Below are 56,667 nucleotides of genomic sequence, written 5' to 3'. Positions count from 1 at the left end.
CGGGCGCAGGAGATCGGCTACCGGCCGAACCCCTTCGCCCGCAGCCTGATCACCAAGAAGACCCGCATTGTCGGATTGGTGGTGTCGGACATCACCAATCCTTTCTACCCGGAAGTCGTCACGCGGATGACCGAGGACCTGCGCGCCTTCGGCATGAACGTCATGCTGGTGGCCGCGCAGGCGCCGAAGGAGATCGACGACGCGGTCCGTCTCCTGCTCACCTATCAGCCGGACCTCGCCATCATCCTCGCCTCGCGCCTGTCGCCGGAGGTGCGCGACGAATGCGAGGCGCAGGGGACGCCGGTGGTGTTCTTCAACCGCCTGTCCGAGGACGATCACTGCTTCGGCGTCAGCTGCGACAACCGCATCGGCGGCGCCATGGTCGCCGATTTCCTCATTGATCGCGGCCATCAACGTCTTGCCTATATCGCGGCGAGGCCGGACGCCTCGACCAATGTCGAACGCCGGGCCGGGTTCGTTCAGCGCGCCATCGAGCGCGGGCTGGAGGAGCCGGTCTGCGTCGAGGCCGGGCTGTTCTCCTACGAAGCCGGCTATGGCGCGGCGGCGGCCTTCGGGGCGCTGGCCTCTCGCCCTGACGGCGTCTTCTGCGCCAACGACATTCTCGCCATCGGCTTCATGGACGGCGTTCGCCGCGAGCTCGGGCTCGCCATTCCCGAGGATCTTTCCGTCGTCGGCTTCGACGATGTCGCGATGGCCGCCTGGCCGTCGCATGCGCTGACGACCGTACGCCAGCCGGTCGAGGCGATGCTGAAGAGCACGGTCGACATCGCGCGCAAGGTTTCCGCCCAACCGGCGGCCGAACCTTTCGTGCAGCGCATCGCGCCGACGGTGCTGGTCGAACGGCAATCGACGAGGAACCGCCATGCGGACTGACAAGGCCGGGCGGGCGCTGTTCGAGCGCGCCGTGGCGCTGCATCGCGAGGATTGCTCGGCGCTCGCCGAGCCGGCGCGCTTCACGGCCAGCGCCGTGGCGCTGCCGGGCGCCGCAGAAGAGGCGCTGGCCGATCGGGTCGTCGTCTATCGCGTCGAGGCCGGCAAGGCCTATGAGGCGTTCCGCCGGTTGATCGGCCAGCTCGCCGGGCTGCTGATCCTGGTCCAGGCCAGTGGTCGGCGCGAGGTGCTCGACCTGCCGGATCTGCCGATCGCCGACGAGCGCTGGCGTCAGGCGGGCGAAACGCTGGCGGCGCTCGACGCACCGGGCGGGCTTGCCGCGCACAAGGCCAGGCTCGACGCCACCTTCGCGCATATCGGCGCCGGCCTTCGGCATTTCCGCCGCTTCGGCGAGATCGGCGGCGGCGAGGCGGCGCTCGCGATCGCCTCGAACGAGATCAACGCGGCCTATCAAGCCCTGAGGAGCGCCTCCGACATGGAGGCGGGCTTGAGCATGGTCGATTTCAGCCAGGCCTGCTGTTCATGCATGGTCCAACCAACACGATGCTAGGGAGGAAGACTATATGGGCGACTATTCGATCTGGGTGCTCGAATACAGCTATGTCACCAACTACCACAAGAGCGGCGTGCTCTATGGTGCGCACAATCAGGGCTATGTGAAGCTTCCCTATTGCTATGCCCTGATCAAGGGCAACGGCCACACGGCCATGATCGACGTCGGCTATAACGACAAGGACTATGGCAAGGTGCTGGGCGACCGCTTCGGCGTCGAGAACTGGCGCTCGCCGCGCACCGTGCTCGGCGGGGTCGGCGTCAAGCCGGAGGAGGTCGACACCGTCTTCGTCACGCACGCCCATTTCGACCATTTCGGCAATGTCGAGGACTTCCCCAACGCCACCTTCTACATCCAGGAGCGCGAGGTCGCGAAATGGGCCTGGGCGATGGCGCTGCCAGACCGCATGCGCTGGATGATGACGGCGGTCGATCCCGGCGACATCGTGCGCGGCCTCGACCTCGCCCGCCAGCGCCGCCTCGTCACCGTCGACGGCGCCCGCGCCGACGTGCTGCCGGGCGTCGACCTGCACGCCGCCTTCGACAGCCACACCTTCGGCTCGCAGTGGATCACGGTCCGCAATGACGGCGAGAAGGATTCGTCCGATACCTGGGTGCTCGCCGGCGACCTCGTCTATGTGTTCGACAACATCGAAGGCCCGGGCGGCGCCGTCGACGTCAACGATCCGATCTATGTGCCGGTCGGCCTCGCCACCGGCAGCCAGACCAATCTGGTGCTGGCGACCGAGGAGATGATGAAGCAGGTCGGCTACGAATCCCGCCGCGTCATCCCGATCCACGAGGAGCGGCTGCGCGACCGTTTCCCCTCGCGCATCACTGCGGACGGCCTGCGCATCACCGAGATCTGCCTCGCCGACGGCGAAGCCTCGAAGGTGAACTGATGCAGCCGATCCGCAACGTCGCCATCGTCGGCGCCGGGCTGGTCGGTTCGGGTTGGGCGATCGTCTTCGCCCGATCCGGCGCGACCGTCCGGGTCTTCGATGCGGAGGCGTCGATCCGCGCCTCCGTGCTCGATCGCATTCGCGAAAGCCTGGCCGAGATGCGCTCGGTCGGGCTCGTCGACGAGGTCGAGGCCATCCTCACACGCATCTCGGTCGCCGACAGCCTCGCCGAGGCGGTGGCCGAGGCCGACTATGTGCAGGAGTCGGTGTTCGAGCGCGTCGATGTCAAGACGGCGATCTCGCTGGCGATCGACGCGGCGATGCGGCCGGATGCGATCGTCGGCAGCTCGTCCTCCGGCATTCCCGCTTCGGCCTTCACGGAGGGCTGCCGCAATCGCTGTCGCTTCCTGATCAGCCATCCGGTCAATCCGCCGCATCTGGTTCCGGTGGTCGAGCTGGTGCCGGCGCCCTGGACAGACCCGGCGATCGTGCCGTTCCTGCGGGCCGAGATGGAACGCTTCGGCCAGGTGCCGGTGGTGGTCAATCGCGAGATTGCCGGCTTCATCCTGAACCGCCTGCAGGGCGCGTTGCTGAACGAGGCCTGGGCCCTGTTCGAGGATGGCTATGCCAGCGCCGCCGACATCGACGCCACCGTCGCGCATGGCCTCGGCCTGCGCTGGTCGTTCATGGGGCCGTTCGAGACGATCGACCTGAACGCTCCGGGCGGCGTCGCCGACTACGCAGAGCGCCTCGGGCCGCTCTATCATTCGGTCGCGCAGGACAGGACCGATCCGAAGCCCTGGTCGGACGAGCTCGTCGGGCGGGTCGCGGCCGAGCGGCGCGGTGCGTTGCCGAGCGAGGCCCTCGCCGATCGCCGCGCCTGGCGGGACGGCCGGCTGATGCGGCTCGTGGCGCACAAGCAGGCCCAGAAGGACTGAGATGACCGCCTCAGCATCGATCGGCGCCAAGGCGCTTCAGGGCAGGGTCGCGCTCGTCACGGGCGGGGCGGGCGGCATCGGCGCGGCGATCGTGCGGACGTTGGCGGCGGCGGGCGCGACCGTCGTCGTCGGCTACAACGCCTCCGCCGAGGCGGCCGAGGCGCTGGCCGCCTCGCTGCCGGGCGATGGGCATCGGGCGCTCGCCGCCCCGGTCACCGATACGGCCGCGATCGGCCGGCTGGCCGCGGAGGTCGAGGCCGGCTATGGCCGGCTCGACATGCTGGTGAACTGCGCTGGCACCACGCGCTTCGTCGCCCATGGCGATCTCGACGGGCTCGACGACGCGCTGATCGACCAGGTGCTGGCGGTCAATGTGCGCGGCCCGATCGCGATGGTCCGCGCCTTCCGTCCTCTGCTCAAGGCGTCCGGCGACGGGCTCGTCGTCAACATCTCCTCGATCGCCGCGGTGACGGCGATGGGCAGCAACATCGCCTATTGCGCCTCGAAGGCGGCGGTCGACAATCTGACGAAGTCGCTGGCGCGCGCGCTGGCGCCCGAGATCCGCGTCGTCTCGGTCTCGCCGGGGCTGGTCGACACGGAATTCGTCAGGGGCCTCGACCCGGAATGGCGCGACCGGCAGGCGGCGCAGACGCCGCTCGGCCGGCTGTCCGAGCCGGAAGAGGTGGCGAATGCGGTGCTGGCGGTGGCGAGCCTTCTGACGTTCACCACCGGCTCGATCATCCCGATCGATGGCGGCCGGCCGCTCTGCTAGCGGGGGCGGCGGGGGATCGGGCCGGAAGAGGTCTTTCCGCTGACACGCAAACTGCGTAGGAGAGCAGCTGGATCGGCGGGAACCACCTCGCCGACAAAGTTGCGGAGACATGGATGTCGGACAAGACGGAAGCCGAGCTCGACACGGACTTCGACGAATTCGAAGGCGACCACTATCAGGTGACGATCACCGTCGACGTGATCGCCAGCAACCCGACCGAAGCGGCGATGCTGGCCTACTGGTCGCTCAACGACGAGCTGCCGGACACCTTCGAGGTGAAGAATGCCGAAGGCGAATCCGAGGAAGTCACCCTGACGGACGAGCAGAAGCAAGAGGCGCTGGCGGACGAGATCGAACTCGACGTCCTCTGAGATCGCCACGGGAGGCCGGTCGCGTGAAGACCGACCTCCCAATCTCCACCGCTGCCTGTCCTCCTCAAGCGGAGGAGGGCCGCAGGCGCCCTATGACCACCGATCGAGTTCGTCGGCGACCCGCGCCGTCAGGGTCTCGAGGTCGTCGCTCCGGAAGAACTGGTCGCTGCGCCGGCGGACGATATCCTCCGCCGTGGCCGCGAGTTCGGCCCGCGCGAAGAAGGCGACCTCGCCGCGGGTCAGGCGGCCATCGGCCGAGACCGGCTCGCCGCCTTCCTTCCGGATCCATTCCGCCACACGCGAAGCGCGGCTGCCATAGGTGTCGGCCAGGCGCTCGGCAAGCGCGGCGTCGAGCCCGCCCGCGACCAGATCCCGGATGATGTCAGCGCGCCGAAAGTCGCGGCCGCCGCCGATGGCGAGATGCGCGGTCGAGAGGATGCGAGCCCGCCCGAGCTCGGCGAGGACGGCGTCGGCGGCATCCTCGGCCATGCGGCGGAAGGTCGTCCACTTGCCGCCGATGATGGTGATGAGCTTTGCGCCCGCCGGGTCGTGCCGGATGACGGCGTGGCTGCGGCTGCGGCTCGTCAGGTCGGCCGCCTTCGAGCGGATCAGCGGCCGCACGCCGACGATCCGGCCGGTGATGGCCTCTTTCGTCACGCCATGGCCGGGGAGGGCGGCGTCGAGCGCCTTGAGCAGATAGTCTTCGTCCGCCGGGCGGATGGTCGCCTCGTCCGGATCGTCGCAGGCAAATTCGGTGGTGCCGAGCAGCAGGCGATTTCCCGCCAGCCGGTAGAGCACGCAGAGCCGGCGCTTGGCCGGGTCGGCGTGATGGTCCTCGAAGAACAGCAGGTCGTCCCTGAGGCTCGCGGCGATCGACGGCGCGTCGATGACGACATGGATGCCGGCGACGCCGCCGGTCATGCGCCCGGTGACGCCGAACAGCGCCGCCACCTTGTCGGCATGGGCGCCGCCGGCATTGACGACGACACGGGCCTCAACCGTGAAGGTCGCGCCGGAGAGGCGATTCTCCAGCGTCAGCGTGCAGCCCTCGGCGCCGGCCAGCCGGCAATAGTTGAGCGCGGCGGACTGGGTCGCCGTGGCGACGCCGTCCTCGACCAGTTCGACGGCGATCCGTTCCGGCGCATGGATGCGGCCTTCCTGGGTCCAGATCGCGCCGGCGAAGCCCTGGCCGAGATAGGGGAAGAGACGCCGCGCGCCCGCGCCCATCGCCGCGCCGCCGCGGGCAAGCGCCCGCCTGCGGCCGGCGAGCGCGTCATAGAGGCGGACGCCGATCGTCATCGGCACCACACCCGGCATGCCGCGTCCCGGCATCAGCTTCAGGAAGCGGAACGGCGCGGCGAGCAGCCCGCCAAGGCGCGTGCGCAGCGGCAGCACGACGCGCACCGGGCGGATGACATGCGGGGCGTTGGCGACCAGGAGGTCGCGCTCGATCACCGATTCCCTGACGAGGCCGACATCGCCGCGCTCGAGATAGCGGAAGCCGCCATGGGCGATGCGGGTGAGGGCGCCGCTGGCGCCGCTGGCGAAATCGTCGCGCTCGACCAGCAGCACGCGAAGCCCCTGCAGGGCGAGGTCGCGAAACGTGCCGGCGCCGGTGATGCCGCCGCCGACGACCACCGCGTCGAAGCAATTGTCGGCGGCGATCTCCGCCTCCATCCGGCTCCGGTCGAGCGTCGGCTGGCCGGGGCTCACCTTGCCCCCGGGGTCAGTTCCACCTCTTCGAAGGAGCGGATTTCCGCGAAGCGGGCGTCGGGCGGGGTGTCCTCGCGCAGCACATGCACATTGGGCACGCCGGCCGCCGTCGCCGCCACCAGCTCGCGCGGATTGTCGGAGAAGAACAGCAGCCGCTCCGGCGCGACGCCGATCGCTTCCGCGATTTTGCCATAGGACGCCGTCTCGACCTTGGCGCCGGTGTCGGTGTCGAAATGGCCCTTGAACAGGAAGCGCAGGTCGCCAGCCCTATTGAACTGGAAGAACTGCACCTGCGACTGGATCGAGCCGGACGAGAAGATGTAGAGCGGGATGCCGGCGGCGTGCCAGCGGGTCAGCACGGCGAGCGCATCGGCGTAGATGTGGCCCTTGAATGCGCCCTCGGCATAGCCGTTTTCCCAGATCAGGCCCTGGATCTTCTTCAGCGGCGGCGCCTTCTTGTCTTCGGCGAGCCAGCCGAGCAGCGTCTCGACCGGGTCGGCATCCGTCCCGGAGAGCACGACCGTGTCGGCGAGGATCTTCTGAATCACCGGATCGTCGCGGTGCGCCGCGACATAGGCCGGCATGTGCCGGCGCAGATAGCCGTAGAGCACCTCGATCACATAGGGCTGCGAGCTGATCGTGCCCTCGATGTCGAGCAGCACAACGTCCGGGGAAAAGGTCAGCTGGGTCATGCCGGCTCAGCCCTTCGCGTGCGGATCGAGGCCGGTGCCCTCGAAGCGCGGGATCGCGTCGAGGAAGGCGCCGAGGTCGGTGAAGCGAGCCGGGTTCTTCAGCACCTCGCGGGCGAAGGCCAGCGCATCGGCCTGCATCTCGGCGCGCCGCTTCGTGTCCTCGATCACGCCGAAATCGGCGATCTGGGCGTAGGAGATGACGCGACGGATCATCTTGATCGCGGCGAAGGCGACGAAATCGGCGAAGATCGCGTCGACATAGTCGCGCCGGATCGTGGCGAGGCGCGCCGCGCCGGCCGGGCCGGAGAAATGCGCGGCGGGGTAGAGGTCGCCGCCGGTATCGGGGTTCTGCTCCCAGATGGCGACGAATTCGCGCCGGAAGCTGTCCCAGAGCACGGCGACCTGTTCGAGCAGCCACTGGCGATGGCTGTCGCGCTCATCGGCCGGGCGGTCATAGCCGCCCTGCGCATACCAGTTCAGGATCAGGTTCGCCGCATAGGCGCCGAGGTCGAAGCCGATCGGGCCGAAGGTGGAGAACTCGCCGTCGATGACGCGGGTGTCGTCCTCCGTCACCATTACCGAGCCGGAATGCAGGTCGCCATGCAGCAGCGCCTGGCGGTTGCTCAGGAAGGCGCTGCGGTGGCGGGCGACGGCCGTCTTCAGCTCGACATCGTCGCGGAACGCCTTGGCCCAGGCGTCGAGCTCGGTCACGAAGCGGTTGCGCCACGTCTCCTGGTAGGGATCGAGGAAGATCAGGTCGACGCTGATGCGGAGCAGCGAGCGGTTGGCGGCGAAGAGGCCGATATCCTCGAACTTGCGCTCGAACGGCACGCCGAGGTCGGAGGTGTGGAAGGCGGCCTGGGCGACATAGCGGCCGACATCGGCGGAGGCCTTCGGGTAGCGGAGGCCCTCGATCAGGCCGCCGCGCAGCACGATGTGCGGCGTGAGCTTCTCGATCACCAGGAACTGCAGCACGGGATCGAAATGCAGCAGCTTGGGCGCCAGCGCGCCGACGATCGGATCGAGCCGGCGCATGTAGCTCGCCTCGAAGAACGCCCGGTCTTCCGCCAGCGGCCAGCTCTCGCCGTGATAGCGCACCCAGGGGAGCGCCTGCTTGGCGCAGATGCCGCCCTTCGGACCGTCGACGAGATAGACCGCGTTGATATAGCCGTCGGCGACGTCGCGGATCGTCCATTCGGACGGGGCGCCGCCGAGGATGGCGGCGATCTCCGGCAGGGTCGCCAGATGCGGGATGATGTCGGCCTGGGCCAGGACGCGATAGCCGTCGGTGCGGGCGTTCAATACTGCGGACATGGATCCTCCTGATCGCGCCTTGACATCATTTAACGCCGCCATGCGCAAGACCCTCGACCAGATGCTTCTGCATCAGGAGGGCGATGGCATAGATCGGCACGATGCCGGCAAGGGAAGCGGCGGCCATCTGGCCGAAATTGACGAGTCGGTCGCCCTGGAACAGCGAGATGCCGACGGTCAGCGTGCGCATGCTGTCGGACAGCGTCAGGCCGGACGCCAGCAGGAATTCGTTGAAGCTCAGGATGACGACGATGAGCGAGGTGGCGGCGATCCCCGGCGCGATCATCGGCGCGACGATGGAGACCAGCGTGCGCAGGCGGCCGGCGCCGTCGAGCGCCGCCGCCTCCTCGATCTCGACGGGCACGCGACGCAGGAAGGGCGCCAGCAGCCAGAAGGCGACCGGGATGTTGAGGAGGCCGTTGACCAGGATCAGCCCGGCATGGGTGTTCAGGAGCCCGATCGTCTTCAACAGGAAGAAGAAAGGCAGCAGCGCCACGATCGGCGGCGCGATGTAGCTCGCGAGCGTCGCCTGCGGAAGGAACTTCCTGCCGATGCCGAGCCGGATCATCGCATAGGCGGCCGGCAGCGTGATGGCGATCGTCAGCACGCCGGAGAGCACGGAGACGACGACCGAATTCAGGATGAAGGTCGAGAGCGACGTCGCCTCGAACGCCGCCGGCCAGTTGGCGAGCGTCGGGTCGGTCGGCCAGAACCGGCCCGCCAGCACGTCGTCCGGCCGCTTGAACGAGACAGAGAGCAGATAGGCGATGGGGAGCAGGAAGAAGCCGACGGCGAAGACGGCGGCCAGGACCTGCAGGGCGCGCATCGACGGCCGGGTCATGAATAATACTCCGACGCGCGCTGGTGCAGCCTGGCGACGGGGATCGTCACGATGCCGATGACGATGGCGAAGATGAGCGTCTGCGCGGCGGCGCGGCCGACGTCGAACTGCTCGAAGGCGAGCCGCCAGATGCCGAAGGTGGCGTTGGTGGTGGTGAAGCCGGGGCCGCCGAAGGTCAGCACGTAGACGAGGTCGAACAGCTTGAAGCCGATGATCAGCTTCAGGAGGAAGATCGAGGCGAGGGGGGCCGCGACCAGCGGCAGGATGACATGGCGCAGGCGCCGCCAGCGGCCGGCGCCGTCGATCATCGACGCCTCGCGCACGCCATCGGGCAGGCTGACCAGCGCGGCGAAGCAGAGGATCGTCACGAAAGGCACCCACTGCCAGAGGTCGGCGATGCCGATCGAGATCCAGGACAGAGTCGGGCTGGCGAGGAACGACATCGGTTGGTCGATGACGCCCCAGGAGAGCAGGATGCCGTTCACAAGACCGCCGGAGGGGGCGAGGATCAGCTTCCAGGCGATGCCGACCATGACCGGCGGCGTCATAAGCGGCAGCAGCACGAGGGTGAGCAGGAAACGGCCAGCCTTGAGCAGGGCGACGAACAGGCTCGCCAGCGCGAAGCCGATGACGAGCTCGGCCGTCGCCGAGGCGAAGGCGAAGGCGATGCTCTTCAGCACGGCGCTGTGGAAATTCGGGTCGAGCAGCGCGCGGGTGACCTGCTTCAGACCGACAAAGGCGCCGAATGGCTTGCCGAGCGTGCTCTTGGTTAACGCAAGGCTAACAAGAAAGATCGTCGGATAGACCGTCGTGACCAGGAGCGAGACGACGAGCGGCGCGACCCAGAGGAACTTTCGCCAGTCGCGCGGCAGGGTCGGCGCGTTGCCCTGTGCTGCGGCAAGACGGCCCGGATCGGCGCGTTCGGCCTCGGGAATGCTGGTCATGCTTTTCCTCTGGCGGCGAGGCGCCTCGAGCCGCCCGGCCGCGATCTCAGATTGCGACGCCCGGCCCGGATGGCATGGCGACGGTCGCGACGCCATTAGCATGCTCTGTCACAAAAGAAAGATCCCACCCGCGAAAGCGGGTGGGATCGTGTCAAATCAAGCCGTTACTCGGCCAGGATCTGCTGCCACTGGGTGTGCGCGTCCTTGATCGCCTCCTCGGCGGTCTTGGTGCCGGCGAGCGCCAGCGCCAGCTCGTCGGCCAGCGCCTGCTGGAGCTTCGGCGATGCCGGCGTCGTCGGCCAGGGCAGGCTCTGGCCGAGCGCGTTCGAAAGCGCCGCCTGCACCTGCGGCGCGAAGGCCTTGTACTTGTCGGAATCGAGCAGCGACTGGCGGGCCGGATCGATGCCGCTGCCGGTCAGGAGCAGCAGCTCCTCCTGGTATGCCGGGCTGGTCGCGAACTTGATCAGCTGCCAGGCGGCGTCCTTCTTGGCCGAGCCGGAGGAGACGCCAAGTGCGAAGCCGGCGTTCAGCGCCAGGCGCGGCTGGGTGTTGCTGCCGCCGACGGGGATCTGCGTCACGCCCCACTTGTCGACGATCTGCGAGCCCTTCGGATCCTGGGCATAGACGCCGAGGTCGCTCCAGAACTCGATGAAGCCGACCTTGCCGCCGAGGAACGCCGGCAGGCCTTCCTCGAAGCGGGTCTCGAGCGGCGTCGGCAGAGCGTAGGGATTGGCGGCGACGAGCGCCTTGGCGGCGGCGACCGCCGCCTCGCTGTCGAGCGCCGAGCTGCCGTCGTCGTTCAGGAACTTGCCGCCGAAGCCGGCGAGGCGGTTAGCGTAGCTCGAGCCGATGATGATCGGCGCCTTGCCGCCGAGCACGGCCGCGCCATAGATGCCGTTCTTCGATTCTGCGGCGGTGATCTTCTCGATCGCGGCGAGGTATTCTTCCCAGGTCTTCGGCACGGCGACGCCGTTCCGGTCGAGGATCTCCTTGTTGTAGAAGAGGAGATGCGCGTCGCCATCATAGGGCAGGCCGAAGCGCTTGCCGTCGTGCAGCGTGTAGGCGTCGTAGACCAGCGGCAGGAAATCGTCCGGCTTGACCTCGGCCTTGTCGCGCTCGATCCACGCCGTCACGTCCTCGATCACGCCGTCCTCGGCGAGTTGGCCCTTGGTCGGGTACCAGTAGTCGACGACGTCGAACTCGTTGACGCCGGACTGGACGTCGAGCGTCGCCTTGGCCTGGATCTGGTCGTAGGGAACGACGGTGACGTTGACCTTGGCGCCGGTCGCCGCCTCGAAATCGGCGGCCAGCTTGTTGCCGGAGACCGTGTGCGGCTGGATGACGAGCAGGTTGAGGCTCTGCCCGGCCAGCGGCTTGTCGGCGGCGAAGCCGGGACCGGCCAGCATCGGCAGCATGGCCGCGGCGGCCGCACCCTGAAGGAACCCGCGACGGCTTACGCCGCCGAACTCGTTGCGCGACCGCGACATCGGTTTGTCTCTCCTGCTCCGCCCGCGCTTCCAACATGGTGGCCGGGACTCGTTTCGGGCCGAAGTCTCCTCGAACGGCCCTGCGTCGTCGAAGCATTTAATTCCAATGCAAAGTGATATTCAGGATTATTTTCTATCACATTCGTCTAGAGGCCAGCCTGCGGCGTTCTCCCTGGCCTTCGCTAGCATGAGCGACTTATTTCGGCTGTCGAACTCTTCGGCCGCCCGCAGCATCCGAGCCGGCCTCCTGTCGCATCCGCCGCGGTCCGGCGATCTGCGCCGGCTTGACGCTGCGGGCGAACGCCCGTCGACTGGGCGGCCATCATGCTGGCTGCGAGGTTTCCGTCCCGATGCGCAATCTGATCACCGACGTTCCGGGCCTCAGGGTCGGCAACGCCACCGACCTCGGACTTGCCTCCGGCGTCACCGTCGTCGTGTTCGATGAGGCCGCCGTCGCCTCGGTCGATGTGCGTGGCGGCGGCCCGGGAACGCGCGAGACGGATCTGCTCGAGCCGCACGAGACGGTCGGCGCCATCCATGCGGTCGTGCTTTCCGGCGGCTCGGCGTTCGGGCTCGACGCCGCGTCCGGCGTCATGGCCGCGCTCGCCGAACGCGGGGTTGGCTTCGAGGTCGGCACCGCCCGCGTCCCGATCGTGCCGGGCGCGGTCCTGTTCGACCTGCTGAATGGCGGCGACAAGGATTGGGGCCGGTTTCCGCCCTATCGCGACCTCGGCCACGCTGCCGTCGAGGCGGCCGGGCTCGACTTTCCGCTCGGCACGGTCGGCGCCGGCACCGGCGCCACGACCGTCAACCTGAAGGGCGGGCTCGGCTCCGCCTCGATGATCGCGGCCTCCGGCCACCGGGTCGGCGCGCTCGTCGCGGTCAATGCCTGCGGCTCCGTCAATCTGGGCGAAGGACCGCATTTCTGGGCGGCGCCATTCGAGCAGGCGGGCGAGTTCGGCGGCCTCGGCTTGCCGCATCCGCTGCCCGCCTTGCCGGCGCGGCCGCCGCTGAAGGGGCTGCCGCCCGGCGCCAACACGACGATCGCCGTCGTCGCCACAGACGCTGTCCTGACCAAGGCGCAGTGCAAGCGCCTCGCCGTTATGGCGCATGACGGCTACGCGCACGCCATCTGGCCCGTGCACACGCCGCTCGATGGCGACACCATCTTCGCCACCGCAACCGCCCGCAAGCCGCTCGCCGATCCGGTCTTCGACCTGGCGCTGATCGGCGACGCCATCGTGCGCACGCTCGCCCGCGCCTCGGCTCGCGCCGTCCATGAGGCGACCGCCCTGCCGCAGCCCGGCAGGCTCCCGGCCTGGCGCGACGTCTGGGGCGAGTAGCGCCAGGCCGCTCGCCGCATTTTCCAGACGGACCATGACGTCCTCCGGATCGGATTCCGGGGGACGTTCTCGTCTGCGCGCGCCGTCATCCGGGGCGTTCTCGGCGTCGGGACGAGGGGCTCTGGCGGCTTGACAAGCGGGCGTTCGCAGCTACGCTATCAAATATAAAACGTGAGTTTACCAGATGAACTCAATTGCCGACAGTGACCGATATTCGATCCGGGCCGTGGATCGCGCGATCGACGTGATCCAGTGCCTCGCGGCCAGCGACTCGGCCTTGACCGCCGACGAGATCGCGGCCGCCATCGGCCTGCCCAAGAGCACCGTTTTCCGCGTGCTGGCGACTCTGCTCGGGCGTGGGCTGCTCGATCGCGACCCGGAGCGGCAGACCTTCCGCTTCGGCACGCTGGCGCTGCTGGTCGGGGTGCGGGCGCTCGGCGATCTCGACGTCAAGCGCGTCGCCCGGCCGATCATCGAGCAGCTGGCGGAAGCGACCGGCGAGACGGTGCACCTGTCGGTGCTGAACGAGCGGTCGGCGCTCTGCATCGACAAGATCGACAGCAAGCGCGCGGTGCGGATGTCGTCCTATGTCGGCTTCCGCGATCCGCTGCATTGCAGCGGCGTCGGCAAGATCCTGCTCGCCTTCCAGGACGAAGCGGCGCGCGAGGCGCTGATCGAGAGGATCGGCTTCGAGAAGCACACCGAGCGCACCATCACCGACCCCGCGGCGCTGCGCGCGCATCTGCGCCAGATCGTGGCGCTCGGCCACGCGGTCGACCACGAGGAGATCGAGGACGGGTTGAGCTGCGTCGCCGCGCCGGTCCGCGACCACACCGGCAAGGTCGTCGCCGCGATCAGCAATTCCGGGCCGACTTATCGCCTCGACGAAGCCGCTATGCGCGATCTCGTCGGGGTCGTGCGCGAGCACGCCGCCCGCATCTCCGCCGCCCTCGGATATCTTGCCAGGAAGCCTGCCCGATGATTATCGACGTCCATAGTCACACGCCGCAATTCCGCGACCGCGTTCCCGCCGACAAGCTGGTGATCAACACGGCCTGGCGGCCCGACCGCCCGGTGCAGGGCAACTACAGCTGGAACGACTACATGGCGGCGCAGGCGCCGGCCGAAAAATCCATCGTCTTCGGCATCGCCTGGGAGCCCGGCGAACGCGTTGGCGGCACCAATGGCTTCGGCGATGTCGGCGACGTCGCCGATGGCGTCAACGATTCCACCGCCGCCTTCGTCCGCGCCTTCCCCGATCGGCTGATCGGCTTCATGGCGGTGCACCCGCATGACCGCAAGGCGCTGGACGAGATGGAGCGCAGCCGGGTCGATCTCGGGCTGCGCGGCGTCAAGCTCGGCGCCAACTACCAGATCTTCGATCCGCTGGAGAGCCGGGCGCTGGCGATCTACCAGTATGCCCAGGAGCACGGCCTGCCGATCCTGTTCCACATCGGCACCTCGGCGGTGCGCATGGCGCCGATCGCCTCGGCCCATCCGCTGGTCGTCGACGAGATCGCCATGCGCTACCCCAATCTGAAGATCGTCATGGCCCATATGGGCCATCCCTGGACGGTCGATACGGCGGTGGTGGTGCGCAAGCATCCGAACGTCTTCACCGACATTTCGGGCCTGCTCTACCGCCCCTACACATTCTACGAGGCGATGATCAAGGCGACCGAGTGGAACGTGCTCGACAAGATCCTGTTCGGTTCTGACTACCCGATCACCACGCCGGCCGAGACCCTCGAAGGCCTGCGCAACGTCAACGCGATCGTCGAAGGCACCAGGCTGCCGCGCGTCCCGCTCGACCGCATCGAGCAGATCATCCACCGCGACAGCCTGGCGCTGCTCGGCCTGAACTGACGCCACAGGACCCGGATTCCGCCATGACCTTTCAGAACTCTGCCATGACGTTCCAGAATTCCGCCGATCTCTATGCCCGCGCCACAAGGGTGATCCCGGGCGGGGTCAATTCCGCCACGCGCCGCCTCGCCCGCCCGATGGCGTGGGAATGGGCCGAGGGCGCCTATATGCGCGACGTCGACGGCAACACCTTCCTCGACTATCACGCCGCCTTCGGGCCGATCGTGCTCGGCCACAGGCATCCGGGCGTCACCGCCGCCGTGGCCGAGGCGATCGAGGGCCTCGACATGGTCGGCGTCGGCGTCACCGAGCGCGAGATCCAGCTCGCCGAGAAAGTGGTCGAGCACGTGCCGTCGGCCGAGATGGCGCTCGCGTTTTCGACCGGCTCGGAAGCGACCTACATGGCGGTGCGCCTGGCGCGCGGCGTCACCGGCCGCACCAAGCTCATTAAGTTCCAGGGCACGTTCCATGGCTGGCACGACTATCTGCTGATGAACGTCATCACCCCGGCCGAGAAGATCGGCCAGAAGGATCCGGGCTGCGCGGGGCTGCTCGCCGATGCGGTCGAGAACACGCTGATCTGCCGCTTCAACGATCTCGATTCCGTCGAACGGACGATCGCCGCCCATCCCGGCGAGATCGCCGCGATCTTCCTCGAGGCCATCCCGCACAATATCGGCTGCGTGCTGCCGACCCAGGCCTTCGTCGAGGGCCTGCGCCAGATCTGCGATGCGCATGGCATCATCCTGGTGTTCGACGAGGTGATCACCGGCTTTCGCCACGGCCTCGGCGGCTACCAGGCCAAGCTCGGCGTCACGCCGGACCTCACCACCATGGCGAAGGCGATCGCCAATGGCTATCCCTGCGCCGTGATCGCCGGCCGTCGCGACCTGATGATGCAGTTCTCGACGGCGCCCGGCGGCAAGGTGTTCGTCGGCGGCACCTACAATGGCCATCCGGTCGGCGCGGCGGCGGCGCTCGCCACCATCGCCGCCATGGAGGACGGCTCGGTGCACCGGCACCTGTTCGCGCTCGGCGAGCATGCGCGCAGCGGTATCCAGTCGATCGCGGACCGCCTCGGCATCCGGATGACGGTCGGCGGCTATGGCTCGGTGTTCACGCCCTATTTCATGGACGGGCCGATCGACCGCTACGAGGACCTGCTGCGCAACGACAACGCCAGCGACGTGGCGTTCCGCAGTGCCATGGTCGACCAGGGCATCTTCATGCTGCCCATGGCGCTGAAGCGCAATCACATCAGCGCGGCGCATACGCTGGCCGATGTCGAGCGCACCCTCGATATCGCCGAGACGGTGCTGAAGACCCTGCGCTAGCCCTGCGCGGGATCGCCGGCGCGACGGCTTGGCCGATCGTCGCGCCGCTTCGGCCGGAACGGTCTTGGCCGCCGGCCATCTTCAGGGCAATCCCGCTAGACATCGAGATATTGCATCGCAGCAGTCGATGCTGCGATGCATCAAGTCCAGGAATTCGTTCCGCCGATGTCTGCGGGGCATTCCGTGTATTTAGTTTGGATCCCAAAGTGTAAACCCGGACTTGCACTTTCGGACGCTTCGGGCTTTGCTGCGCTCCGTCTTGTCGTTCGTTGGGAATATTTCAAAAATCCCGGCGTTCTGTAGATGCTACGCAAACGTTTGCGTAACCTGGAGGAGAGAGTCCCAAGATGAATTTTCCTGCCATCGACGAAAGCGTCCGGGTTGCCCGCCTCGCGCCGCATGTCCGCAAGGCCCGGGTCGTGATCGACACGGATACGTTCAACGAGATCGATGATCAGTTCGCCATCGTCTACGCGCTTCTTTCCGAGGATCGCATGACGACGGAAGCCATCTATGCGGCTCCCTATTTTAATTCGCGCTCGACCGGCCCCGCCGACGGCATGGAGAAGAGCTACGAGGAAATCCTCCGCCTGCTCGAGCTGATGGGCCGCCCGGCGGACGGCTTCGTGTTCAAGGGCTCGACCGACTATGTCGGCGCCGGCCTGAAGCCACAGCGCAACGCGGCGGTGGAGGACCTGATCGCGCGCGCCATGGCCTCGACCCCGGAGGACCCGCTCTACATCATCGCTCTGGCGGCGATCACCAATGTCGCCTCGGCCATCATGATCGAGCCGCGCATCATCGACAGGATCGTCGTCTGCTGGCTGGGCGGCCATTCGCTCCAGTGGCCGCATACGCGCGAGTTCAACCTGAAGCAGGACGTTCCCGGCGCCCGCGTGCTGTTCGACAGCGGCGTGCCGCTGGTGATGTTGCCTTGCGAGGGCGTCGTCTCGACCCTGAGCACCACGATTCCCGAGCTCGAACGCTATGTCGAGCCGTCGGGTCCGCTCGGCGCCTTCCTCGCCGGCCGCGTCAAGGGCTACGAGGACGAGGACAAGCATATCGGTTGGTCGAAGCCGATCTGGGACATGGCACCGGTCGCCTACCTGATCGACGCCAGCTGGACCCCCTCGACGCTGGTGCCGAGCCCGATCCTCACCCCGGAAGTGACGTGGAGCTTCGACAATTCGCGCCACCTCATCCGCTATGTCCACCGGATCGATCGCGACGCGATCTTCCGCGATTTCTTCGTGAAGCTCGCGGCGTTCGCGAAGTCGAAATAGGCCGGCGGACGGCCGCTACGGCCGGAAACAGGTCCTGGAATACCGGCGGAGCGATCCGCCGGCCCACTGTTCGACGCCCGGGCGCTCGATCCAGGAAAATCGATCGCATCTCCGGGTCTTTTGGGAGGAGACCAACATGAAGCATCGTTCGCTTACCCTAAGACTGACGGCGGCGATCCTGTTCGCCGGGGCAGCGACCCTGTCGCTCGCGCCGGCCCAGGCCGAAGACGTCACCATCAACTTCCTGCATGCGCAGAACGAGCGCACCTACGGTCCGGCGATCGAGGCGTTCGAGAAGGCCAATCCCGGTATCAAGATCCGCCAGCAGATCGTGCCCTTCGACCAGCTGAATGCGCAGATCCAGGCCCGCATCGGCGCCGGCGACGACAGCATCGACATCTATGGCGCCGACGAGCCGCGCGTGCCGGCTCTCGCCAAGCGCGGCCTGCTCAAGGACCTGTCGTCGGAGACCGAGAAGGTCACCGCCGCGACGACGCCGGAGGCCGTTTCGGCGACCAGCGCCGGCGGCAAGCTCTACGCGCTGCCGCAATGGACCTCGACGCAGCTGCTCTTCTACAACAAGGAACTGCTCGAGAAGGCCGGCATCGAGCCGCCCTCGGCCGATCCGGCGAAGCGCATGACCTGGGACGAGCTGCTTGCCAATGCCAAGAAGGCGCAGGCGGCCGGCGCCAAGTACGGCTTCGGCTTCGAGCAGGTCGACCGCTACTACCAGCTGCAGCCGCTGTTCGAATCGAGCGGCGCGGGCTCGGGCCTGAAGGGCGACGACCTGCTGACGCCGGACGTCAACAGCCCCAAATGGGTCGAGACCCTGACCTGGTACGGTGATCTCTACAAGTCGGGCCTGTCGCCGCGCGGCATCCCGGCCGAGCAGATGTCGCCCCTGTTCCTGAATGGCCAGATCGCCTATTTCGTCGCCGGCCCGTGGAACTTCTACGATTTCGGCAAGTCCGAGAGCCTCAAGTGGGGTATCGCGCCGCATCCCTATTTCACGGGTGGCAAGCCGGTCACGGCGACGGATTCGTGGGCGGTCGGCATCAGCCCGCACAGCAAGCATCCGGAAGAGGCGCTGAAGTTCGCCGCCTATACGACTATCGACGACGAGGGCGCGCTGCTGACCACGGCCGCCAACCCGCTGCCGCCGGCCAACAAGGCTGCCTTCGTCAAGAACGTCGAGGAACAGACCAAGCTCGGCGGTGCTTCGACGGCCCCCTATGGCGACCTGCTCGCCTATGAACTGTCGAAGACCTCGGTCAGCCGTCCGCGCACCATCGGCTATGTCGCCTTCGAGGAAGTCATGAACAAGGCGTTCAGCGACGTCCGCAACGGCGCCGACCCGAAGGCGACGCTCGACCGGGCCGAGAAGCAGCTGAAGGCAACCTTCGGCCGCCTGAAGTAAGCCGGCGCCAGAGGGGGAGGGATGCCCTTGGCCACCATCAAGGACATCGCTCTCGCCCTCGGCATCGCGCCTTCGACGGTTTCGCGCGGCCTGAACGGGCAGCCTGGACTGTCGGAGGAGGTCCGGCAGAGGATCGTCGAGACGGCGGCGCGCGTCGGTTACCGCCCCAGCGGGATCGCGCGCGCGCTGCGCAGCAAGACGACCCGGACGATCGGCCTGATCGTTCCGAGCATTCTCAATCCCTTCTTCACCGACCTGGCCTACGCGGTCGAGCTGGCGGCGCGCGCCAGGGGCTTCAGCGTCATCGTCGGCAATTCCGACGAGGAGCCGAGCCACGAGACCGAATATCTGCGGATCATGATCGAGCGCGGCGTGGACGGGTTGCTGGTCGCGCCCAGCCGCGATCGCAACGCGATGCTGACAGAGCTGCATGAGGGTGGAACGCCGATGATCTTCCTGGACCGCAAGGTTCCGGGGCTCGACGTGCCGACCGTCGACGTCGATCCCGAGCCGGCGATCCGCGCGCTGGCCCGGCGGATGGCGGGGCTCGGCTTTCGCCGCGTCGGCATCGTGCGCGGGCCGGACGGCGTTGGCGTGGCGCGGGAGCGCACGGCGCGGATGGTGCGGGCCGGCGAGGCGAGCGGGCTTGTCTTCGAGCCGCGGCACCAGTTCGCCGGCAATTTCACGGTCGACGGCGGCAAGGCTGCCTTCGCCGCCCTGAGCCAGGACATGCCCGATGCGATCTTTCTTACCAATAACCTGATGACGCAGGGTTTTCTGCTGGCCGCTGCCGAGGCGGGCACCGGCGTCGGCCGGGAGATCGCCATCGCGACCTTCGACGATGTGCCGCTGTTTCAGCTCTACAACCCGCCGATCACGGCGATCGTCCAGCCGACCCGCCGGATGGGCGAGATGGCGGTCGACATGCTGCTGAGACGCATTGCCGGCGAGCGGGTCTCGTCGGCCCGCCTCGCAGCGGATGTGGTTTTCCGCGCTTCGTTCAGCGAAGCGCGCCCCTTCTGAGGACGATTGGATGACGCGCGTTCGACAAAGCCGGTTTGCATGGATCGGTCACAACGAGGCCCTGGTAGGCCTGCTCATGCTGTGTCCGGTCTTCATCGCGCTGATCGTGCTGCGGCTCTGGCCGGCCGGGATCGCCCTGGTCCATTCGCTGACCTCCGACGAGCCGGGTGGCGGTTTTGACCTCGCCACCTACTCCTATCTGTTCCAGGACCCGACCTTCCTGAACTCGCTGTTCCGTACGGCCATCTTCTCGATTGTCATCAACCCGCTGCAGATCCTGCTCGCCCTGGCGATGGCGCTGCTGATGAACCAGAAGATGAAACTCGACGGCGTCTGGCGGACGCTGATCCTGCTGCCGGTCGTCATCCCGCAGAGCATCTCGGCGATCATCTGGGGCGTCGCGCTCCGGCCCGACGGGCCGATCAACGCCGTGCTGGTGTCGCTCGGCCTGCCGGAGCAGGGCTTCCTCACCTCGACGACCCAGGCGATGCCGAGCCTGATGGTGGTGGTGAGCTGGGTCGGCTGCGGCTACTGGATGACGTTCCTGCTCGCCGGTCTGAAGGACATTCCGGTCTCGCTCTACGAGGCCGCCCGGCTCGACGGCGCCAATCGCCGGCAGCAGCTCTGGAACATCACGCTGCCGATGCTGCGCCGGCCGCTCCTGTTCGTGCTCGTCGCCGACACCGTCGCGAACTTTCTCGTCTTCGCGCCGGTGCAGATCCTGACCGGCGGCGGGCCGGAGGAAACCACCAATCTGATCATGTCCGAGATCTACACGCGAACCTTCGTCTATGGCGACGACAAGGGTGGCGCCGCCGCGACGGTCATCCTCGTCGCGGTGGTGCTCGTCGTCGTGCTGATCCAGTTCCGAATGATGCGGGGGAGGGGCGCGTGATGACCCAGGCCGATACCGTGAAGTCGTCGCGTTTCGCGCTTTTCGGCGCCGTGCTGGTGGCGGCGCTGTCGATGGCGCCGCTCTACTGGGCGCTGATCTCGTCGCTCCGGCCGAGCGAGGACATCTTCCGCTACATCTCTGAGGTCAGCCTCTGGATGTTCGTGCCGAACCGGATCACCTTCGACAACCTCATCAATGTCTGGAGCGGCCCCTTCGCCCGGGCGATGATGAATTCCGTCATCGTCACGCTGGCGACGATCGTGCTCGGGCTCGTCATGTGCTCGATGGCGGCCTTCGCGCTGGCGCGGCTCGAAATTCCCGGCAAGCGGGCGATCTTCTCGATTGTCATCGTCAGTTTCCTGGTGCCGTTCGACGCAATCGCGGTGCCGCTGCTCAGCCTGTTCCGCAGCTTCGGCATGCAGAACACCTATCTCGGCATCATCCTGCCCGGCATCGGCAACGGCTTCGCCGTGTTCATGCTGCGGCAGTTCTTCCTCGGCATCCCGAAGGAGCTTTCCGACGCGGCGCGGGTCGACGGACTCGGCTGGTGGGGCATCTTCACCCGCATCTACCTGCCGCTTTCCAAGCCGGCGCTTATCTCGGCCGGCCTGATCCTGTTCGTGTTCCAGTGGCAGGCCTTCCTCTGGCCGCTGCTGATCGCTCCGGATCCCGACTACAAGGTCGCCGCCGTCGCCATCGCCGATTTCGCCGGTCAGTTTTCAACCGATTTCGGCTCGATGTTCGCGGCCGCCGTGGTCGTCTCCGTCGTGCCGCTGGTGATCCTGCTGGTCTTCCAGCGCTATTTCACGGCCTCGGTCGCCTCGAGCGGCAGCAAGGAATAGCGCCGATCACATGGAGCGGGGGGGCGGTCGGCATCCCCTTTCTCTGTGTTTTGGGGCCGGTTCAGACGGCGCGGGACATCGTTGCCCGGCCGCTGGTCAAGTCGGCGACCATCTGGCGGATCTCCTCGACCCTGTCCTCGTGGATCGCTGCGACGAGTTCGCAGCCTGTAGCCGTGTAGGCCTGCGTCAGCACCTGCGCCGCCGGATGGGCTGCAAGCCGCGTCTGCAGCAGCGCCAGATCGCCGAAGCCGCAGGCAATCGTCGCCTCGCGGGTGCGGATGATCGGCACCTTCGCCGCGGCGCGCAGGCAGGTTGCCGCCGTGCCGCCATAGGCGCGGATCAGGCCGCCGCCGCCGAGCAGGATGCCGCCGAACCAGCGGGTGACGACGACCGCGACGCCGTCGAGCGACTGTCCCTCGATCGCCTGCAGGATCGGTTTCCCGGCGGTGCTGCTCGGCTCGCCGTCATCGCTGAAGCGATAGCTCTGGCCGATCTTCCACGCCCAGCAATTATGGTTCGCGGCCGGGTCGGAATGAGCGGCGATGAATTCCTTCGCCGCCGCCTCCGACGAGACGGGGCCGGCCGCCGCGATGAAGCGGCTCTTGCGGATTTCCTGCCGGAAGGTTTCCGTCCCTTCAAGGGTGAACATCGTCGTCATGGTCGTCTTTCCAGCCGCGCGCGCTCTTCCATGCGCGGTGTGGCGCCGGCGATCAAGCTGCTGCCGCCCGCTTCGCGTCAGGAACGGGGAAGGATGAAGGCGACCTGCAGGCCGGTTCCGTCCGTCCGGTTGCTGAGTTCGAGCCCGACGCCCAGGCGCTGGGCGGCGATCGCGACGATGGTGAGGCCCAGCCCGGTTCCGGAGGGGCTCCGGTTGCGGCCGCGATAGAAGCGCTGCGTGACGAGATCGAGTTCCTCGTCCGGAATGCCGGGCCCCTGGTCGGCGATCAGGATGCCGGTCGCGCCCGGCATGGGCCGCCACGACACGACGCCCTCCTCCGGCATGTGCTGGATGGCGTTTTCGTGCACGTTGCGGAGCGCCAGCATCCAGGTCTCGCGCGGGCCGGGCAGACGGATCTCGGCGAGCGCCGGGTCGATGTCGACACGGATGTTCGCCGCCGGCGGGCTGGTCGAGACGATTTCCGCCAGCAGGTCGGAGGCCCGGTGCGACAGCGTCCGTGCGACCGGGCTTTCCGCCTCGAGCTTGGTCAGAGCCAGCAGCTGGCGGACCAGCCGCGTCGTGCGGTCGACGGAGACGAGGATCTGCGACAGCGCGTGGTCGCGCACCGCCGGGTCGGAGGCGGCGCGGGCGATCTGGGTCTGGGTCTTCAGCCCGGCGAGCGGCGTGCGCAGTTCATGCGCCGCGAAGGCGGTGATCTCGCGCTCGTGCCGGCGCGCCGCCTCGACCTTGTCGAACAGCGCGTTGAGCGCCCTGGCGAGCGGCTGCAGTTCCGTCGGCAGCTTGCCGGCGTCGAGCGGGCGCATGTCCTCGGCGTCGCGCTGCTCGAGGTCTTCGGCCATGTCGCGAAGCGGCCGCAGCCCGCGTCCGAGGCTCGCCCAGATCAGCAGGCCGAGCACCGGCAGCATCAGCAGCGCCGGCGCCAGCAGGCCGATGATCAGGTCGGTGACGAGCTTCTGGCGCAGGCCGATGCGGTCGCCCACCATGACGCGCACGCGCTTGACCGGGTCCTCGATCGAATAAACGCGCCAGGATTCGCCGGCGACGACCCGGTCCGAATATCCGTCCACATTGTCGGCCAGTTGCACGGCCGGCGCGCCGGTCGAGCGGGCGACGAGCCGGCCGTCCAGCGACCAGATCTGGCAGGAGAGCTGGCGCTCATAGCTGGAAGTCTCGGGCAGGAGCAGGGCCTGGCCGCCTGCACCGCCGGAGGCCGGCAGGTTGTGGCCGTCGACGAGCGAATGCACCATTCGCGCGGCTTCCTGCAGCCTCGTGTCGAGCACATGCTCGAGTTCCGAACGGCTGCTGACATAGATCCACGCCCCGGCGACCAGCCAGATGATGCCGGTCGCCGCGACCAGAATGGCGAAAAGGCGCCGCTTCAGCGAGTTCATGTCGCCGACCGGATGCGATAGCCGAGGCCGCGCACGGTTTCGACCGCAGTTCGGCCAATCTTGTTGCGCAGATTGTGGATGTGAACCTCGACCGCGTTGCTTTCGACCTCTTCCTGCCAGCCATAGAGCCGGTCCTCGATTTCGCTCTTCGAGCGGACCGTTCCCGGCCGCTCCATCAGCGCGGCCAGCACGGAGAACTCCCGCCGCGACAGCGAGACGGGCTCGCCGGCGACGGTGACCGAGAGCGTCGATGGGTCGAGCGCGATGGCGCCGGCCTGCATCAGCGGAGCGGCGCGGCCGGCGTTGCGGCGCGCCACCGCGCGCACCCTTGCCGCCAGCTCGTCCAGATCGAAGGGCTTGCCGATATGGTCGTCGGCGCCGCTGTCGAGCCCGAGGATCCGGTCGGCGGTTTCATCCAGCGCGGTCAGGAGCACGACCGGCGTCGTGTCGCCCGCGCCGCGCATCTCGCCGAGCACGTCGAGGCCGGAGCCGTCCGGCAGCATCCGGTCGAGCACGATCGCGTCGAAGCGCGAGGTGGCGAGCGCCGCGCGCGCATCGGCGCAGGTCGCGACGCCATCGACGGTCACGCCGCCGAGCGCCAGGCCGACCTTGATGCCGTCGAGAAGGATCGGATCGTCTTCGACGACGAGAACGCGCATTCTCGTTTCCCTTTGCCTGCTTGCCTTTGCGAGGCTGTTGCCAGATCGCGTCCGGTATTCCGTCCGCGCCTTAAGGCTGGCTTAAGGTGGCGATCTCATGTCGCTCCTCGCAATCACACGGGGTCGCGATGCCGCAAAAGCTGATTCACCGTACGATCCTCGCGATCGTCTGTCTCGTTGCGCTGCTTGGCGGCGCGGCCGTCGCCAAGGTTCCGCTGCCGGTCGACGACGCGTTCCGCCTGCAGGTCGAGCGCGATGCCAAGGCCGGCCTCCAGCTCGAATGGCAGATCGCGCCGGGCCACTACCTCTATCGCGAAAAGATCCTCGTCGCCGGCGACAAGGCGCTTGTCGTGACCACGCCGCCGGGCGAGATGAAGGACGATCCGAACTTCGGATCGACCGAAATCTACCACAACCAGATCACGGCGCGGCTCGGCGAGACGCAGTCTTCGGGCTCGCTCCGCATCACCTACCAGGGCTGCGCCGAGGACGGCATCTGCTATCCGCCGGTGACAAAGGCGCTCGATCTCGCGTCGCTCGCGCTGAGCGACGTCGAAACCGGATTCGGCTTTGGCGCTCCGGAGGGCGGGGCCCCGGAGACGGCTCCCGCGACGACCGCCGTGACGCAGGCCTCCTTCGCGGATGCCGGCGCTCCGGCCCAGGTCCCTGGAATCCCGGTGGCGTCCGATTCCGCCTCGCTGATGTCCGGCAATCTGGCCTGGACGCTCGCAGCCTTCCTCGGCTTCGGGCTGCTCTTGTCTCTTACGCCCTGCGTCTTCCCGATGATCCCGATCCTTTCCGGCATGCTGGCGCGCTCCGGAGAAAGCCTGTCGGCGCGGCGCGGTTTCGCGCTTTCTTCCGTCTATGTCGTCGCCATGGCGCTGGCCTATGGCGCGCTCGGCCTCGTCGCCGCTTGGTCGGGAGAGAACCTGCAGGTCGTGCTGCAGGCGCCTTGGGCGCTCGGCCTGATGGCGGCGGTCTTCGTGCTGCTCGCCTTGTCCATGTTCGGTCTGTTTGAACTGCAGGCGCCGGCGCGCTGGAGCGGATGGATCGCCGGCCGCACGCAGGGCCGCGCCGGATCGGTCGCCGGGGCGGCCGCGCTCGGCTTCGGCTCGGCGCTGATCGTCGGGCCCTGCGTCACGCCGCCGCTCGCAGCGGCGCTTCTCTATGTCGCCCAGACCGGCGATGGCGCGCGCGGCGCGGCGGCGCTTTTCGCGCTCGGCCTCGGCATGGGCCTGCCCCTGATCGTGTTCGGCACCTTTGGCGGCCGCTTCCTGCCGAAATCCGGCGCCTGGCTGGTGCGGGTCAAGCAGGCCTTCGGCATCATCTTCCTCGGGCTTGCCGCCGCCATGGTGCTGCGCGTCCTGCCCGGGGCCTTTGCCTTGCCCGTCTGGGGCGTCGGCGCGCTCGGCGCCGCCGTGTTCCTGGGCGCGTTCGATGCGCTCGACGCGACGACCGGATCCTGGCGGAGACTGCGGAAATCGGCCGGCCTGGCAGCCGCCGTCTATGGCGCGGCGCTGATCGTCGGCTTCGCCGGCGGAGCGACCGATCCCATGCGCCCGCTCGCCTTTCTCGCCGGGGCGGGAGCCGCCCCCGTAGCGGCATCGCCGGCGCTGGTCGTGCACTCGGAAGCCGCTTTCGACCAGGCGGTGTCGGCGGCCGAGGCGGATGGCCGCCCCATTCTCGTCGCCTTTACCGCCGACTGGTGCACCGTGTGCAAGTCGAATGACCGCGTCCTGGCCGAGCCCGGCCTTGCGACGCCGCTGTCGAACGTCGCCTTCATCAAGGCCGATGTCACCCGGGACGGCGAGGACAGCCGACGGCTGATGCGGCGCTTCGGCGTCGTCGGGCCGCCGACGATGTTTCTGCTTGGCCCGGCCGGGGCGGAGATCGCCGGCTCGCGCCTGATCGGGGCGGTTTCCCTCGCCGACCTCACCCAACGTCTCGAGCGTATCGAGCAGCCTGGTCGCGTTGCCCCCGAGCCGACCGCTTTTCCAGAATGGAGTCCCTCATGAACCGCCGTTTCTTCCTCGGTCTCGCCGCCGCCGGCCTCGCCGGCTCCTCCGCCCTGATGCTGGGCGGCAACGCCGCTTTGGCGAAGAGCGTCGACGTGAGTTCGGTGCTGCGGGACCCCGAAGCGCCGGTCGGCGGCAATCCGCGCGGCGATGTCACGATCGTCGCCTTCTTCGATTACAACTGCCCCTACTGCAAGCTTTCGGCCGTCGATCTGGCCCGCGTTGTCAAAGAGGATGGCCGCATCCGGCTCGTCTACAAGGACTGGGCCATTCTTTCGGCCGCCTCCGTCCAGGGCGCGCAATACGCGCTCGCGGCCAAGTACCAGGGCAAGTATGTCGCGGCCCACAATGCTCTGATGCGCCTTTCGGGCGGGCATCGGTCCGGCGCGGAGATGCTGCAGGCGATCAAGGCCTCCGGCGTCGACGTGAACCGCCTGCAGGCGGATCTCTCGGCGCATGGCCCGCAGATCTCGGCGCTCATGAAGCGCAACCACGCCCAGGCGCTCGGGCTCGGCATGAACGGCACGCCGACCTACCTGATCGGCGATTTCCGCACCTCGACTCTCGACTATAACGGCTTTAAGCAGGCGGTCGCCGAGGCGCGGCGCCGGCAGGCGGTCAATTGATCCTGCCCGCCGAACCGCCACTCCCATCTCCCCGAACCGGAAATCTCCCCCCGATGTCCTTCGTCCCGATGCGCGCTGCCCGGCAAGCGGCCGTCGCGCTTCTGCTTCCCATCGCGCTCGCCGCCTGCGCCTCGACGGGCCCGCGTCCCGACGCCACCGCCACCCTGGTCGTCGACCCGCAGGTCGCCAGCCACTACGCGGCGATCGACACGGAGAAGTTCCCGGTTCCTGCGGTTGCGCTCGACAAGCTGAAGCCGCGCAATATCCGCACCCAGGTCGAGTATCCGACCGACCAGCCGCCGGGTACGATCGTCGTCGACCCGCATGAGCGCTATCTCTATCTCGTGCAGGAGGGCGGCACGGCGATGCGTTACGGCGTCGGCGTCGGCAAGGCGGGGCTCGAATTCGCCGGCACCGCCAATGTCCAGTACAAGCGCCAGTGGCCGCGCTGGACGCCGACGCAGGACATGATCGCCCGCTCGCCGGAGATCAACCAGCAATGGGCGGGCGGCATGGAGGGTGGGCCTGAAAACCCGCTCGGCGCCCGCGCGCTCTACCTGTTCAAGGATGGCAAGGACACGCTCTACCGCATCCATGGCACCAACCAGCCCTGGTCGATCGGCGAGGCGGTTTCCTCCGGCTGCATCCGCATGATGAACCAGGACGTCATCGACCTCTATGGCCGCGTTCCCGACGGCTCCAAGGTCGTGGTGCTCTGAAGCGATCGCGGGGCTCTCCGGCCGGGGAGCCCCGTCTTTCCGCTTATCGATCGGCTGGCTCCAATATGTCGCCGATGAGGCTCAGCGTGTTGCGCAGCGACGTGTCGAGATGCACGCGCATCGCTTCCATGGCGCGATCCCCGTCCCGCGCGGCGAGAGCGGCGAGGATCGCCTGGTGCTGGGCGATGGTCGTCTCGCCCGAACCGGGGCGGGGCAGCGCCAGATAGCGGCCGCGATCCATCTGCGCCTTGGAGATATCGACCGCCCGCCACAGCATGGAGAGATTGTTGATCTCGGCGATGGTGCGGTGGAACTGGTCGTCGAGGCGGATCGCGTCGGTGTAGCGCTTACGGCCGATCGCGGTCTGGTGCTGGCCGATGATGTCTTCCAGCTCCTCGAGATGCTCCTTGCGGATCTTCGCCGCCGCGCGACGCACGCTCTCGACCTCGAGCGCGTTGCGGATCACATAGGCTTCCTCGAGGGCGTCGCGCGAGATGCCGGCGACGAATGTGCCTGTCTGGGCATAGACGTTGATCAGGCCCTCGTCGCTCAGCCGCTTCACGGCCTCGCGCACCGGCGTGCGCGACACGCCGAGCTGCTCGGCGATCTCGACCTCGTTGACGGATTGGCCGGGACGCAGCTGGCCGATGATGATCAGCGTGCGGACGAGTTGGTAGATCTGGTCGCGCAGCGGCGACTTGCGATCGAGGTTGACGAGCTGCAATTGCAGCAATGCCGCTTCGGCCACCCGTTCAGACCTTTCTCAAATCGCCGGTGCCGGCCAAGCCGGTCCGGGCATCCAGCAGCATCGCTCGGCTTTCGCGGCCGCACGACCTGTTTCGTATTACTGTTATATTAGTCTGGCGCATGGTCGCAAGCATAGCCGCCTCGGATCGGGGAAGCCGGCAATCCGCTCCCTTTTGTTGGAATCTGGAAGAAGTTGATCGTTTTCAACGATATGACAGACAAAACCATACCGCAACATTCATGAATTGAATCCACAGCCTCGCCTCCAACTTGGCGTTGAAGGCTGCTTGACACGTTACACTAATATAACAGACAGTGCCGTCGTGCTTCGGCCGACTGAGGAGGCGGTCGATGCGCGCAGGGGAGGAGACCTCGCAACGTCGCGCCATTCACCCGGAGTCCGCCAGGACTGCCGGCGGAGGATCGCGCCCGAACGGCGACCGTTCGCTTCCCCGGCATGCAGATGGGGCCTGCCGCGAGACCGGCGGGTTCGAGAGGGAGGAAGAGCGAGATGGCGGATCCAAACAACTATCCGAAGCTGCACAACGCCGCGTGGCCGGGCGTCGTCGGCAAGGGCGGGGAGGGCGGCGAGCCCGTCATCCCGCTCGACACCCTGTTGGAGCTGACCGCCAAGGCGGAAGTCGACGGACAGAAATTCGACGGCATCGATCTCTGGCTGGCCGATCCGCATCTCTCGATCGACAGCGACCGCGACCAGGTCAAGCGCATGGTCGACCATATCGCGAGCTACGGTCTCAAGGTCGGCTCGTTCGTGGCGCCGATCTGGGCGGGCGCCGGCGGTGGCTCGGCCATGGGCTCGGCCGATGACCGCAAGCGCTTCGTCTCGCAGGTTCGCAAGGCCGCGCAAATCGGCGAACAGATGCGCGAACTCGGCATCCGGCCGACCGGCGGCATCCGCATCGATTCCTCCACCGGCGTCGGCGACTGGGACAAGGATCCCGTCGGCAACACCAAGCTGATCGCCGAGACGTTCCGCGAGGCCGGCAAGGCGGCGCAGGACCATGGCGAGTTCGTCGTCGCCGAGGGCGAGATCTGCTGGGGCGGCATGCAGTCCTGGCGCGAGAATGTCCGCCTGCTCGAGGAAGTCGGCATGCCCGGGATCGTCGGCTACCAGGCCGACATGGCGCATTCGATGCTCTTCACCCTCGGTTACAACGCCGAGAAGGATCGCCTGCTTCCCGAGGGCTATGACTGGCAGGACCGCTCGGTCCTCGACGCAGCCTACAAGAAGGTCGCCGACGCGCTCCGCCCCTGGACCTATGATTTCCACGTCGCGCAGAACGACGGCACCGTCTTCGGCTCCGGCGACCACGAGAAGACCGGCCGCCATGTCCAGGTCACCGACCCGAACGGCAAGCTCGATGTCACCAAGCATGCCGGCTACTGGCTGCGCGACGACGCGGGCAACCTGACCAAGAAGATGCGCCACATCGCCTGGGACGGCTGCATGTTCCCCAATTCGGTGATGACCGCGCAGCAGACCTGGAACGACGTTCTGGGGGCGATGATCAAGGTGCGCGACGCCCATGGCTGGCGCGAATAAGGCTCCGGGGGATTTCAGGATGACCAAGAAGAAGCTCAATATCGGTCTGGTCGGTGCCGGCTTCATGGGCCGCACCCATTCCAACGCCTTCCGCCAGGTCGGCCAGTTCTTCGGCGGCGAATACGAGCCCGTGCTGAAGGCGATCGCCACGCGCAACGCCAAGGGCGCCGCCGATTTCGCCGCCAACTGGGGCTATGAAAGCTCGGAGAGCGACTGGCGCAAGCTGATCGAGCGCAAGGATATCGACCTGATCGATATCGCCAGCCCGAACGACACCCATGCCGAGATCGCCATTGCCGCGGCCGAGGCCGGCAAGATGGTGATGTGCGAGAAGCCGCTCGGCCGCAACGCCGCCGAGGCCGAGAAGATGGTCGCGGCCGTCGAGGCGGCCGGCGTCGCCAACATGGTCTGGTACAATTACCGCCGCGTGCCGGCGGTGACGCTCGCCAAGCAGATGATCGACGAGGGCCGGCTCGGCCGCATCTTCCACTATCGCGCCAAGTTCCTGCAGGACTGGACGATCTCGGCCGACGTGCCGCAGGGCGGCATGGGCACCTGGCGTCTCGACGCCAGCGTCGCCGGCTCGGGCGTCACCGGCGACCTGCTCGCGCACTGCATCGACACAGCGCTCTGGCTGAACGGCGGCATCGACAGCGTCACGGCGGCGACGGAGACCTTCGTCAAGCAGCGCTCGCATGCCGTCAGCGGCAAGGTCGAGGAGGTCAAGATCGACGACGCCAGCGCGTTCCTGGCCCGCTTCGACAACGGCTCGCTCGCGACCTTCGAGGCGACCCGCTACGCCCGCGGCCACAAGGCGCTCTACACGCTCGAGATCAACGGCGAGAAGGGCTCGATCGCCTGGGATCTGCACGACCTGCACCGGCTGCAGTTTTTCGATCACGGCGACGACGGCCATCTGCGCGGCTGGCGTTCGATCCACATCACCGATGGCGACCATCCCTATATGAGCCACTGGTGGGTGCCTGGCCTGCAGATCGGCTACGAGCACAGCTTCATCCACCAGGCGGCCGATTTCCTCGGCGGTCTCGCCTCCGGCACGCCGGCGGCGCCGACCTTCCGCGATGCGCTCCGCACCGACTATGTCACCGACGCCGTGCTGGCATCGGCCAAGTCCGGTCGCTGGGAAGCGGTCAAGGGCTGAGCGGCATCACGGCGATGAACTCCGCAACCCCCCTCGCGATCCAGGTGCAGTCGGTGACCAAGAGCTTTCTCGGTCAGCGTGCGCTGGACGACATCGACTTCGAGGTTGCTCGCGGCGAGGTGCATGGCCTGGTCGGCAAGAACGGCGCCGGCAAGTCCACCTTCATGAAGATCCTGTCGGGCGCCCAGCCGCCCGACAGTGGTCAGATCATCGTCGGCGGCACAGCCTTCAAGGCGCTCAATCCGGCCGAGGGACGCGCGGCGGGCATCGCCATCGTCTACCAGAATCCCGAACTGCATCTCGATCTCTCGGTCGCGGCCAACATCTTCCTCGGCGCCGAGCCCCGCAAGGGCTTCGGCGTCCTCGACGACAAGGCGATGGCGGCGCGGGCGACCGAGCTGCTGGCCCGGCTCGGGCTCGATCTTCCCGTCAACAAGCGCCTCGGCGATCTCGACATCGCCGACCGTCAGCAGGTCGCGATCGCCAAGGCCGTGCGCGAGAAGGCGCATGTGCTGCTGCTCGACGAACCGACGGCGGCGCTTAACAAGGCGCAGGCGGAATTCCTGTTCCGGCTGATCCGCGATCTCGCCAGACAGGGCATGGCGATCGTCTATGTCTCGCATCATCTCGACGAGGTCCTGGCGATCTCGGACCGCATCACGGTTCTGCGCAACGGCCGCAAGGTCGCGGTGGTCGAGGGCAAGAGCGCCGACAAGGACGGGCTGATCTCGATGATCGTCGGGCGCACGCTCGACGCGGTCGAGACGCATCGCAGTCCGCGGTCGCGGACGGATCCGTTCCTGATCATGGAGAGCGTCTCCAGCCCGGGCGGGCTCGACAATGTCTCGCTCGAGGTCGCCAAGGGCGAGATCGTCGGCGTGACGGGTTTGATCGGCGGCGGCGCCAATGCGCTCGCGGCCGTGATCGGCGGGCTCGACCATCGCGACCTCTCCGGGCGGATGACGCTGGGTGGCGAACCCTATGCGCCCCGCGCCGTGCGCGAGGCGATCGCCCGCGGCGTGCTGTTCATTCCCGAGGACATGCGGGGGCGCGGCCTGGTCATGGGGCTTTCGATCGCCAAGAACATCTCGCTCGCCGCGCTCCGCTCGCTGTCGAAGCTGGGCTGGCTCAAGCTCGCGAAAGAAACCGGCGTCGCCACCGAAATGTCGGAGCGGCTCGATCTCAATCCGCGCGTGCCCAGCCGCGAGGTGCGGTTTCTCAGCGGCGGCAACCAGCGCAAGGCGCTGCTCGGCCGCGCCATCTTCGCCGATGGCCGGCTGTTCGTGCTGGAGGAGCCGACGCAGGGCGTCGACGTCGAATCGCAGCGCCAGATCCATGATCACCTGCGCGGCCTCGCCGACAAGGGCGCGACCGTCGTGTTCGTCTCGACCGACCTCGAGGAGCTGATCGCGCTTGCCGACCGCATCCTGGTCCTGCGCGCCGGCCGGATCGAGCAGGAGCTGTCGCCCGCAGGCCTCGATCCGCAGCAATTGCTCGTGGCCATCCAAACCCAAAGCGCCCGGAGCGTGAACTGATGACCTCTTCCGCCGCTACCGCCGCCCAGCCGGCGGGCCGCAAGTCCGGGGCTTCCCGCAAGGTCGATATCGGCCGCTACACGCTGCTGATCGTGCTGCTGCTGATCGTGGTGATCACGGCCATCGGCAATCCGCGCTTCCTGTCGGTCAACAACCTGCTCAACATCCTGTTCCAGGTTTCGGCGCTCGGCATCGTCGCCGCCGGCCAGACCATCCTGTTGATCGCCGGCGGCCTCGACCTTTCGGTCGGCGCGGCGCTTTCGGTTGCCGGCCTCGCCACGGCGCTGACGATCATGCACACCGGCTCCGCCGTGCTCGGCATCCTCGCCGGCGTCGCCGCCGGCACGCTCATCGGCGCCATCAACGGCATGCTGGTCTCGACCAACCGCGCCACGCCCTTCATCATCACGCTCGGCACGATGACCTTCCTGCAGGGCGTTGCCATCCTGATGTCGGGCGGCAGCCCGATCAACGGCACCGGCGCGCTGTTCGACGTGTTCGGCCTCGGCGATTTCCTGCGCGTGCCGTGGCCCGTCTACGCCATGATCCTCGCCATCGCCGTGATGTTCCTGATCCTGCGCTTCACCACGCTCGGCCGCTACGCCTTCGCGATCGGCGGCAACGAGGAAGCGGCGCGGCTTTCCGGCATTCCGGTCCGGCGCATCAAGATCGCGCTCTATGCGCTGAGCGGCCTCTTCGTTGGCGTCGCCGGCGTCATCCTCACCGGCGTCCTCGACTCGGGCCTGCCCAGCATGGGCACGGGCTACGAGCTGCGCGCCATCGCGGCCGTGGTCATCGGCGGCACGCCGCTGATCGGTGGCCGCGGCTCGGTCATCGGCACGTTGGGCGGCGTCCTGCTGCTCGGGCTGGTGAGCAACAGCATGAACCTTCTCGGTGTCGGCGCGAATTTCCAGAGCGCCGTGCTGGGATTGATCATAACCGCGGCGGTCCTGCTGCAGAAAAAAGCCTAACCGGCACGCCGCTTCACAAGGACGTCAAAGGAGGAGACGACCCATGACTATCACGAGGAGAGCCCTTGCGGTTCTGGCGCTCGGAACGGCGCTGATGGCGCCGAGCCTGTCGCAGGCGGCCGAGAAGACCATCGCCTTCATGCGCGGCGGTCCGGATCCCTACTACCAGTTCGGCATGAACGCCGCCCAGGCCGCCGCCGACAAGCTCGGCGTCAAGCTGATCACCTATTCGGCGAACAACGACCCGACCCAGGAACTCGCCAACGTCCAGGACGCGATCACCAAGGGCGTCGACGGCATCCTGATCTATGCGGTGTCGCTGTCGTCGGAAAAGGCCGCCATCGCCCAGGCCAAGAAGGCCGGCGTGCCGATCTTCTTCCAGTATGGCTATGACGAGTCGATCCTGGCGGATTCGGCTGGCATCATGCAGATCGATCTCTACCGGTTCGGCGAACCCGTCGGCGAGGCGATCGGCAAGCTGCTGCCGGAGGGCGAATACGCCACCATCACCGGCAAGCTCGGCCGCGGCGACGCGGAAGCCTTCGTGCAGTCGTTCAAGAACGGCATCGCGAAGTCCGGCTCCAAGGCGGTCAGCGTTGCCGACCTCGCGGCCGACTGGGACCGCCAGAAGGCCATGGACGCCGCCTCGCAGATCCTGGCGGCTCATCCGAACGTCAAGGCGATCTATGCCGCCAATGACGACATGGCCGTTGGTGTCGCGATTGCCATTGAGCGCGCCGGCAAGACCGGCCAGATCCTGATCGGCGGCAACAATGGCGCCCCCTACGGCGTCGAGCTGATCGAGAAGGGCCAGATGACCCTGACCGGCAGCAACCCGCCCTCGATCGCCTCCGTCCATGCGCTGCGCCTGCTGCTCGGCGTCATCGACGGTTCGGTCAAGCCCGGCCAGTTCTACTATGCGCCGAGCCAGGTGATCACCAAGGACAATCTGGCCGATGCCGCTCCCTGGGATGCAAAGCCGGAAATGGTCACCAAGTGGCTGGAAGAGCCGCTGCCGCAGGGCGCGGCGCCGCCGGTCCCGCCGACCAACTGATGCGTTGCGGCCGGTGGACCTTCGGGCCCGCCGGCCTCTCTGGCACGCGGCATCGTCGCGGCCGGTCTGCATGTTGAACCAGGACGACCGCGATGAAGATCGGCTTCAATCTCCTGCTCTGGACGGCGCATGTCGAACCGCAGCACTGGCCCGTTCTCGAAGACCTGAAACGCTGCGGCTATGACGGCGTCGAGATCCCGATCTTCGAGGGGACGCCGGAGCACTATGCCGAACTCGGCCGCGAGCTCGACCGTCTCGGCCTCGACCGCACCGTGATCGCGCTTTTCCCGGCGACCGAGATGAATCCGATCGGCGCCGAACCGGCGCAGCAGGAAGCGGCGCGCGCCCACATGCGCTGGATCCTCGATTGTTCGGCGGCGCTCGGCGCCAGGGTCGTCGGCGGGCCGCTGCATTCGACGCTTGGTCATTTTTCCGGCGCCGCGCCGTCGGCGGAGGAGCGCGAGCGCGCCATCGCCTTCCATCGCGAAGCCGGCGACATGGCGCGCGAGCGCGGCATCACGCTGGTGCTGGAGGCGGTCAACCGCTTCGAATGCTATTTCGTCAACACCATGCACGACCTGAACGATTACCTGGCCGCCGTCGCTCACCCGAACGTTGCTGGCATGTACGATACCTTCCACGCCAATATCGAGGAGAAGGATCCGATCGCCGCCGTGGCCGCCATCGCCCCGCATCTGGCGCATGTGCATGTCTCGGAGAACGATCGCGGCACGCCCGGCAAGGGCCATGTCGATTTCGCCAGTACCTTCAAGGCGCTGAAGCAGGCCGACTATGACGGCTGGATCACCATCGAGGCATTCGGACGGTCGATGCCGCTGCTGGCAGCCGCGACGCGGATCTGGCGCGATCTCTTCCCATCAAATGCCGAAGTCTACAGCGACGGCTTCACGCTCATCCGCGACGGCTGGCGTTCAGCCTGAAGCCCGCGCAACGGCGGCTTTGCTTGCGGCCGCGATAGGATCGATACCATGAACGAGGCAGCCCCCATTCCGGCCCAGCCGCGCACGCTTCTCCTCAATGGCGAGGACAATATCGCCGTCGCGCTCGGCAATCTCGAAGTCGGCATGACGACGGCGCAGGACGCCACCATCATCCGGCGCGTGCCGCGCGGGCACAAGTTCGCGATCCGGCCGATCGCCGCCGGCGAGGCGGTCCGCAAGTTCGGCCAGATCATCGGCTTCGCCAAGACCGACATCGCCGTCGGTGACTGGGTGCACGAGCACAATTGCGGCATCGGCGAGGAGCATGGCGCCTTCGCGCGCGACTATGCCTTCAGCGAGGGCGTGGTGCCGACGCAATATGTGCCGAAGGAGTTCCAGGCGACGTTCCAGGGTTATCGGCGTGCTAACGGAAAGGTCGGCACGCGCAATTATGTCGGCATCCTCACCTCGGTGAACTGCTCGACGACGGTCGCCGGCTTCATCGCCACCGAGATCGAGCGCTCCGGCATCCTGAACGACTATCCGAACATCGACGGCATCGTCGCGCTAAAGCAGGCCAATGGCTGCGTCATCGACTATCGTGGCGTGATCTTCGACACGCTGAAGCGCACCACCTGGGGCTATGCAACCAACCCGAACATGGGCGGTGTCGTCATGGTCGGCCTCGGCTGCGAGGGTTTTCAGATTCCGCGCTTCAAGGATGCCTACAAGGTCGAGGAAAGCGAGACTTTCCGCACTATGACGATTCAGGAAGTCGGCGGCACCCGGAAAACGGTCGATGCCGGCGTCGAGGCCGTGAAAGCGATGCTGCCGATCGTAAACAGCGTGAAGCGCGAGACGGTGCCGGCTAGCGAACTGATGCTGGCGCTGCAATGCGGCGGCTCGGACGGCTATTCCGGCATCACCGCCAACCCGGCATTGGGCGTCGCCGCCGACATCCTCGTCCGCAATGGCGGCACCGCCATCCTCTCCGAAACGCCGGAAATCTATGGCGCCGAGCACCTTCTGACCCGCCGCGCCGTGTCGCGCGAGGTCGGGGAGAAGCTGGTCGGCATCATCCATTGGTGGGAGGATTACGCAGAGCGTAACCTCATGGAGATGAACAATAATCCGTCCCCCGGCAACAAGCAGGGCGGCCTCACCACCATTCTCGAGAAGTCGCTCGGCGCCGCCGCCAAGGGCGGCACCTCGCCGCTGACCGCCGTCTATGGCTATGCCGAGCCGGTGACCGAGAAGGGCTTCGTGTTCATGGACACGCCCGGCTACGATCCCGTCTCGGCGACCGGGCAGGTGGCGGGCGGCGCCAACATCCTCTGCTTCACCACCGGCCGTGGCTCCGCCTATGGCTGCAAGCCGACGCCGTCGATCAAGATCGCCACCAATTCCGAGATCTACGCCAAGATGATCGACGACATGGACATCAATGGCGGCGACGTGCTCGACGGCAAGTCGCTCGAAGCCAAGGGGCAGGAGATCTTCGACCGCATTCTCGAGGTCGCTTCCGGCGACAAGAGCAAGTCGGAGCTGCTCGGCTACGGCGACAACGAATTCGTGCCGTGGCAGATCGGCGCGACCTTCTGACACCGCCTTTGGCCCCTGGGGGCTGAAGGGAAGCCCGGTCCGTTCCAGAACGCCGCACCGTCTGGAGCGGGCCGGGTGACCTTCGCGGCGGGCGCCTTCCAACATCCAAGGAGAAAGACATGCTGAAGGGACTTTCGCCCATTCTCAGCCCCGACCTGCTGTGGACCCTGCGCGCCATGGGCCATGGCGACGAGATCACCATCGTCGACGCCAACTATCCCGCCACCAGCGCCGGGCCGGAACTGATCCGCATCGATGCCGCGACCGCGCCGCAGGTGCTCGAGGCGATCCTGTCGCTGTTGCCGCTCGACCAGTATGACGACGTCGCCGCGATCTCGATGCAGGTGGTGGGCGATCCCGACCGCCGCGAGCCGATCGTCGACGAGTTCGAGGCGATCGTCCGGAAGCACGAGCCCGAGCACAGGGTGCATTCGCTGGAGCGCTTCGCCTTCTATGAGCGCGCCAATGCCGGTTACGCCATCGTCCAGACCGGCGAGACCCGCCAGTATGGCAATCTGATCCTCAAGAAGGGCATTGTCCGTCCGAGCTGAGTCCGGAAGGCCATCCGGACCGGGATCCGTCGGGGCGCAAGAGGCCGCTCCGGCGCCGTTTCACGGTCCGGAAACAAAGGCGGATGGCCTGCAATATTCTGAAATACCAGCAATGTTTTGACGCCCGAAAATAGTTGCCGGGCTTGGAGCCGCGTGAAAGAGAGGATCTATATGGTCACTCGATGATTGCCGGGTGACGACCCTTCGGGAGACTCTCGCATGAAATCCAAGGCCCTTGCATTGGCGAGTCTGATCAGTGCTCTGCTTCTGGCCGCCTGTTCCGGCCAGTCCGGTAGCGGACAGGCAGGCGGGCCGCCGACGGGCCCGGTCGAAGTCGGCGTGATCACCCTGCGGCCGCAGAACGTGCCGATCACCATCGAGCTTCCCGGCCGCGTCAGCGCCACCAAGGTCGCCGAGATCCGGCCGCAGGTCGACGGGTTGATCCAGAAGCGGGTGTTCACCGAGGGCGGCCAGGTCAAGGCCGGCGACCTGCTCTATCAGATCGATCCGCGCCCCTATCAGGCCGCCTATGACGCGGCCGCCGCCGCGCTGGAGAAGGCGCAGGCCGCCGTGCCCAGCGCCCAGGCCAAGGTCGACCGCTACAACCAGTTGGTCGGCGTGAACACGGTGACGGCGCAGAGCCTGGACGAGGCCAAGGCGGCGCTGGCGCAGGCCAAGGCCGACGTCGCCGCCGCCGAAGCGGCGCTCGCCACCGCCCAGATCAACCTCGACTACACCAAGGTCGTGGCGCCGATTTCCGGACTGATCAGCACCTCGGCCGTGACCGAGGGCGCGCTGGTGACCGCCAACCAGTCGACCGCGCTCGCCACCATCCGCGAGATCGACCCGATCAACGTCGACCTGACCGACTCCAGCACCAACCTGTTCCGTATCCGCAACCTGATCGACAGCGGGCGGCTGAAGCGTGGCGAGGGCCCGCCGAGCGTCCAGCTCAAGCTCAATGACACGGCCGTCTATGACCAGCCCGGCGTGCTGCGCTCGACCGAGGCGATCGTCAACGAGACGACCGGCACCTTCTCGATGCGCGCCAGCTTCGATAATCCGACGCGGATGCTGCTGCCCGGCATGTATGTCCGCGCCGTGGTCAATCTCGGCACCGACGAGGGCGCCTTCCTGGTGCCGAAGCGCGCCGTCAACCGCAACGCCAAGGGCGATGCCACCGCGATGCTGGTGTCGAAGGATGGCAAGGTCGAGACCCGGGTGCTGCAGACGCTGCAATCGGTCGGCTCGAACTGGCTGATCGAGGACGGCATCTCGGACGGCGACCGGCTGATCGTCGACGGCCTGCAGAAGATCGGCGACGGCCAGGCCGTGACGCCGATCGAGGTCACGCTCGATGCCGCCGGCGTCGCCCATCCGGCCGATGCCAAGACGAACGACAAGACGCCGGCGCCGGCGACCGCCCCGGCGACGGGAGGCTGATCCGATGGCCAGCTTCTTCATCGACCGCCCGATCTTTGCCTGGGTTCTCGCCATTGTCGTCATGCTGGGCGGCCTGCTCGGCATCTACAACCTGCCGATCGCCCAGTATCCCGAGATCGCGCCGACGACGGTGCGCATCTCCGCCACCTATCCCGGCGCCAGCGCCGAGACGATCGAGAATTCGGTGACCAAGATCATCGAGCAGGGCATGACCGGGCTCGAGAATCTCGACTACATGTCGGCTTCCAGCTCGTCTTCCGGCCAGGCCTCGGTGCAGCTCACCTTCGCCAGCGGCGTCGATTCCGACATCGCCCAGGTGCAGGTGCAGAACAAGCTGCAGCTGGTGCAGTCGCAGCTGCCCGATGCGGTTGTGGCGCAGGGCATCACGGTGACCAAGTCGACCTCCAGCATCCTGATGGTCGGCGCGCTGGTCTCGACCGATGGCAGCCTGTCGTCAGAAGACCTCGGCGACTATTTCTCCAGCCGTTTCGAGGACACGATCAAGCGCGTCAGCGGAGTTGGCGACGTCAATGTCTTCGGATCCGGATATGCGATGCGCATCTGGCTCGATCCGAACAAGCTCGCCAAGTACCAGCTGATCCCGAGCGACGTCGCAACGGCGATCGCGGCCCAGAACAAGCAGATCTCGGCCGGCCAGCTCGGCGCGCTGCCCAGCATTGAGGGCCAGCAGCTCAACGTCACGATCACGGCGCAGAGCCAGTTGCAGACGCCGGACCAGTTCCGCAACATCATCCTGAAGACGAGCACTGACGGCTCGATCGTCCATTTGAGCGATGTCGCGCGCGTCGAGATCGGTTCGGAAAGCTACACCAGCAGTTCGCGCTTCAACGGCCTGCCCGCTGCCGGCTTTGGCATAAACCTCGCCACCGGCGCTAATGCCATCGACACGGCCGCTGGCGTCGAGGAAGTGCTCACCAAGCTGTCGGCGAGCCTGCCGTCCAACATCAAGGTCGTCACGGCCTATGACACCACCCCGTTCGTCAAGCTTTCGATCGAGAAGGTGATCGAGACGCTGATCGAGGCCGTCGTCCTCGTCTTCATCGTCATGTTCATCTTCCTGCAGAGCTTCCGCGCCACGCTGATCCCGACGATTGCCGTGCCGGTCGTGCTGCTCGGCACCTTCGCCGTGCTCTCCTTCGCGGGCTATTCGATCAACACGCTGACCATGTTCGCCATGGTGCTGGCGATCGGCCTGCTCGTCGACGACGCCATCGTGGTGGTCGAGAACGTCGAGCGCGTGATGGCGGAAGAGGGGTTGTCGCCGCGCGAGGCGACGAAGAAGTCGATGGGCGAGATCACTGGCGCGCTGATCGGCATCGCCCTGGTGCTGTCGGCCGTGTTCGTGCCGATGGCCTTCTTCTCCGGCTCGGTCGGCGTCATCTACCGCCAGTTCGCGGTGACGATCGTCGCGGCCATGGTGCTGTCCGTCTTCGTCGCCCTGGTGCTGACGCCGGCGCTCTGCGCCACCATGCTGAAGCCGTCGAGCGGACATATGGAGCGCAAGGGCTTCTTCGGCTGGTTCAACCGCACCTTCGATCGCGGCGCTGACCGCTACCAGCGCGGCGTGCACGGCATCATCCGCCGGCCGCTGCGTTCCTTCGTCGTCTATCTCCTGATGTGCGCGGGCGTCGCCGTGCTCTTCAGCAAGCTGCCGACCTCCTTCCTGCCGGAAGAGGACCAGGGCGTGCTGATGACGTCGATCCAGCTGCCGGTCGGCGCGACGAGCGCGCGGACGCTGGAGGTGGTGAAGCAGGTCGAGAACCATTTCCTCACCCAGGAAAAGGACTCCGTCGACAGCGTCTTCGTCGCCCTCGGCTTCGGCTTCAACGGCAGCGGCCAGAACTCGGCCATGGCCTTCGTCAAGCTGAAGGATTTCGAGGAGCGCAAGGCCAAGGACCAGTCCGCGTCGGCGATCGCCGGCCGGGCGATGGCGGCGTTCTCGGGGATCCGCGATGCGCAGGTCTTCGCGCTGTCGCCACCGGCCCTGCCCAATCTCGGCAATTCGAACGGTTTCGAGATGTATCTGCAGGATTCGGCCGGCGCCGGCCAGCAGCAGCTCGCGGCGGCGCGGGACCAGTTGCTGGCGCTGGCGCGCGAGAACCCGAAGGTGAGCGGCGTCCGCCAGGGCGGGCAGGAGGATCAGGCCGAATTCAAGATCGACATCGACCAGGCCAAGGCGCGCGCCCTCGGCATCGATCTCGGCGACATCAACGACACGATCTCGGTCGGGTTCGCCGGCAGCTATGTCAACGACTTCATCGACCGCGGCAAGGTCAAGCCGGTCTACCTGCAGGCCGACGCGCCCTTCCGCATGCAGCCCGACAATCTGAACGACTGGTTCGTCCGCAATGCCAGCGGCGAGATGGTGCCGTTCTCGAGCTTCGTGTCGACGGACTGGACCTATGGCTCGCCCAAGCTCGACCGCTACAACGGCGTTTCGGCCGTCAGCATCCAGGGCTCCGCCGGCAGCGGCGTCAGCTCGGGCACGGCGATGAACGAGATGCTGGCCATGGTCGAGAAGCTGCCGAGCGGCTTCACCGCCTCCTGGACGGGCCTTTCCTATCAGGAGCAGCTTTCCGGCAACCAGGCGCCGGCGCTCTATGCGATCTCGATCCTGGTCGTCTTCCTTTGCCTGGCGGCGCTCTATGAGAGCTGGTCGATCCCGTTCTCGGTCATGCTGTCGGTGCCGATCGGCGTGCTCGGCGCGCTGGTCGCCGCCAAGCTGTTCGGACAGGCGAACGACGTCTACTTCAAGGTCGGCCTGCTCACGACGATAGGCCTCGCTGCCAAGAACGCGATCCTGATCGTCGAATTCGCCAAGGACCAGCAGGCGGCGGGCAAGGAACTGGTCGAGGCGACGCTCAGTGCCGCGCGACTGCGCCTGCGGCCGATCCTGATGACCTCGCTCGCCTTCATCTTCGGCATCCTGCCGCTGGCGATCGCCACCGGCGCAGGCTCCGGCGCGCAGAACGCTGTCGGCACCGGCGTGATGGGCGGCATGCTGGCGGCGACGACGATCGGCATCTTCTTCGTGCCGCTGTTCTATGTCGCGGTCCGCCGGCTGGCGGACTGGCGCTCGGCGCGGAAGACGAAGGACACGCCGGCGGCGACCGGAAAGCCGGTCTGACGGCCAAGGAATGCAAGGCGACGGCGCAGGCTCTTTCGAGCCCGCGCCGTCGCTTCGTTTCGGCCTAGCGCTCGACGCGCTCCCAATCGGGGCCAGGATTGAAGCTGCGGATTTGCGGCGCGACGCGGCTGGTCGTGGCACCGAGGTTGCGCTGGTAGACGTCGCCGCGCTGGTCGCACAGGAACGTCATGATGCCCGTCTCGCCCCAGGTCTCGGGATAGGCGACGAGCGCGAATCCGGCCAGCATCCTGTCCTTGACCAGATAATTGTAGGCGCCGCCCGGCGCGGCGGGGCCCTGCCGCGTCAGGATGCGATAGTGGTAGCCGTGATAGGAGCCGGGAAGCGCCGGGTCCTTGCTGGCGTGAACGGCAGCGGCGACGATCCGGTCTCCAAGCGGGCTGCGGTCGGTCGCGGTCTCGGGCGCCCAGTAGAGGCCGTCATGCCGGCCATCCGAGCTGACCAGGCGGCGGGCGAACTGCTGGACCGGCTGGTTGTCGTGCAGCGTGCGGAAATATTCGTTCTGCGCGGCGACGTAGTCCGCGCAGGCGCCGATCGCTACCAACTCGTTCTGTCCGATCGTCATGTCGGCGATCCGTTCCTTGCCGGCGTCGAGGTCGAAGGCCCAGCCGCCCGCGACCTGCTTCAGCGGAATCGGGAACGGCCAATGATCGGCGCCGTAGGTCAGCACCTTGGCTCCTCCGTCGCCGTCGGTGACCGCGCTGCCGTCGCCCGCGAGCACCAGAAAATCGGACAGACGCTGCTTGTCGACCGCCTCGTCGCCGGACGCGATCAGTTCCCTCGCGCCGTCACCGAAGATCTTGTCGAGCATGCCTCTTTCCGGCGCCTTGGCGGCGGCGACGAGGGCGGTGGAAGCGGCCTCCGGCGAGGGAAAGACTTCCTGCGCGCGGGCCTGATGGCTGAAGAGGACGACGCCGGCAAGCAGGGCGCCAAGCGTGGACAGGGCTTTCTTCTGCATGACCGTTCTCCTCAGTGCCGACCGCGTCCGCCACGATGCATCTGGCGACCGCCGCCGCCGCCGCGATGCATCTGGGGCCGTCCGCCTCCGCCGCGGTGCATCTGCTGCGGTCGCCCGCCGCCGGAATGGGCCTGCGGCCTGGGCGGTGACTTCCGGCTGGAGGCGCCGCGGTTGGAGATCGCCTTGGATCCCTTGCCGCCCACCTTGGCGTTGCTGAAGGCGGTGTCTTTGGCGGGCTTTTTCACCGCCTTGTTGGCGCCGCCGGCGGGGCGCTGCCCCTTGTTGGCGACAGCCGGGCGATCCGGACGATCCGGACGATTGCCCGCGTTCGGGCGATTGCCGATGTCCGGGCGGTTGCCGGCATTCGGGCGATCGAGGCCCGGACGATTGCCCACCCCGGGGTGGTTGCCGCCGCCCGGTCCGTGCGGGCGATTGGCGAGGCCGGGCTTGCTGCCTTGGCCGGGCCGGTAGCGGTCGCCGTCGGGACGCCAGGGGCGCATGCCACCGCCGATGTTGATGTCGTTGCCGATGTTGATGTTGTTGCCGCCGCCCGGGCGATAGCCCGGATAGCCCGGCCAGCGCGGCGGGTAGACCCAGCCATGCCCCCAGTCCCAGGCATTGTCGATGGCGATGCCGACGGCGACGGCGGTGCCGAAACCGATGACCCCCGCCGCGAGCGCGCCGCCATTGTCGTAATAGACCGTTGCCGGATCATAGGTCGGTACATAGATGACGCCCGGATCGGCCGGCTCGATGGCGACATACTGGTTGCCACCCTGTTCCTGGACGGTGACCTTCTGTTCCTTGGTGGTCTTGAGCGATCCGGCCTTCTGCGCTTCCAGGCGCAGCGTCTGGATCATGGCGGCGACGTCGTCCGGCTGGCTCACGAAGGCGTCGCCGAGATCCGTCGTCATGTCGAGGTCGTCGTTCAGCTTGGCGATGATATCAGGGAAGCGGACCAGCGCCTTGACGGTCGGGTCCCAGCCCTGCGTATCGGCGCCGGAGAAGTCGCCCTTGGCGACAGCGGCCTTGTTCTTGCCGATCCAGCGGGAAGCCTGCACGATATCAACCGGATAGGCGCAGGCGGGAAGCAGTTGCGCCAGCAACGCATCCGGGTAGAGCGCGATGGGCGCCAGGAGCTTGCGCAGTTCGTCCTGCGTGAACACGTCGCTCGGGGCGGCCTCGTCAGAGGGCGCCTCGGCGGGCGCGGCCGCGGCTGGAGCGGGCTGGGCCGGCGCTGGGCTCTCCGGAGCCGGCGCCTGCGTCGTCGGCGTTTCCGCCGCTCGAACCGATATCGTCGTCGTGGCGAGAGAGGTTGCCGCGAGCAAGATGAACCCGATCGCCCGCAAGCCGGCGCCGCTTGACCTAGCAAGCATCTGCATTTCCCCCAGGGGTCCAGTGTCACCAGAACGGCAATATTGCCTTACGACATGGTAATTGCCAAATCCAATGTTTAAGGATGGAAAATACTTATTTAGAAAATTCCTTTGAACTGGTTCCAGTCAATCAGGGGGACTTCACAATCCTGGCGTCTCCCTCTTCCTTCCTCTGGTAGAGGCTCCGCCGGAGCAGGCTGGATGCGGGTGCGTGCCGCCGACCACGGCTTCGTCAGGACCTCGCGACAGGCGGCCGCCGCCGCAATCGCGATGGCCGCGTCAGCGCGTCGAGATCGAAGACCTGGTCGATCAGTTCGTCCGGCAGCAGCGGGTCCTCGGCGAGGAGTTCGCGCAAGGTCTTGCCGGTGGCCAGGATCTCCTTGGCGAGCTGGGCGGCCCGCTCGTAGCCGATCAGCGAGACCAGTCCGGTGGCGAGCGCCGTGCTCGCCTCGAGGTTCTTGCGGCAGGTCTCCGGATTGGCGGTGATGCCGGTGACGCATTTCGTCGTCAGCGTGTCGATCGCGTTGGTCATCAGCGACAGCGATTGCAGCAGGCTGAAGACGATCACCGGTTCCATGGCGTTGAGCTGCAGCTGACCCGCCTCGGCGGCCAGCGTCACGGTCAGGTCGGCGCCGATGACATGGAACGCCACCTGGTTCACCACCTCCGGGATGACCGGATTGACCTTGCCCGGCATGATCGAGGAGCCCGGCTGCTCGGGCGGCAGGTTGATCTCGCCGATGCCGCCGCGCGGGCCGCTCGACAGCAGGCGTAGATCATTGGCGATCTTCGACAGCTTCACTGCCGTCCGCTTCAGCGTGGCGGAGAACAGGACGAAGGCGCCGGTGTCCCAGCAGGCCTCGATCAGGTTCTGCGACACGACGAAGGGCCGGTTCGTCAGCATGCCGAGTTCGCGCACGACGATCGCCGCATAGGCGGGGTCGGCGGTGATCCCGGTGCCGACGGCGGTGCCGCCCAGATTGACCTCGAGCAGCAGTCGCGACGCCTCCTCGATCCGTTGTTCGTCCTCGCGCAACGTGACCGCGAAGGCCTGGAACTCCTGGCCGAGCGTCATCGGAACGGCGTCCTGCAGCTGGGTGCGGCCGAGCTTGATGATGCTGGCGAACTCACTCCCCTTGGCGTCGAAGGCAAGGGCGAGCCGCTCGAGCGCCTCGGAGAGGCGGCCATAGCTCATCAGCAGCGCCAGCCGGATCGCGGTTGGATAGACGTCGTTGGTCGATTGCGACAGGTTGACGTCGTTGTTGGGGTGCAGCGTCGCGTAGTGGCCGCGCGGCTCGCCGAGGATCTCCAGCCCCCGATTGGCGATCACCTCGTTGGCGTTCATGTTGGTCGAGGTGCCGGCGCCACCCTGGAAGACGTCGAGCAAGAACTGGTCGTCGAACCGGCCGGCGATCATCTCAAGGCAGGCCTGCTCGATCGCCGCGAATTTCTCGTCCGGGAGATCGCCCAGCTGCCGGTTGGCGCGCGCGGCAGCGAGCTTGACCATGGCGAGCGCGCGGATCAGCTCCGGAAAATGGCGGATCGGCGTGCCGGAGATCTGGAAATTCTCCATCGCGCGGGCGGTTTGCGCGCCGTAATAGGCGTCGGCGGGGACGGAGACCGGACCGAGCGAATCCTGCTCGATGCGATGGAGCGGCGCGGTCGGGGCTATCGAGGGCATGCTGGATCCGATCGATCAGCTGCGAGGGCTCCATTGGACACGCAAGTTCATGCGGCGGCAAGCGGTCCGGCGACGCCATTGCGCCTCGCGGTAGTGGCGGCGTCGTAACACAATCTTCAGCAGCTTTGGCCATACGAGATTAACCAAGACGTTCGGACGGCGATTGCAGTCCGGGGCGCCTTGCCAGTCGAGTATGCGTTCCGGAGTAATCCTGCCTTGATGCGACGTCAGACCGCCAGCGCGCTGGCTGCCTCTCTTCTTTCCCTCGCCGTCATTGTTTCCGCCCATGCCGCCGAGCGGCGTCCCTATGGCGATGTCGACCTCGTCATCGAGCTCGGCGCCGGCGGCAAGGTCGAGCCCCGCTTCCTCGGCTCGAAGGACCTGCTGTTCTCGCCCTATCCGATCGTTTCGATGTCCTATTTCCGCCTGCCCGGCGTGTTCGAGCTCGGCGGCGGCCCGAAGACGGCGCTGAATTTCGGGCCGTCCTTCCGCATCATCGGCGAGCGCGACCCCAGCGACGAGCCGGGCCTCGCCGGCACGCGAAAACTCGACGCGACCTATGAGCTCGGCGTCAAGGCCGGCTATGAGTTCAATTTCGATCCCGTCTATGGCGCGGAAGTGCTGGGCGAGATCCGCGGCGCCTTCGGCGAGGCGAGCGGCGTCGTCGGCAGCTTCGGCGCCGACGCCATCGTCCGCCCGACCAAGCAGGTCGAACTCAAGATCGGACCACGCGCGAATTTCGGCTCCAGCGGCTTCACCGGCACCTATTTCAATGTCTCGGAGGCCGAGAGCATCGCCAGCGGCGGTAACCTCGCCGCCTATGACGCCGGCGGCGGCATCTATTCGGTCGGCCTCAAGGCGTCGGCGCGCTACGAGTTCAAGCCGGACTGGTTCCTGAACGCGGATGCCGGCTATGACCGCTTCGTCGGCGACGCCAAGGACTCGCCGATCGTGGCGACCGCCGGCAGCGAGAACCAGTTCACCGTCGGCCTCGGCATCTCGAAACGTTTCTCGGTCGACCTGTTTCGCGACTGAGGCCTGACTTTTCTCCCTCGAATTCCGGTCGCCTCCGCTTGACGCTGGGGCGGGCGGCTGCTCGACTTAAGCCCGAGCAGAAGCGCCGAAGGCGCCGGCCAAAAGGTCATGGGAGAGAGACGATGACACTTCGCAGGGGCGCCCTTGTCGGGTGCGGTTTTTTCGCGCGCAACCACCTGAATGCCTGGGGCGAACTCGCCGACCGCGCTGAAATCGTGGCGGTCTGCGACGTCGACGGCGAGAAGGCGGCAGCCGCCGCGGCCGATTTCAACATCCCGGCCTTCTATACCGATTTCGAGAAGATGCTGGCGACGGAGAAGCCCGATTTCGTCGACATCGTCACCACGGCGCCGTCGCACCGGGCGCTGGTCGAGGCCTGCGCCCGACATGGCGTGGCCGCGGTCGTGCAGAAGCCGCTGGCGCCCGACTGGGCCGATTGCTGCGCGCTGGTCGACGCCATGGACAAGGCCGGCCGGCCGCTGATGGTGCATGAGAACTTCCGCTTCCAGGCACCGCTGCTGCGCGCCGCCGAGATCGCCCGCTCGGGCGCGCTGGGCGAACCGACCTGGGGCCGTTTCGCCTTCCGCACCGGCTATGACATCTACAAGGGCCAGCCCTATCTGGCCGAGGTCGATCGCTTCGTGCTGCTCGATATCGGCGTGCATGTGCTCGACGTCGCGCGCGTCTTCATGGGCGAGGCGACAAGCGTCTATTGCCTCGGCCAGGCGATCAAGCAGGGCATCAATGGCGAGGACCAGGCGACGGTGATGATGCGCCATGCCAACGGCGCCGTCAGCGTTTCCGAATGCAGCTATGCGAGCCGGCAGGAGCCGGACCTGTTCCCGCAGACGCTGATCCACTTCGAAGGCACCAAGGGTTCGATCCGGGTCGAGGCCGATTGCCGGCTGGTCGTCACCTCGCCGGAAGGCAATTTCACCGAGATCGCCAAGCCGAAGCCGCTCTCCTGGGGCGGCGAGCCCTGGCTGCTGATCCAGGATAGCGTCGTCTCGACCCAGCGCCACTGGCTCGACAGCCTCGACGCGGGCAGCGTTCCGGCGACCTCCGGCCACGACAATCTCAACACCTTCGCGCTGGTCGAGGCAGCCTACAAGTCCATCGAGACGGGCGGGCCGGTCCAGCCGGAAACGTTCGAGGCAGTGCCGGCATAACGCCTTTCGCCCGATCCGGCGTCGCCTGTTCCAAGGAACCGGGCGGCGCCGGCAATTCCGTTTCTTGGAAGTCGCGCCCGGTCCGGCGATGATTGCGCTCATGCAACGAGCGGAGATTTTCGACATGGCCAGCCCGACGAACAGCCCGGCTTCCGCCGCGCCGAGCGGCTGCGGCACGTGCCGGAACTGCAGCTCGCTGTTCTGGGGCATCGGCGCGGCCAGCGGACTTCGCTGCGTCGGCGAGGCCGGCAAGGGCAGGGCGGTTCGCTGAAGGCGGACGCACCGCGTCCAGCTCCGCCGTCCTCCTCGCCTTCGCGAGGATGACGCCGGTTCAACGAACTTCGCGCGTCCCGAGAGGGGGAAAGCAAGCCCCTCACCCAACCCTCTCCCGCGAGCGGACGAGGGTTTTTCGGCCGGCATCCGTTATCGCTTCCGTGGCAGGCGGGCTCGCCCCCTCTCCCGTTTGCGGGAGATGGCGGGGGTGAGGGTCTTCAGGCGGGCATTCGGAATGGTGCGGGCAGGGTCGTCGGACGAATGTTCGACGCCTCAGCTCACCAGCAGCGCGTCGTCGTCGAGCGTCTGGCCGCCGCGGGCCTTGCGGAACATCTCGATCAGGTCCTCGATCGTCAGGTTTTTGCGGTTGTCGCCGACCACGTCGAGAATGACCTTGCCGCCATGCAGCATGACGGTGCGGGTGCCGTAATCGAGCGCCTGGCGCATCGAATGGGTGACCATCATCGTCGTGAGCTTGTGCTTCTCGACCAGGGACTGGGTCAGCTCCATCACGAACTCGGCCATGCCGGGGTCGAGCGCGGCGGTATGCTCGTCGAGCAGCAGCACCTCGCTGCCGGCGAGCGTCGCCATCACCAGCGACAGCGCCTGGCGCTGGCCGCCGGAGAGCAGGTCCATCCGGTCGTCCATGCGGTTCTCGAGGCCGAGCTTCAGCTCCGAGACGCGCGAGCGGAATTCGTCGCGCCGGTTGCTGCCGATGGCGAGGCCGAAGCCGCGACGGCTGCCGCGCGCGGCGGCGAGCGCCAGGTTTTCCTGGATTGTCAGCGCGCCGCAGCTGCCGGTCAGCGGGTCCTGGAAGACGCGGGCGACATATTTCGCGCGCTGGGCGGTAGCGATCCGGGTGACGTCGCGGCCGCCGATGGCGACGCGGCCCGAGGTCGGGATGACGTCGCCGGCCAGCACGCCGAGCATGGTCGACTTGCCGGCGCCGTTCGAGCCGATGACGGTGACGAAGGAACCCGCCTCGATGGCGAGGTCGAGGCCGGACAGCGCCTGCTTTTCGAGCGGCGTGCCGCGTCCGAAGACGACGGAGAGGTTGGAAAGCTCGATCATGCCGTGGCCCTCCCGCGGCGAAGGCGTGGCAGGACGAGCGCGGCGGCGACGAGCACGGCGGTGACGAGGTTGAGATCCGAGGCCTTGAGTCCGAGGATGTCGCTCGAAAGCGCGAGCTGGATGGCGATGCGGTAGAGCACCGAGCCGATGACGCAGCCGATCAGCGCCCAGATGATCAGGCGCGAATGGAACAGCGTCTCGCCGATGATCACCGCGGCGAGGCCGACGACGATGGTGCCGACGCCCGAGGTGACGTCGGCGAAGCCGTTGGTCTGGGCGAACAGCGAGCCGCCGAGCGCGACGAGCGCGTTGGAGAGCGCCATGCCGAGATAGATGTGCAGGCTGGTGTTGACGCCTTGCGCCCGCGCCATGCGCGGATTGGCGCCGGTCGCCCGCATGGCGAGGCCGAGGTCGCTGGCGAGGAAACGCCAGACCAGGAAGACGGCGATGACGACCAGCACGCCGACGAAGAGCGGGCGGACATAGAATTCGGAAAGGCCGTGGCCGAAGAACGGCGTCAGCATCGTGTCCTGGTTGATCAGCGCGACGTTCGGCTTGCCCATCACGCGCAGATTGACCGAGAACAGCGCGATCATCGTGAGGATCGAGGCGAGCAGGTTCAGGATGCGGAACTTGACGTTGAGCGTTGCCGTGACGAGGCCGGCGGCGGCGCCCGCCGCCATGGCGACGGCGGTGGCGAGCCACGCGTTCCAGCCGGCGATGATCAGCACGGCCGCAACCGCTGCGCCGAGCGGGAACGAGCCGTCGACCGTCAGGTCCGGGAAGTCGAGGATGCGGAACGCCAGGTAGACGCCGAGCGCCACGAAGGCGAAGACGAGGCCGAGTTCAACCGCGCCGAGAAAGGCAATGAGGCTCACGAATGCGGCCCTTCCGCTGAGGCAGACCGATCGTCGACGAGCGGCCTGGTCTTGTGTCGATGCTGGACGCGGCATGTACCGCCGCGTGAACGCAAAGGGAAGGCCCGGCGCGGGGCCGGGCCTTCCTTTTGATTACTTGATGACCTTGGTGGCGCGGTCGACGATCGACTTGGGCAGCGTCAGGCCGATCTTCTCGGCGGCGGCCGGGTTGATCACGAGATCGGTGCCGGCGGCGACGTTGATGTCGATGTCGCCGGCCTTCTCGCCGTTCAGGATGCGCACGACGATGGCGCCGGTCTGCTTGCCGACGTCATAGTAGTTGAAGCCGAGCGCCGCGACGGCGCCGCGCGAGACCGATTCGGTGTCGGCGGTGAAGAGCGGCAGCTTGCTTTCGACGGCGACGGCGACAGCCGATTCCAGCGCCGAGACGATGGTGTTGTCGGTCGGCACGTAGATCGCGTCGACGCGGCCGGAAAGCGCGCGGGCGGCGTTCTGCACTTCCGACGAACGGGTGGCGGGCGACTCGACGACGGCGATGCCCTGCTCGGCGCCATACTTCTTCAGCAGCTCGACCAGCGTAACCGAGTTGGTCTCGCCCGGGTTGAACAGCACGCCGATGGTCTTCACCGAGGGGATGATTTCCTTGATCAGCGCGACGTGGTCGGCGACCGGCGACAGGTCGGAGAGGCCGGTGACGTTGCCGCCCGGCTTCTGCAGCTGCTTGACGAGCTGCGCGCCGACCGGATCGGTGACGGCGGAGAAGACGATCGGGATGTCGCGCGTGGCGGAAACCACGGCCTGCGCCGACGGAGTCGAGATCGGGACGATAACGTCCGGGCCGTTGCCGATGAACTGACGGGCGATCTGCGCGGCGGTGCCGGGATTGCCCTGGGCCGACTCGTAATTGAAGGTCAGGTTCTCGCCGACCTTGAAGCCGGCCTCGCCGAGCGCGTCCTTGACGCCGTCGCGCACCGCGTCCAGCGCGGGATGCTCGACGATGGCAGTGACATCGACGGTGACGTCGCGCGCGAGGGCGGGCTGGACGAAGGCGAGGGTCGCGATCGCGGCGGCAGTCAGGAACTTCATCAGTAGGCCCCCCTTGGTGGCTCATTGGAATTTGTTTGTTCGGTCAAAAGGTGAAACCAGCCCCCGGACCATAAGTCAACATCGATGCCGGTTTCCGCCGAACGCGGGTCGCGGCGAGGGCTGTTTAGCGCTGCGCGGCCTGGCCTCCAGCGGCGGTGATGACGCCGACGATGATGAGGCCGGTCAGAAGCAGGCGCACGCCGGCGCTGACGCCGAAGGTGTTGAGCATGGTGAGCAGCAGAACCAGGAACAGCGAGGCGCCCCAGATCCCCGGCACGTTGGCCTTGCCGCCGGCGACCGAGGTGCCGCCGATGACGACGACGGCGATCGAGCTCAGCAGATATTCGTTGCCGATATCGACGCTGGCGCCGCGGAAATAGCCGGCGAGCAGGGCGCCGTTGATGCCGCCGAGCGCGCCGGACAGCGTGTAGGTCAGGAAGCGGATGCGCTCGACCGGAATGCCGGCGAGCCAGGCGGCGCGCATGTTCTGGCCGATCGCCAGCACCGAGCGGCCATAGATCATGCGTTGCAGGGCGATGCCGGCGAGGCAGGCGAAGAGGACGCCGCCGATGGCGAGGATCGGGATGCCGAGGATCTGGATATTGGTGAAATCGGCGAAGGCCGGCGGCGGCTTGATCTGCAGGCCGCGGCCATAGGCGATGTCGATCGACAGGACGATGAAGCTTGACGACAGGGTGGCGATGATCGGCGGGATGCGCAGCACGCGGATGAGGAGGTAGTTGGCGGCGCCGACCGCCGTGCCGCTCGCCAGCGCCGCCACCAGGCCGACGGCGATCATCGCATTGCTGCCGCCCATCACTTTCATGGCGACGGCGCTGGCGAGGCCGATATTGGCTGGCAGCGACAGGTCGACATTGCCGGGACCGAGCGTGATGACGAACATCTGGCCGATGCCGACGATGACCATGAAGACGGCGAGCGACAGCGCCGCCGTGATCATGCCGCCGGCGCCATAGCCGCCGGTGAAGGTGATGGCCGCGAGCCAGACCACCAGCGCGCCGATGAACGACCAGATCCAGGGCCGGGCGAGAAGGGTGTTGATGCCGTTCATCGGTCGCCCTCCCGGCGGCTGATCAGGGCGCGCGCCGCCAGCACGATGATCAGGATGGCGCCGTTGGCCGCCACCTGCCAGTCGGGCGGAATATGCATGAAGGTCAGCAGCGGCGAGGCGGCGAGCGCCAGCGTCAGCGCGCCGATGACGGCGCCGATCGGCGAGACGCGGCCGCCGACGAACTCGCCGCCGCCGAGAATGACGCCGGCGATCGCCAGCAGCGTGTAGCCGTTGCCGAGATTGGCGTCGGCGGATGTGGTGATGCCGACCAGCGCCATGCCGGACAGAACGCCGAACAGGCCCGTCAGCGCGAACATCGTCACCTTGGTCTTCAGGATCGACCAGCCGGCCCGGCGGATCGCCTGGGCGTTGCCGCCGGTGCCGCGCAGCACGGCGCCGTAGGAGGTCCGCATCAGCGCGACATGCACGCCGAGCGCGATGACGACCGCCGCGATGATCGGGAACGGCACGAAGGGCGGCTTCAGGCTCATGAAGCCCTGCAGCCAGTCCGGCGTCTTGCCGCCTGGTTTCGGCAGCATGAGCACGGCCAATCCCTGCCAGACGAAGCTCATGCCGAGCGTCACGACGATCGACGGCAGGTTGCGCAGGTGGATCAGCGCGCCGAGGGCGGCATAGACGCCGATCGAACCGAGCAGGACGACGATGCCGAGGAGCGGCGCATCGCGAAGCCAGGTGGCGGTGACGCAGCCGACGAAGCCGACAAAGGTGCCGATCGACAGGTCGAGCTCGTTGACGGTGATGACGAACATCTGCGCGATCGTCGCGAGCGCGATCGGGATCGCCAGATTGAGCATCAGCGAGAAGCCGAAATAGCTGATCGCGCGCGGGTTCAGATAGGCGATCGCGATCAGGATCAGCACCAGCGACAGCGCCGGCAGCAGGGCGCGGAGCGCGCGGGCGAAGGCCGGCGAGCGCCAGCCGGCGCGGGCGAGCGGCTCGGAAGGAGGGGCGGCGGCGCTCATTGGGTATGCTCCCGCGCGGCTTCCGGTCCGCCTTCCTCGAAGGAGGACTGGATCACCTTCTCCTCGGTCAGCTCGCTCTGCGCGAGGTCGGCGACGATGCGGCCATTGCGGAAGACATAGACGTGATCGCAGTTTTCCAGCTCGTCCATCTCGGTCGTGTACCAGAGGAAGGTGCGGCCCTTGCGGGCCTCTTCGCGGATGAGGTCGTAGACCTCGAGCTTGGTGCCGATGTCGACGCCGCGCATCGGATCGTCCATCAGCACGATGCCGGCGTCCGAGCCGAGGGCGCGAGCGAACAGCACCTTCTGCTGGTTGCCGCCTGAGAGCGACAGGATGTTGTTGTCGAGAACCGGCGTGCGGATGCCGATCTTCTGCTGCCAGGCGCGGGCGAGCGCTTCCTCGCGCTCGGGCGAGAGCAGCAGCCCGCGCCGGAGGCTGGCGAGCGAGCGGATGCCGATGTTCTCGGCGATCGACCAGAGCGGAAAGATGCCGTCGGTCTGGCGGTCGCCGGCGACGAGCGCCACCGGGGCGCGGACCGCGATGCCGGCCCGGCGCGCCGTCGAGGCGCGGTAGATGTCGAGCAGCAGCCGGGTCTGGCCGTGGCCGGCGAGGCCGGCAAGGCCGATGACTTCGCCCTGATGCGCCACCAGCTCGGCGCCGGCCGCCTGTCCGCGCGGCCGGGCCTGCACCATGACCGGCGTCTCGCCGCGAGCCCGGGCGGCGGCGCCGGCCTTGTCGCGGTGCTTGGCGCCGCCCATCGTCGCCACCAGACGGTCGCGGTCGAAGGCGGCGGCGGCGTCGGCCGCGACCACCTTGCCGTCGCGCATGACGACGACCCGGTCGCAGGTGGAGAGGATCTCGCCCAGCATGTGCGAGATCAGGATCGAACTGATGCCCTGGCCGACGGCGCGGCGCACGAAGGCGAGCAATTGTCCCGCGGTATGGGCGTCGAGCGACGAGGTCGGCTCGTCGAGGATGACGAGATGGAGCGGGTCGTCGGTGACGGTGAAGGCGCGCGCCACCTCGACCATCTGGCGCTGGCCGATGGCGAGGTCGCCAACGACGTCGGACGGGTCGATGCCGTGACCGGGGAAGATCTCGTCGAGCTTGGCGCGGATCAGGGCAGCCGACCGCCTGCGCCAGCCGATGCCACGCAGCGACGCATGCGTGATGCGGGCATTCTCCGCCACCGTCAGGTTGGGACAGAGCGACAGTTCCTGGAACACGCAGCGAATGCCGAGCTGCTGCGCTCGCGCTACCGAATAGGCGGTCTCCTCGTGGCCGGCGATGGTGATGCGGCCACGATCGGCCCGGCCGCTGCCGGCCAGGATATGCATGAGCGTCGACTTGCCGGCGCCGTTGTGGCCGACCAGCCCGACGCAGGCGCCGGCATCGACCGTGAGGTCGACGCCGTCGAGCGCGCGGACGGCGCCGAAATGTCTTTCGACGCCGTCCAGCCTTACGATGGCAGAGCTACCCTCGGACATTCCAACCCGCATTCACCCAGACAGAGGGAGGGCGAGATCCCGGCCTACTTGATGTTGGCCTTGATCGCCGCGATCGCGTCGGCCTGCGTGTATTCATGTGTGGCCACGCCGCCCTCGGGGATGTTCGGCAGGGCCGCCTCGAAGTCTTCCTGCGTGAAGGCGAGGTAGGGCACCAGCAGGTCGTGCGGGATGTCGGTGCGGCCGTCGAGCACCTGCTGGGCGACCCAGAAGGCGAGCGAGGAGACGCCCGGCGCGATCGACGAGGACCACGTCTGGTAGCCGTCCTTGGCCTTCTGCTCCTTCCACCAGGCCAACTCGTCCTGGCGGTTGCCGAGAATGATGGTCGGGCGCGGCTTGCCGGCGGCGGCAAAGGCCTGTGCCGCGCCATAGCCGTCGCCGCCCTGGTCGACGATTCCGACGATCTCGGGCAGCGAGGGCAGCACGGTGGCGACGGCCTTCTGCGCCGTCGTCTGGTCCCAGTTGCCGGTGACCGAATTGACGATCTTGAACTGCGGGTTGGCGGCGATTCCTTCGAGGATGCCGGCGTGGATCTCCTCGTCGATCGAGGTGCCGGCGAGGCCGCGGATCTCGAGGAGATTGCCGCCCTTGGGCTGGAACTTCGCCATCTGGGCGACCTGTTCCTTGCCCATCGCCTTGAAGTCGACGACGACCCGGTAGGCGCAGGGTTCGGTGACGATGCCGTCGAAGGAAACGACGACGATGCCGGCGTCGCAGGCCTGCTTGACGGCGCCGTTGAGGGCGTCGGGCGAGCCGGCGTTGATGACGATGGCGTCATAGCCCTGCAGGATCAGGTTCTGGATCTGCGCCGCCTGGGTCGGCACTTCCTGATCGGCGGTGGTGAAGACGTCGGACGCGGCGACGATGCCGTCGGCGACCGCCTTCTTGGTGATGATGTCGTAGCTCTTCAGCATCGCCTGACGCCAGGAATTGCCGGCGTAGTTGTTGGAGAAGGCGATCTTCTTGCCGGACGTGTCGGCATGGGCGGCCCCGGCCATCAGAACCAGGGCAAGGGTAGCCAGAATGGGCAATTTTCTCATGGCGCATTCCTCCCGGAGCCAGTCGCTTCAGCGCGTCTCTTTGCGGCTCGCAACGCAGGCTCTCATAGGCGGAATGGCCGGTCAATCGGATTGGCCGGCTCCGGGTCGGCTGACCCGACGCGTCGGAATAGCGTCTTTTCAGTCAATGCCTTAGATTGCATCTGCCGCAACGGAAAGTTCCGCTCCGGCAGGCGGATCAGCGCATGCTCTCGATCAGTTCCTCGGCATCGGCGTCTGCGTGCCGGTTTGCGAGCTGGAAAGCGGCCTCGGCGTC

General features: G+C 67.2%; 52 protein-coding genes (2 of these 52 cut by a window edge). 31 read left to right on the top strand and 21 right to left on the bottom strand.

Annotated elements, in window-relative coordinates:
• The 6 genes from WFK98_RS16375 to WFK98_RS16350 form a co-directional block, all read left to right on the top strand.
• Window positions 1-894: the 3' portion of a LacI family DNA-binding transcriptional regulator gene (locus tag WFK98_RS16375; protein WP_266338834.1), read on the top strand. Its footprint begins 150 nt before the window's first position; 894 of the gene's 1,044 nt are visible here — the last part of the coding sequence; its start codon lies beyond the left edge, outside the window; it ends in the stop codon at window positions 892-894.
• The gene (locus WFK98_RS16370) at window positions 884-1,462 is read left to right on the top strand and encodes a hypothetical protein (RefSeq protein ID WP_336800974.1); all 579 of its coding nucleotides are present in this window, start codon (window positions 884-886) and stop codon (window positions 1,460-1,462) included. Before WFK98_RS16375 ends, WFK98_RS16370 begins: the two co-directional genes overlap by 11 nt.
• A gap of 13 nt (window positions 1,463-1,475) precedes the next feature.
• A complete protein-coding gene (locus tag WFK98_RS16365; protein WP_336800973.1) occupies window positions 1,476-2,366 on the top strand; it encodes an N-acyl homoserine lactonase family protein in 891 nt (296 codons plus the stop codon).
• On the top strand, window positions 2,366-3,304 hold the full coding sequence (locus WFK98_RS16360; protein WP_336800972.1) for a 3-hydroxyacyl-CoA dehydrogenase: 939 nt from the start codon (window positions 2,366-2,368) through the stop codon (window positions 3,302-3,304). The genes WFK98_RS16365 and WFK98_RS16360 overlap by 1 nt, the downstream gene beginning before the upstream one ends.
• A 1-nt stretch (window position 3,305) precedes the next feature.
• On the top strand, window positions 3,306-4,076 hold the full coding sequence (locus tag WFK98_RS16355; protein WP_336800971.1) for an SDR family NAD(P)-dependent oxidoreductase: 771 nt from the start codon (window positions 3,306-3,308) through the stop codon (window positions 4,074-4,076).
• 113 nt (window positions 4,077-4,189) lie between these two features.
• Complete coding sequence (locus WFK98_RS16350; protein WP_266338830.1) at window positions 4,190-4,447, top strand: hypothetical protein; 258 nt, start codon at window positions 4,190-4,192, stop codon at window positions 4,445-4,447.
• A 90-nt stretch (window positions 4,448-4,537) separates the two neighbouring features.
• On the opposite strand, the gene WFK98_RS16345 is transcribed toward WFK98_RS16350, so the two are convergent.
• The 6 genes from WFK98_RS16345 to WFK98_RS16320 form a co-directional block, all read right to left on the bottom strand.
• A complete protein-coding gene (locus WFK98_RS16345; protein WP_336800970.1) occupies window positions 4,538-6,160 on the bottom strand; it encodes a glycerol-3-phosphate dehydrogenase/oxidase in 1,623 nt (540 codons plus the stop codon).
• Window positions 6,157-6,852 carry an acireductone synthase gene (gene mtnC, locus WFK98_RS16340; protein WP_336800969.1) on the bottom strand — a complete coding sequence of 232 codons (696 nt, stop codon included), beginning with the start codon at window positions 6,850-6,852 and terminating at the stop codon, window positions 6,157-6,159. Before mtnC ends, WFK98_RS16345 begins: the two co-directional genes overlap by 4 nt.
• 6 nt (window positions 6,853-6,858) lie before the next feature.
• Window positions 6,859-8,166: an S-methyl-5-thioribose kinase gene (mtnK, locus tag WFK98_RS16335; RefSeq protein WP_336800968.1), complete on the bottom strand. Its 1,308-nt coding sequence runs from the start codon at window positions 8,164-8,166 to the stop codon at window positions 6,859-6,861.
• A 25-nt stretch (window positions 8,167-8,191) separates the two neighbouring features.
• Window positions 8,192-9,007: a carbohydrate ABC transporter permease gene (locus WFK98_RS16330; protein WP_336800967.1), complete on the bottom strand. Its 816-nt coding sequence runs from the start codon at window positions 9,005-9,007 to the stop codon at window positions 8,192-8,194.
• On the bottom strand, window positions 9,004-9,951 hold the full coding sequence (locus WFK98_RS16325; protein WP_336800966.1) for a carbohydrate ABC transporter permease: 948 nt from the start codon (window positions 9,949-9,951) through the stop codon (window positions 9,004-9,006). The genes WFK98_RS16330 and WFK98_RS16325 overlap by 4 nt, the downstream gene beginning before the upstream one ends.
• A gap of 164 nt (window positions 9,952-10,115) precedes the next feature.
• Complete coding sequence (locus WFK98_RS16320) at window positions 10,116-11,438, bottom strand: ABC transporter substrate-binding protein (RefSeq protein WP_336800965.1); 1,323 nt, start codon at window positions 11,436-11,438, stop codon at window positions 10,116-10,118.
• Between the two features lie 350 nt (window positions 11,439-11,788).
• On the opposite strand from WFK98_RS16320, the gene WFK98_RS16315 reads away from it, so the two are divergent.
• The 9 genes from WFK98_RS16315 (at window position 11,789) to WFK98_RS16275 (ending at window position 21,441) form a co-directional block, all read left to right on the top strand.
• A complete protein-coding gene (locus tag WFK98_RS16315; protein WP_336800964.1) occupies window positions 11,789-12,781 on the top strand; it encodes a P1 family peptidase in 993 nt (330 codons plus the stop codon).
• 184 nt (window positions 12,782-12,965) lie between these two features.
• Window positions 12,966-13,763 carry an IclR family transcriptional regulator gene (locus WFK98_RS16310; protein WP_266338822.1) on the top strand — a complete coding sequence of 266 codons (798 nt, stop codon included), beginning with the start codon at window positions 12,966-12,968 and terminating at the stop codon, window positions 13,761-13,763.
• The gene (locus WFK98_RS16305; protein ID WP_336800963.1) at window positions 13,760-14,647 is read left to right on the top strand and encodes an amidohydrolase family protein; all 888 of its coding nucleotides are present in this window, start codon (window positions 13,760-13,762) and stop codon (window positions 14,645-14,647) included. The genes WFK98_RS16310 and WFK98_RS16305 overlap by 4 nt, the downstream gene beginning before the upstream one ends.
• Before the next feature lie 23 nt (window positions 14,648-14,670).
• Window positions 14,671-15,981 carry an aspartate aminotransferase family protein gene (locus WFK98_RS16300; protein ID WP_336800962.1) on the top strand — a complete coding sequence of 437 codons (1,311 nt, stop codon included), beginning with the start codon at window positions 14,671-14,673 and terminating at the stop codon, window positions 15,979-15,981.
• 347 nt (window positions 15,982-16,328) lie between these two features.
• Window positions 16,329-17,264 carry a nucleoside hydrolase gene (locus tag WFK98_RS16295; RefSeq protein ID WP_336800961.1) on the top strand — a complete coding sequence of 312 codons (936 nt, stop codon included), beginning with the start codon at window positions 16,329-16,331 and terminating at the stop codon, window positions 17,262-17,264.
• Window positions 17,265-17,400: 136 nt separating this feature from the next.
• Window positions 17,401-18,681, top strand: coding sequence for a sugar ABC transporter substrate-binding protein (locus WFK98_RS16290; protein ID WP_266338818.1), 1,281 nt, complete (start codon window positions 17,401-17,403; stop codon window positions 18,679-18,681).
• Window positions 18,682-18,708: 27 nt separating this feature from the next.
• On the top strand, window positions 18,709-19,704 hold the full coding sequence (locus tag WFK98_RS16285; RefSeq protein WP_336800960.1) for a LacI family DNA-binding transcriptional regulator: 996 nt from the start codon (window positions 18,709-18,711) through the stop codon (window positions 19,702-19,704).
• Window positions 19,705-19,714: 10 nt separating this feature from the next.
• Complete coding sequence (locus WFK98_RS16280) at window positions 19,715-20,599, top strand: carbohydrate ABC transporter permease (RefSeq protein WP_266338816.1); 885 nt, start codon at window positions 19,715-19,717, stop codon at window positions 20,597-20,599.
• Window positions 20,599-21,441 carry a carbohydrate ABC transporter permease gene (locus tag WFK98_RS16275; protein ID WP_266338815.1) on the top strand — a complete coding sequence of 281 codons (843 nt, stop codon included), beginning with the start codon at window positions 20,599-20,601 and terminating at the stop codon, window positions 21,439-21,441. The genes WFK98_RS16280 and WFK98_RS16275 overlap by 1 nt, the downstream gene beginning before the upstream one ends.
• 61 nt (window positions 21,442-21,502) lie before the next feature.
• Here WFK98_RS16275 and WFK98_RS16270 read toward each other — a convergent pair whose 3' ends face one another.
• The 3 genes from WFK98_RS16270 to WFK98_RS16260 form a co-directional block, all read right to left on the bottom strand.
• Window positions 21,503-22,090 carry an IMPACT family protein gene (locus tag WFK98_RS16270; RefSeq protein ID WP_266339078.1) on the bottom strand — a complete coding sequence of 196 codons (588 nt, stop codon included), beginning with the start codon at window positions 22,088-22,090 and terminating at the stop codon, window positions 21,503-21,505.
• A gap of 86 nt (window positions 22,091-22,176) precedes the next feature.
• Window positions 22,177-23,511, bottom strand: a complete 1,335-nt coding sequence (locus WFK98_RS16265; RefSeq protein ID WP_266338814.1) for an ATP-binding protein — start codon at window positions 23,509-23,511, stop codon at window positions 22,177-22,179.
• Entirely contained in the window at window positions 23,508-24,170 is a 663-nt protein-coding gene (locus WFK98_RS16260) for a response regulator (protein ID WP_266338813.1), read from the bottom strand. Before WFK98_RS16260 ends, WFK98_RS16265 begins: the two co-directional genes overlap by 4 nt.
• Window positions 24,171-24,298: 128 nt before the next feature.
• Between WFK98_RS16260 and dsbD the strand changes: the two genes are divergently transcribed.
• Genes dsbD through WFK98_RS16245 form a run of 3 tightly spaced genes read left to right on the top strand, consistent with a single transcriptional unit; the run spans window position 24,299 to window position 27,530 of the window.
• The gene (dsbD, locus tag WFK98_RS16255; protein ID WP_336800959.1) at window positions 24,299-26,185 is read left to right on the top strand and encodes a protein-disulfide reductase DsbD; all 1,887 of its coding nucleotides are present in this window, start codon (window positions 24,299-24,301) and stop codon (window positions 26,183-26,185) included.
• On the top strand, window positions 26,182-26,811 hold the full coding sequence (locus WFK98_RS16250) for a DsbA family protein (RefSeq protein ID WP_266338811.1): 630 nt from the start codon (window positions 26,182-26,184) through the stop codon (window positions 26,809-26,811). The genes dsbD and WFK98_RS16250 overlap by 4 nt, the downstream gene beginning before the upstream one ends.
• A 53-nt stretch (window positions 26,812-26,864) precedes the next feature.
• On the top strand, window positions 26,865-27,530 hold the full coding sequence (locus tag WFK98_RS16245) for a L,D-transpeptidase (protein WP_336800958.1): 666 nt from the start codon (window positions 26,865-26,867) through the stop codon (window positions 27,528-27,530).
• 43 nt (window positions 27,531-27,573) lie between these two features.
• Here WFK98_RS16245 and WFK98_RS16240 read toward each other — a convergent pair whose 3' ends face one another.
• Entirely contained in the window at window positions 27,574-28,260 is a 687-nt protein-coding gene (locus WFK98_RS16240) for a GntR family transcriptional regulator (protein WP_442907445.1), read from the bottom strand.
• Between the two features lie 528 nt (window positions 28,261-28,788).
• On the opposite strand from WFK98_RS16240, the gene WFK98_RS16235 reads away from it, so the two are divergent.
• From WFK98_RS16235 to WFK98_RS16190, 10 genes are all read left to right on the top strand, one after another.
• A complete protein-coding gene (locus WFK98_RS16235; protein WP_336800956.1) occupies window positions 28,789-29,841 on the top strand; it encodes a sugar phosphate isomerase/epimerase family protein in 1,053 nt (350 codons plus the stop codon).
• Between the two features lie 19 nt (window positions 29,842-29,860).
• Complete coding sequence (locus WFK98_RS16230) at window positions 29,861-31,003, top strand: Gfo/Idh/MocA family protein (protein ID WP_336800955.1); 1,143 nt, start codon at window positions 29,861-29,863, stop codon at window positions 31,001-31,003.
• Window positions 31,004-31,017: 14 nt separating this feature from the next.
• Entirely contained in the window at window positions 31,018-32,538 is a 1,521-nt protein-coding gene (locus WFK98_RS16225; RefSeq protein ID WP_336800954.1) for a sugar ABC transporter ATP-binding protein, read from the top strand.
• Window positions 32,538-33,509, top strand: a complete 972-nt coding sequence (locus tag WFK98_RS16220; protein ID WP_266338806.1) for an ABC transporter permease — start codon at window positions 32,538-32,540, stop codon at window positions 33,507-33,509. The genes WFK98_RS16225 and WFK98_RS16220 overlap by 1 nt, the downstream gene beginning before the upstream one ends.
• 43 nt (window positions 33,510-33,552) lie before the next feature.
• Entirely contained in the window at window positions 33,553-34,563 is a 1,011-nt protein-coding gene (locus WFK98_RS16215) for a sugar ABC transporter substrate-binding protein (RefSeq protein ID WP_266338805.1), read from the top strand.
• Between the two features lie 92 nt (window positions 34,564-34,655).
• Window positions 34,656-35,504, top strand: a complete 849-nt coding sequence (locus tag WFK98_RS16210; RefSeq protein WP_336800953.1) for a sugar phosphate isomerase/epimerase family protein — start codon at window positions 34,656-34,658, stop codon at window positions 35,502-35,504.
• A gap of 48 nt (window positions 35,505-35,552) precedes the next feature.
• On the top strand, window positions 35,553-37,106 hold the full coding sequence (locus WFK98_RS16205) for a UxaA family hydrolase (RefSeq protein WP_336800952.1): 1,554 nt from the start codon (window positions 35,553-35,555) through the stop codon (window positions 37,104-37,106).
• Window positions 37,107-37,225: 119 nt separating this feature from the next.
• The gene (locus tag WFK98_RS16200) at window positions 37,226-37,657 is read left to right on the top strand and encodes an RbsD/FucU family protein (protein WP_336800951.1); all 432 of its coding nucleotides are present in this window, start codon (window positions 37,226-37,228) and stop codon (window positions 37,655-37,657) included.
• A gap of 219 nt (window positions 37,658-37,876) precedes the next feature.
• The gene (locus WFK98_RS16195) at window positions 37,877-39,100 is read left to right on the top strand and encodes an efflux RND transporter periplasmic adaptor subunit (RefSeq protein WP_336800950.1); all 1,224 of its coding nucleotides are present in this window, start codon (window positions 37,877-37,879) and stop codon (window positions 39,098-39,100) included.
• A gap of 4 nt (window positions 39,101-39,104) precedes the next feature.
• On the top strand, window positions 39,105-42,248 hold the full coding sequence (locus WFK98_RS16190; protein ID WP_266338800.1) for an efflux RND transporter permease subunit: 3,144 nt from the start codon (window positions 39,105-39,107) through the stop codon (window positions 42,246-42,248).
• Window positions 42,249-42,312: 64 nt separating this feature from the next.
• Here the strand turns inward: WFK98_RS16190 and WFK98_RS16185 are convergent, their stop codons facing one another.
• The 3 genes from WFK98_RS16185 to WFK98_RS16175 all read right to left on the bottom strand — a co-directional run bounded on the left by WFK98_RS16185 (window position 42,313) and on the right by WFK98_RS16175 (window position 46,281).
• Window positions 42,313-43,224 (bottom strand): DUF2950 domain-containing protein, encoded by a 912-nt coding sequence (locus tag WFK98_RS16185; protein ID WP_336800949.1) that lies wholly within the window; start codon window positions 43,222-43,224, stop codon window positions 42,313-42,315.
• An 11-nt stretch (window positions 43,225-43,235) separates the two neighbouring features.
• On the bottom strand, window positions 43,236-44,600 hold the full coding sequence (locus tag WFK98_RS16180) for a DUF3300 domain-containing protein (RefSeq protein WP_336800948.1): 1,365 nt from the start codon (window positions 44,598-44,600) through the stop codon (window positions 43,236-43,238).
• 232 nt (window positions 44,601-44,832) lie between these two features.
• Window positions 44,833-46,281, bottom strand: coding sequence for an aspartate ammonia-lyase (locus tag WFK98_RS16175; protein ID WP_336800947.1), 1,449 nt, complete (start codon window positions 46,279-46,281; stop codon window positions 44,833-44,835).
• A gap of 219 nt (window positions 46,282-46,500) precedes the next feature.
• Between WFK98_RS16175 and WFK98_RS16170 the strand changes: the two genes are divergently transcribed.
• From WFK98_RS16170 to WFK98_RS16160, 3 genes are all read left to right on the top strand, one after another.
• The gene (locus WFK98_RS16170; protein ID WP_266338796.1) at window positions 46,501-47,316 is read left to right on the top strand and encodes a MipA/OmpV family protein; all 816 of its coding nucleotides are present in this window, start codon (window positions 46,501-46,503) and stop codon (window positions 47,314-47,316) included.
• A gap of 122 nt (window positions 47,317-47,438) precedes the next feature.
• Complete coding sequence (locus WFK98_RS16165) at window positions 47,439-48,485, top strand: Gfo/Idh/MocA family protein (protein ID WP_266338795.1); 1,047 nt, start codon at window positions 47,439-47,441, stop codon at window positions 48,483-48,485.
• A 124-nt stretch (window positions 48,486-48,609) separates the two neighbouring features.
• On the top strand, window positions 48,610-48,756 hold the full coding sequence (locus WFK98_RS16160; RefSeq protein WP_336800946.1) for a hypothetical protein: 147 nt from the start codon (window positions 48,610-48,612) through the stop codon (window positions 48,754-48,756).
• 275 nt (window positions 48,757-49,031) lie between these two features.
• Here WFK98_RS16160 and WFK98_RS16155 read toward each other — a convergent pair whose 3' ends face one another.
• From WFK98_RS16155 to WFK98_RS16120, 8 genes are all read right to left on the bottom strand, one after another.
• On the bottom strand, window positions 49,032-49,829 hold the full coding sequence (locus WFK98_RS16155; protein WP_336800945.1) for an ABC transporter ATP-binding protein: 798 nt from the start codon (window positions 49,827-49,829) through the stop codon (window positions 49,032-49,034).
• Entirely contained in the window at window positions 49,826-50,707 is an 882-nt protein-coding gene (locus tag WFK98_RS16150; protein ID WP_336800944.1) for an ABC transporter permease, read from the bottom strand. The genes WFK98_RS16155 and WFK98_RS16150 overlap by 4 nt, the downstream gene beginning before the upstream one ends.
• A gap of 132 nt (window positions 50,708-50,839) precedes the next feature.
• Complete coding sequence (locus WFK98_RS16145; protein ID WP_336800943.1) at window positions 50,840-51,793, bottom strand: ABC transporter substrate-binding protein; 954 nt, start codon at window positions 51,791-51,793, stop codon at window positions 50,840-50,842.
• Window positions 51,794-51,917: 124 nt separating this feature from the next.
• On the bottom strand, window positions 51,918-52,865 hold the full coding sequence (locus WFK98_RS16140; RefSeq protein WP_336800942.1) for an ABC transporter permease: 948 nt from the start codon (window positions 52,863-52,865) through the stop codon (window positions 51,918-51,920).
• The gene (locus WFK98_RS16135; protein WP_336800941.1) at window positions 52,862-53,848 is read right to left on the bottom strand and encodes an ABC transporter permease; all 987 of its coding nucleotides are present in this window, start codon (window positions 53,846-53,848) and stop codon (window positions 52,862-52,864) included. The genes WFK98_RS16140 and WFK98_RS16135 overlap by 4 nt, the downstream gene beginning before the upstream one ends.
• Window positions 53,845-55,335, bottom strand: a complete 1,491-nt coding sequence (locus WFK98_RS16130) for a sugar ABC transporter ATP-binding protein (RefSeq protein ID WP_336800940.1) — start codon at window positions 55,333-55,335, stop codon at window positions 53,845-53,847. The genes WFK98_RS16135 and WFK98_RS16130 overlap by 4 nt, the downstream gene beginning before the upstream one ends.
• A gap of 44 nt (window positions 55,336-55,379) precedes the next feature.
• The gene (locus WFK98_RS16125) at window positions 55,380-56,393 is read right to left on the bottom strand and encodes a substrate-binding domain-containing protein (RefSeq protein ID WP_266338787.1); all 1,014 of its coding nucleotides are present in this window, start codon (window positions 56,391-56,393) and stop codon (window positions 55,380-55,382) included.
• A gap of 196 nt (window positions 56,394-56,589) precedes the next feature.
• A protein-coding gene (locus WFK98_RS16120; RefSeq protein ID WP_266338786.1) for a GntR family transcriptional regulator crosses the window boundary here: on the bottom strand, window positions 56,590-56,667 show its 3' end. The gene runs 597 nt beyond the window's last position; only the last 78 of its 675 coding nucleotides appear in the window; the start codon falls outside the window, past its right edge; the stop codon is at window positions 56,590-56,592.

Source organism: Kaistia sp. MMO-174 (genome assembly GCF_037147815.1).
GTDB classification, from domain to species: Bacteria; Pseudomonadota; Alphaproteobacteria; order Rhizobiales; family Kaistiaceae; genus Kaistia; species Kaistia nematophila.
This window is presented reverse-complemented; position numbering and strand designations above follow the sequence as displayed.

Bases quoted from the DNA above. Each gene is read 5' to 3' on its own strand.
- WFK98_RS16370 (WP_336800974.1), top strand. From the start codon at position 884: ATGCGGACTGACAAGGCCGGGCGGGCGCTGTTCGAGCGCGCCGTGGCG.
- WFK98_RS16365 (WP_336800973.1), top strand. From the start codon at position 1,476: ATGGGCGACTATTCGATCTGGGTGCTCGAATACAGCTATGTCACCAAC.
- WFK98_RS16360 (WP_336800972.1), top strand. From the start codon at position 2,366: ATGCAGCCGATCCGCAACGTCGCCATCGTCGGCGCCGGGCTGGTCGGT.
- WFK98_RS16355 (WP_336800971.1), top strand. From the start codon at position 3,306: ATGACCGCCTCAGCATCGATCGGCGCCAAGGCGCTTCAGGGCAGGGTC.
- WFK98_RS16350 (WP_266338830.1), top strand. From the start codon at position 4,190: ATGTCGGACAAGACGGAAGCCGAGCTCGACACGGACTTCGACGAATTC.
- mtnC (WP_336800969.1), bottom strand. From the start codon at position 6,852: ATGACCCAGCTGACCTTTTCCCCGGACGTTGTGCTGCTCGACATCGAG.
- mtnK (WP_336800968.1), bottom strand. From the start codon at position 8,166: ATGTCCGCAGTATTGAACGCCCGCACCGACGGCTATCGCGTCCTGGCC.
- WFK98_RS16330 (WP_336800967.1), bottom strand. From the start codon at position 9,007: ATGACCCGGCCGTCGATGCGCGCCCTGCAGGTCCTGGCCGCCGTCTTC.
- WFK98_RS16325 (WP_336800966.1), bottom strand. From the start codon at position 9,951: ATGACCAGCATTCCCGAGGCCGAACGCGCCGATCCGGGCCGTCTTGCC.
- WFK98_RS16320 (WP_336800965.1), bottom strand. From the start codon at position 11,438: ATGTCGCGGTCGCGCAACGAGTTCGGCGGCGTAAGCCGTCGCGGGTTC.
- WFK98_RS16315 (WP_336800964.1), top strand. From the start codon at position 11,789: ATGCGCAATCTGATCACCGACGTTCCGGGCCTCAGGGTCGGCAACGCC.
- WFK98_RS16310 (WP_266338822.1), top strand. From the start codon at position 12,966: ATGAACTCAATTGCCGACAGTGACCGATATTCGATCCGGGCCGTGGAT.
- WFK98_RS16305 (WP_336800963.1), top strand. From the start codon at position 13,760: ATGATTATCGACGTCCATAGTCACACGCCGCAATTCCGCGACCGCGTT.
- WFK98_RS16300 (WP_336800962.1), top strand. From the start codon at position 14,671: ATGACCTTTCAGAACTCTGCCATGACGTTCCAGAATTCCGCCGATCTC.
- WFK98_RS16295 (WP_336800961.1), top strand. From the start codon at position 16,329: ATGAATTTTCCTGCCATCGACGAAAGCGTCCGGGTTGCCCGCCTCGCG.
- WFK98_RS16290 (WP_266338818.1), top strand. From the start codon at position 17,401: ATGAAGCATCGTTCGCTTACCCTAAGACTGACGGCGGCGATCCTGTTC.
- WFK98_RS16280 (WP_266338816.1), top strand. From the start codon at position 19,715: ATGACGCGCGTTCGACAAAGCCGGTTTGCATGGATCGGTCACAACGAG.
- WFK98_RS16275 (WP_266338815.1), top strand. From the start codon at position 20,599: ATGACCCAGGCCGATACCGTGAAGTCGTCGCGTTTCGCGCTTTTCGGC.
- WFK98_RS16270 (WP_266339078.1), bottom strand. From the start codon at position 22,090: ATGTTCACCCTTGAAGGGACGGAAACCTTCCGGCAGGAAATCCGCAAG.
- WFK98_RS16265 (WP_266338814.1), bottom strand. From the start codon at position 23,511: ATGAACTCGCTGAAGCGGCGCCTTTTCGCCATTCTGGTCGCGGCGACC.
- WFK98_RS16260 (WP_266338813.1), bottom strand. From the start codon at position 24,170: ATGCGCGTTCTCGTCGTCGAAGACGATCCGATCCTTCTCGACGGCATC.
- dsbD (WP_336800959.1), top strand. From the start codon at position 24,299: ATGCCGCAAAAGCTGATTCACCGTACGATCCTCGCGATCGTCTGTCTC.
- WFK98_RS16250 (WP_266338811.1), top strand. From the start codon at position 26,182: ATGAACCGCCGTTTCTTCCTCGGTCTCGCCGCCGCCGGCCTCGCCGGC.
- WFK98_RS16245 (WP_336800958.1), top strand. From the start codon at position 26,865: ATGTCCTTCGTCCCGATGCGCGCTGCCCGGCAAGCGGCCGTCGCGCTT.
- WFK98_RS16235 (WP_336800956.1), top strand. From the start codon at position 28,789: ATGGCGGATCCAAACAACTATCCGAAGCTGCACAACGCCGCGTGGCCG.
- WFK98_RS16230 (WP_336800955.1), top strand. From the start codon at position 29,861: ATGACCAAGAAGAAGCTCAATATCGGTCTGGTCGGTGCCGGCTTCATG.
- WFK98_RS16225 (WP_336800954.1), top strand. From the start codon at position 31,018: ATGAACTCCGCAACCCCCCTCGCGATCCAGGTGCAGTCGGTGACCAAG.
- WFK98_RS16220 (WP_266338806.1), top strand. From the start codon at position 32,538: ATGACCTCTTCCGCCGCTACCGCCGCCCAGCCGGCGGGCCGCAAGTCC.
- WFK98_RS16215 (WP_266338805.1), top strand. From the start codon at position 33,553: ATGACTATCACGAGGAGAGCCCTTGCGGTTCTGGCGCTCGGAACGGCG.
- WFK98_RS16210 (WP_336800953.1), top strand. From the start codon at position 34,656: ATGAAGATCGGCTTCAATCTCCTGCTCTGGACGGCGCATGTCGAACCG.
- WFK98_RS16205 (WP_336800952.1), top strand. From the start codon at position 35,553: ATGAACGAGGCAGCCCCCATTCCGGCCCAGCCGCGCACGCTTCTCCTC.
- WFK98_RS16200 (WP_336800951.1), top strand. From the start codon at position 37,226: ATGCTGAAGGGACTTTCGCCCATTCTCAGCCCCGACCTGCTGTGGACC.
- WFK98_RS16195 (WP_336800950.1), top strand. From the start codon at position 37,877: ATGAAATCCAAGGCCCTTGCATTGGCGAGTCTGATCAGTGCTCTGCTT.
- WFK98_RS16190 (WP_266338800.1), top strand. From the start codon at position 39,105: ATGGCCAGCTTCTTCATCGACCGCCCGATCTTTGCCTGGGTTCTCGCC.
- WFK98_RS16185 (WP_336800949.1), bottom strand. From the start codon at position 43,224: ATGCAGAAGAAAGCCCTGTCCACGCTTGGCGCCCTGCTTGCCGGCGTC.
- WFK98_RS16180 (WP_336800948.1), bottom strand. From the start codon at position 44,600: ATGCTTGCTAGGTCAAGCGGCGCCGGCTTGCGGGCGATCGGGTTCATC.
- WFK98_RS16175 (WP_336800947.1), bottom strand. From the start codon at position 46,281: ATGCCCTCGATAGCCCCGACCGCGCCGCTCCATCGCATCGAGCAGGAT.
- WFK98_RS16170 (WP_266338796.1), top strand. From the start codon at position 46,501: ATGCGACGTCAGACCGCCAGCGCGCTGGCTGCCTCTCTTCTTTCCCTC.
- WFK98_RS16165 (WP_266338795.1), top strand. From the start codon at position 47,439: ATGACACTTCGCAGGGGCGCCCTTGTCGGGTGCGGTTTTTTCGCGCGC.
- WFK98_RS16160 (WP_336800946.1), top strand. From the start codon at position 48,610: ATGGCCAGCCCGACGAACAGCCCGGCTTCCGCCGCGCCGAGCGGCTGC.
- WFK98_RS16155 (WP_336800945.1), bottom strand. From the start codon at position 49,829: ATGATCGAGCTTTCCAACCTCTCCGTCGTCTTCGGACGCGGCACGCCG.
- WFK98_RS16145 (WP_336800943.1), bottom strand. From the start codon at position 51,793: ATGAAGTTCCTGACTGCCGCCGCGATCGCGACCCTCGCCTTCGTCCAG.
- WFK98_RS16140 (WP_336800942.1), bottom strand. From the start codon at position 52,865: ATGAACGGCATCAACACCCTTCTCGCCCGGCCCTGGATCTGGTCGTTC.
- WFK98_RS16135 (WP_336800941.1), bottom strand. From the start codon at position 53,848: ATGAGCGCCGCCGCCCCTCCTTCCGAGCCGCTCGCCCGCGCCGGCTGG.
- WFK98_RS16130 (WP_336800940.1), bottom strand. From the start codon at position 55,335: ATGTCCGAGGGTAGCTCTGCCATCGTAAGGCTGGACGGCGTCGAAAGA.
- WFK98_RS16125 (WP_266338787.1), bottom strand. From the start codon at position 56,393: ATGAGAAAATTGCCCATTCTGGCTACCCTTGCCCTGGTTCTGATGGCC.